This is a genomic window from Leptolyngbya sp. FACHB-321 (assembly GCF_014695975.1).
GTDB lineage: Bacteria > Cyanobacteriota > Cyanobacteriia > Leptolyngbyales > Leptolyngbyaceae > Stenomitos.
Map to the genome: position 1 here is coordinate 115343 of NZ_JACJPI010000073.1, position 57671 is coordinate 173013.

Annotated in this window: 51 protein-coding genes, 3 tRNA genes and 1 other RNA gene (2 of these 55 running past the window's edge); 30 read left to right on the forward strand and 25 right to left on the reverse strand. The window is 50.1% G+C overall.

The window, feature by feature from the left end; translation table 11 throughout:
• A protein-coding gene (locus tag H6F76_RS20595; RefSeq protein WP_199322260.1) for a non-ribosomal peptide synthetase crosses the window boundary here: on the forward strand, positions 1 to 120 show its 3' end. 4128 nt of this gene lie to the left of the window's left edge; 120 of the gene's 4248 nt are visible here — the last part of the coding sequence; the start codon falls outside the window, past its left edge; its stop codon occupies positions 118 to 120.
• 13 nt (positions 121 to 133) lie between these two features.
• Here H6F76_RS20595 and H6F76_RS20600 read toward each other — a convergent pair whose 3' ends face one another.
• Positions 134 to 1729, reverse strand: a complete 1596-nt coding sequence (locus tag H6F76_RS20600) for an Hsp70 family protein (protein ID WP_190511100.1) — start codon at positions 1727 to 1729, stop codon at positions 134 to 136.
• Positions 1730 to 2042: 313 nt separating this feature from the next.
• Between H6F76_RS20600 and H6F76_RS20605 the strand changes: the two genes are divergently transcribed.
• Positions 2043 to 3497, forward strand: a complete 1455-nt coding sequence (locus tag H6F76_RS20605) for a HEPN domain-containing protein (RefSeq protein ID WP_206754401.1) — start codon at positions 2043 to 2045, stop codon at positions 3495 to 3497.
• Between the two features lie 306 nt (positions 3498 to 3803).
• Here H6F76_RS20605 and H6F76_RS20610 read toward each other — a convergent pair whose 3' ends face one another.
• On the reverse strand, positions 3804 to 4520 hold the full coding sequence (locus tag H6F76_RS20610) for a Crp/Fnr family transcriptional regulator (protein WP_190511104.1): 717 nt from the start codon (positions 4518 to 4520) through the stop codon (positions 3804 to 3806).
• 306 nt (positions 4521 to 4826) lie between these two features.
• Between H6F76_RS20610 and H6F76_RS20615 the strand changes: the two genes are divergently transcribed.
• Positions 4827 to 4976, forward strand: coding sequence for a hypothetical protein (locus H6F76_RS20615; protein ID WP_190511106.1), 150 nt, complete (start codon positions 4827 to 4829; stop codon positions 4974 to 4976).
• A 178-nt stretch (positions 4977 to 5154) separates the two neighbouring features.
• A complete protein-coding gene (locus tag H6F76_RS20620; RefSeq protein ID WP_190511108.1) occupies positions 5155 to 6216 on the forward strand; it encodes a hypothetical protein in 1062 nt (353 codons plus the stop codon).
• 219 nt (positions 6217 to 6435) lie between these two features.
• Here the strand turns inward: H6F76_RS20620 and H6F76_RS20630 are convergent.
• Positions 6436 to 6507: transfer RNA gene (locus H6F76_RS20630), tRNA-Met, on the reverse strand.
• Between the two features lie 267 nt (positions 6508 to 6774).
• On the opposite strand from H6F76_RS20630, the gene H6F76_RS20635 reads away from it, so the two are divergent.
• On the forward strand, positions 6775 to 7290 hold the full coding sequence (locus tag H6F76_RS20635; protein WP_190511109.1) for a DUF4330 domain-containing protein: 516 nt from the start codon (positions 6775 to 6777) through the stop codon (positions 7288 to 7290).
• 34 nt (positions 7291 to 7324) lie between these two features.
• On the opposite strand, the gene H6F76_RS20640 is transcribed toward H6F76_RS20635, so the two are convergent.
• Both H6F76_RS20640 and H6F76_RS20645 read right to left on the reverse strand, forming a co-directional pair.
• A complete protein-coding gene (locus tag H6F76_RS20640; protein WP_190511111.1) occupies positions 7325 to 8221 on the reverse strand; it encodes an alpha/beta hydrolase in 897 nt (298 codons plus the stop codon).
• 125 nt (positions 8222 to 8346) lie between these two features.
• Positions 8347 to 9663, reverse strand: a complete 1317-nt coding sequence (locus H6F76_RS20645) for an amino acid permease (protein WP_190447742.1) — start codon at positions 9661 to 9663, stop codon at positions 8347 to 8349.
• Between the two features lie 393 nt (positions 9664 to 10056).
• Between H6F76_RS20645 and H6F76_RS20650 the strand changes: the two genes are divergently transcribed.
• On the forward strand, positions 10057 to 10887 hold the full coding sequence (locus H6F76_RS20650) for a dienelactone hydrolase family protein (RefSeq protein WP_190511113.1): 831 nt from the start codon (positions 10057 to 10059) through the stop codon (positions 10885 to 10887).
• A 33-nt stretch (positions 10888 to 10920) separates the two neighbouring features.
• On the opposite strand, the gene H6F76_RS20655 is transcribed toward H6F76_RS20650, so the two are convergent.
• On the reverse strand, positions 10921 to 12258 hold the full coding sequence (locus H6F76_RS20655) for a glycoside hydrolase family 10 protein (protein WP_190511116.1): 1338 nt from the start codon (positions 12256 to 12258) through the stop codon (positions 10921 to 10923).
• 192 nt (positions 12259 to 12450) lie between these two features.
• Here H6F76_RS20655 and H6F76_RS20660 point away from each other — a divergent pair, with 192 nt between their 5' ends.
• Positions 12451 to 12918, forward strand: coding sequence for a tellurite resistance TerB family protein (locus H6F76_RS20660; RefSeq protein WP_190447737.1), 468 nt, complete (start codon positions 12451 to 12453; stop codon positions 12916 to 12918).
• Positions 12919 to 13190: 272 nt separating this feature from the next.
• Here H6F76_RS20660 and H6F76_RS20665 read toward each other — a convergent pair.
• A tRNA-Phe gene (locus H6F76_RS20665) sits at positions 13191 to 13263 on the reverse strand.
• Positions 13264 to 13511: 248 nt separating this feature from the next.
• Here H6F76_RS20665 and H6F76_RS20670 point away from each other — a divergent pair.
• The 4 genes from H6F76_RS20670 to H6F76_RS20685 all read left to right on the forward strand — a co-directional run bounded on the left by H6F76_RS20670 (position 13512) and on the right by H6F76_RS20685 (position 16328).
• Complete coding sequence (locus H6F76_RS20670) at positions 13512 to 14279, forward strand: DUF1350 family protein (protein WP_190511117.1); 768 nt, start codon at positions 13512 to 13514, stop codon at positions 14277 to 14279.
• A 364-nt stretch (positions 14280 to 14643) separates the two neighbouring features.
• On the forward strand, positions 14644 to 14991 hold the full coding sequence (locus H6F76_RS20675; RefSeq protein WP_190511119.1) for a resolvase: 348 nt from the start codon (positions 14644 to 14646) through the stop codon (positions 14989 to 14991).
• Positions 14992 to 15214: 223 nt separating this feature from the next.
• Positions 15215 to 15397, forward strand: a complete 183-nt coding sequence (locus tag H6F76_RS20680) for a hypothetical protein (protein ID WP_190447732.1) — start codon at positions 15215 to 15217, stop codon at positions 15395 to 15397.
• A 283-nt stretch (positions 15398 to 15680) separates the two neighbouring features.
• Complete coding sequence (locus H6F76_RS20685; protein WP_190511121.1) at positions 15681 to 16328, forward strand: DUF3318 domain-containing protein; 648 nt, start codon at positions 15681 to 15683, stop codon at positions 16326 to 16328.
• 391 nt (positions 16329 to 16719) lie between these two features.
• On the opposite strand, the gene guaA is transcribed toward H6F76_RS20685, so the two are convergent.
• The 3 genes from guaA to H6F76_RS20700 form a co-directional block, all read right to left on the reverse strand.
• Positions 16720 to 18333 carry a glutamine-hydrolyzing GMP synthase gene (guaA, locus tag H6F76_RS20690; RefSeq protein ID WP_190511123.1) on the reverse strand — a complete coding sequence of 538 codons (1614 nt, stop codon included), beginning with the start codon at positions 18331 to 18333 and terminating at the stop codon, positions 16720 to 16722.
• A gap of 139 nt (positions 18334 to 18472) precedes the next feature.
• Positions 18473 to 19591 (reverse strand): cobalt-precorrin-5B (C(1))-methyltransferase CbiD, encoded by a 1119-nt coding sequence (gene cbiD, locus H6F76_RS20695; protein ID WP_190511125.1) that lies wholly within the window; start codon positions 19589 to 19591, stop codon positions 18473 to 18475.
• Positions 19592 to 19706: 115 nt separating this feature from the next.
• On the reverse strand, positions 19707 to 20306 hold the full coding sequence (locus tag H6F76_RS20700) for a superoxide dismutase (RefSeq protein WP_190447723.1): 600 nt from the start codon (positions 20304 to 20306) through the stop codon (positions 19707 to 19709).
• 472 nt (positions 20307 to 20778) lie between these two features.
• Between H6F76_RS20700 and H6F76_RS20705 the strand changes: the two genes are divergently transcribed.
• The 4 genes from H6F76_RS20705 (at position 20779) to ilvB (ending at position 27152) form a co-directional block, all read left to right on the forward strand.
• Positions 20779 to 22071, forward strand: coding sequence for a pitrilysin family protein (locus H6F76_RS20705; protein WP_190511239.1), 1293 nt, complete (start codon positions 20779 to 20781; stop codon positions 22069 to 22071).
• Between the two features lie 221 nt (positions 22072 to 22292).
• Positions 22293 to 23630, forward strand: a complete 1338-nt coding sequence (locus H6F76_RS20710; RefSeq protein WP_190511127.1) for an insulinase family protein — start codon at positions 22293 to 22295, stop codon at positions 23628 to 23630.
• 401 nt (positions 23631 to 24031) lie between these two features.
• On the forward strand, positions 24032 to 25126 hold the full coding sequence (locus H6F76_RS20715) for a tetratricopeptide repeat protein (RefSeq protein ID WP_190511129.1): 1095 nt from the start codon (positions 24032 to 24034) through the stop codon (positions 25124 to 25126).
• A 187-nt stretch (positions 25127 to 25313) separates the two neighbouring features.
• Positions 25314 to 27152 carry a biosynthetic-type acetolactate synthase large subunit gene (ilvB, locus tag H6F76_RS20720; RefSeq protein ID WP_190511131.1) on the forward strand — a complete coding sequence of 613 codons (1839 nt, stop codon included), beginning with the start codon at positions 25314 to 25316 and terminating at the stop codon, positions 27150 to 27152.
• Positions 27153 to 27237: 85 nt separating this feature from the next.
• On the opposite strand, the gene H6F76_RS20725 is transcribed toward ilvB, so the two are convergent.
• The 4 genes from H6F76_RS20725 to H6F76_RS20740 all read right to left on the reverse strand — a co-directional run bounded on the left by H6F76_RS20725 (position 27238) and on the right by H6F76_RS20740 (position 30118).
• Entirely contained in the window at positions 27238 to 28125 is an 888-nt protein-coding gene (locus tag H6F76_RS20725; protein ID WP_190447713.1) for a hypothetical protein, read from the reverse strand.
• 54 nt (positions 28126 to 28179) lie between these two features.
• Positions 28180 to 28707, reverse strand: a complete 528-nt coding sequence (locus H6F76_RS20730) for a hypothetical protein (protein ID WP_190511133.1) — start codon at positions 28705 to 28707, stop codon at positions 28180 to 28182.
• Positions 28708 to 28973: 266 nt separating this feature from the next.
• The gene (locus tag H6F76_RS20735) at positions 28974 to 29834 is read right to left on the reverse strand and encodes a carbonic anhydrase (RefSeq protein WP_190447709.1); all 861 of its coding nucleotides are present in this window, start codon (positions 29832 to 29834) and stop codon (positions 28974 to 28976) included.
• A 62-nt stretch (positions 29835 to 29896) separates the two neighbouring features.
• Positions 29897 to 30118 (reverse strand): hypothetical protein, encoded by a 222-nt coding sequence (locus H6F76_RS20740; protein ID WP_190511135.1) that lies wholly within the window; start codon positions 30116 to 30118, stop codon positions 29897 to 29899.
• Between the two features lie 7 nt (positions 30119 to 30125).
• On the opposite strand from H6F76_RS20740, the gene H6F76_RS20745 reads away from it, so the two are divergent.
• Both H6F76_RS20745 and H6F76_RS20750 read left to right on the forward strand, forming a co-directional pair.
• Positions 30126 to 30656 carry a peptidoglycan-binding protein gene (locus H6F76_RS20745; RefSeq protein ID WP_347276084.1) on the forward strand — a complete coding sequence of 177 codons (531 nt, stop codon included), beginning with the start codon at positions 30126 to 30128 and terminating at the stop codon, positions 30654 to 30656.
• 57 nt (positions 30657 to 30713) lie between these two features.
• Positions 30714 to 31520: a transglutaminase family protein gene (locus tag H6F76_RS20750; RefSeq protein ID WP_190511137.1), complete on the forward strand. Its 807-nt coding sequence runs from the start codon at positions 30714 to 30716 to the stop codon at positions 31518 to 31520.
• Positions 31521 to 31678: 158 nt separating this feature from the next.
• On the opposite strand, the gene msrA is transcribed toward H6F76_RS20750, so the two are convergent.
• From msrA to H6F76_RS20770, 4 genes are all read right to left on the reverse strand, one after another.
• Complete coding sequence (gene msrA / locus H6F76_RS20755; protein WP_190511139.1) at positions 31679 to 32335, reverse strand: peptide-methionine (S)-S-oxide reductase MsrA; 657 nt, start codon at positions 32333 to 32335, stop codon at positions 31679 to 31681.
• A gap of 135 nt (positions 32336 to 32470) precedes the next feature.
• The gene (gene glsA, locus H6F76_RS20760; RefSeq protein WP_190511141.1) at positions 32471 to 33397 is read right to left on the reverse strand and encodes a glutaminase A; all 927 of its coding nucleotides are present in this window, start codon (positions 33395 to 33397) and stop codon (positions 32471 to 32473) included.
• A gap of 187 nt (positions 33398 to 33584) precedes the next feature.
• Positions 33585 to 33971 carry an oxalurate catabolism protein HpxZ gene (gene hpxZ, locus H6F76_RS20765; RefSeq protein ID WP_190511143.1) on the reverse strand — a complete coding sequence of 129 codons (387 nt, stop codon included), beginning with the start codon at positions 33969 to 33971 and terminating at the stop codon, positions 33585 to 33587.
• A gap of 119 nt (positions 33972 to 34090) precedes the next feature.
• Positions 34091 to 34981 carry an alpha/beta hydrolase gene (locus H6F76_RS20770; RefSeq protein ID WP_190511243.1) on the reverse strand — a complete coding sequence of 297 codons (891 nt, stop codon included), beginning with the start codon at positions 34979 to 34981 and terminating at the stop codon, positions 34091 to 34093.
• Between the two features lie 117 nt (positions 34982 to 35098).
• On the opposite strand from H6F76_RS20770, the gene H6F76_RS20775 reads away from it, so the two are divergent.
• The 3 genes from H6F76_RS20775 (at position 35099) to H6F76_RS20785 (ending at position 38272) form a co-directional block, all read left to right on the forward strand.
• Complete coding sequence (locus tag H6F76_RS20775; protein WP_190447694.1) at positions 35099 to 35383, forward strand: DUF427 domain-containing protein; 285 nt, start codon at positions 35099 to 35101, stop codon at positions 35381 to 35383.
• 233 nt (positions 35384 to 35616) lie between these two features.
• On the forward strand, positions 35617 to 37218 hold the full coding sequence (locus tag H6F76_RS20780) for an FkbM family methyltransferase (protein ID WP_190511145.1): 1602 nt from the start codon (positions 35617 to 35619) through the stop codon (positions 37216 to 37218).
• Between the two features lie 37 nt (positions 37219 to 37255).
• The gene (locus H6F76_RS20785; protein ID WP_190511147.1) at positions 37256 to 38272 is read left to right on the forward strand and encodes an FkbM family methyltransferase; all 1017 of its coding nucleotides are present in this window, start codon (positions 37256 to 37258) and stop codon (positions 38270 to 38272) included.
• Between the two features lie 82 nt (positions 38273 to 38354).
• Here the strand turns inward: H6F76_RS20785 and H6F76_RS20790 are convergent, their stop codons facing one another.
• The 3 genes from H6F76_RS20790 to H6F76_RS20800 form a co-directional block, all read right to left on the reverse strand.
• The gene (locus H6F76_RS20790) at positions 38355 to 40592 is read right to left on the reverse strand and encodes an O-linked N-acetylglucosamine transferase, SPINDLY family protein (RefSeq protein WP_190511150.1); all 2238 of its coding nucleotides are present in this window, start codon (positions 40590 to 40592) and stop codon (positions 38355 to 38357) included.
• A 341-nt stretch (positions 40593 to 40933) separates the two neighbouring features.
• Positions 40934 to 41494 (reverse strand): type IV pilin-like G/H family protein, encoded by a 561-nt coding sequence (locus H6F76_RS20795; RefSeq protein ID WP_190511152.1) that lies wholly within the window; start codon positions 41492 to 41494, stop codon positions 40934 to 40936.
• Between the two features lie 132 nt (positions 41495 to 41626).
• Positions 41627 to 42949: a methyltransferase domain-containing protein gene (locus tag H6F76_RS20800; RefSeq protein ID WP_190511153.1), complete on the reverse strand. Its 1323-nt coding sequence runs from the start codon at positions 42947 to 42949 to the stop codon at positions 41627 to 41629.
• Between the two features lie 620 nt (positions 42950 to 43569).
• Between H6F76_RS20800 and H6F76_RS20805 the strand changes: the two genes are divergently transcribed.
• From H6F76_RS20805 to H6F76_RS20815, 3 genes are all read left to right on the forward strand, one after another.
• On the forward strand, positions 43570 to 45012 hold the full coding sequence (locus tag H6F76_RS20805; RefSeq protein WP_199322262.1) for a HAMP domain-containing sensor histidine kinase: 1443 nt from the start codon (positions 43570 to 43572) through the stop codon (positions 45010 to 45012).
• 143 nt (positions 45013 to 45155) lie between these two features.
• Positions 45156 to 46499 carry an efflux RND transporter periplasmic adaptor subunit gene (locus H6F76_RS20810; RefSeq protein WP_190511157.1) on the forward strand — a complete coding sequence of 448 codons (1344 nt, stop codon included), beginning with the start codon at positions 45156 to 45158 and terminating at the stop codon, positions 46497 to 46499.
• Between the two features lie 11 nt (positions 46500 to 46510).
• A complete protein-coding gene (locus H6F76_RS20815) occupies positions 46511 to 49705 on the forward strand; it encodes an efflux RND transporter permease subunit (protein ID WP_190511159.1) in 3195 nt (1064 codons plus the stop codon).
• Positions 49706 to 49833: 128 nt separating this feature from the next.
• Here H6F76_RS20815 and H6F76_RS20820 read toward each other — a convergent pair whose 3' ends face one another.
• From H6F76_RS20820 to H6F76_RS20830, 3 genes are read right to left on the reverse strand one after another with little or no spacing between them, the layout of a single operon-like run.
• Entirely contained in the window at positions 49834 to 50409 is a 576-nt protein-coding gene (locus tag H6F76_RS20820; protein ID WP_190511161.1) for a cupredoxin domain-containing protein, read from the reverse strand.
• 34 nt (positions 50410 to 50443) lie between these two features.
• On the reverse strand, positions 50444 to 52765 hold the full coding sequence (locus H6F76_RS20825; protein ID WP_190511163.1) for a heavy metal translocating P-type ATPase: 2322 nt from the start codon (positions 52763 to 52765) through the stop codon (positions 50444 to 50446).
• A 15-nt stretch (positions 52766 to 52780) separates the two neighbouring features.
• Positions 52781 to 52975, reverse strand: coding sequence for a heavy-metal-associated domain-containing protein (locus H6F76_RS20830; protein WP_190447676.1), 195 nt, complete (start codon positions 52973 to 52975; stop codon positions 52781 to 52783).
• Positions 52976 to 53424: 449 nt separating this feature from the next.
• On the opposite strand from H6F76_RS20830, the gene H6F76_RS20835 reads away from it, so the two are divergent.
• The 4 genes from H6F76_RS20835 (at position 53425) to H6F76_RS20850 (ending at position 55015) form a co-directional block, all read left to right on the forward strand.
• Complete coding sequence (locus H6F76_RS20835; protein ID WP_190447675.1) at positions 53425 to 53649, forward strand: hypothetical protein; 225 nt, start codon at positions 53425 to 53427, stop codon at positions 53647 to 53649.
• 146 nt (positions 53650 to 53795) lie between these two features.
• Positions 53796 to 53892: signal recognition particle sRNA small type (gene ffs / locus H6F76_RS20840), an RNA gene on the forward strand.
• 182 nt (positions 53893 to 54074) lie between these two features.
• Entirely contained in the window at positions 54075 to 54446 is a 372-nt protein-coding gene (locus H6F76_RS20845) for a hypothetical protein (RefSeq protein WP_190447939.1), read from the forward strand.
• Positions 54447 to 54598: 152 nt separating this feature from the next.
• Positions 54599 to 55015 carry a hypothetical protein gene (locus H6F76_RS20850; RefSeq protein ID WP_190447673.1) on the forward strand — a complete coding sequence of 139 codons (417 nt, stop codon included), beginning with the start codon at positions 54599 to 54601 and terminating at the stop codon, positions 55013 to 55015.
• Positions 55016 to 55041: 26 nt separating this feature from the next.
• Here the strand turns inward: H6F76_RS20850 and thiD are convergent, their stop codons facing one another.
• Positions 55042 to 55890 (reverse strand): bifunctional hydroxymethylpyrimidine kinase/phosphomethylpyrimidine kinase, encoded by an 849-nt coding sequence (gene thiD / locus H6F76_RS20855; protein ID WP_190511166.1) that lies wholly within the window; start codon positions 55888 to 55890, stop codon positions 55042 to 55044.
• Positions 55891 to 56004: 114 nt separating this feature from the next.
• Here thiD and H6F76_RS20860 point away from each other — a divergent pair, with 114 nt between their 5' ends.
• The 3 genes from H6F76_RS20860 to ppk2 all read left to right on the forward strand — a co-directional run.
• Positions 56005 to 56784, forward strand: coding sequence for an MBL fold metallo-hydrolase (locus H6F76_RS20860; RefSeq protein WP_190511168.1), 780 nt, complete (start codon positions 56005 to 56007; stop codon positions 56782 to 56784).
• A 100-nt stretch (positions 56785 to 56884) separates the two neighbouring features.
• A tRNA-Lys gene (locus H6F76_RS20865) sits at positions 56885 to 56956 on the forward strand.
• 655 nt (positions 56957 to 57611) lie between these two features.
• Positions 57612 to 57671: the 5' portion of a polyphosphate kinase 2 gene (gene ppk2 / locus H6F76_RS20870; RefSeq protein ID WP_190511170.1), read on the forward strand. 927 nt of this gene lie beyond the right edge of the window; 60 of the gene's 987 nt are visible here — the first part of the coding sequence; its start codon is at positions 57612 to 57614; its stop codon lies beyond the right edge, outside the window.

The window sequence follows — 57671 nt, forward strand, 5'->3', positions numbered from 1 at the left end:
GTGCATCATATCCCTGGCGATCATCTAGGGATGCTGAAGGAACCCTATGTGCAAAAGCTGGGTAACGCTTTGCGAGGCTGTCTTACTGAAGCAACCGCCCCTTCTAACAGCAAACATTAAGGGCTGCTGGCGATCAACTCAATTGGACAACGGGTTGATCGTCAATCAGCGTTTGCAATGCTAGGAGGTCTTCTACCGTAATGCGGAGAAAGCGCTGCTCATCAACGCGAAACAGCACCTTGACTCGATCGCTCCCTGGATGTCCCGGTGGCTCCAGTTTGGCAATCTTGCGGGCACCGTCACGATCGTTGAGCGGCTGTACCTGATGGCTGCTGCCAAGGTGCCGAGTTACCAGACGATCGCCATCAAAGTAAACTTCTGTTTGATTGGCTTCTACACCCAGTTCGCCAATGACCAGCTCGATGCTCGGTTGATTATCCAAAGAGGCACCCAGCCGCAACTCCACTGGATCGCTCATGGGATAGGCTTGCCCCGCTTTAATCAGTGGATGCCAGTTGTGGCAGTTTTGGCGACGATCCCAATAGCGAATGCCGTAGCCGTGATAGAGAAAGTCTTTGAGTTCAATGCCCTGGCTTAGTTGCAGCGCCCCATGCGCGATCGCCTCAAAGGGTTTTTCGCAGCGCACCTTACTAGCTTCAAAATGGTGCTGCACCCAGCTCTGCACCGCTGGTATCTGAGCCGTGCCACCCACTAGCAACACGGCATCAATATCAGTTGTTTCTAAGCCCTGCCGTCGCGCTTGCTGCAACACTTGCAACAGGCAATCATCCAGACGCTCAAAAAACTGGTGCTGTTTCAGGATGTCTTCAAATTGCGTACGACTTAGTTGCAGTTCGTAGCTCTCAAAGGTTTCATCGTCAAAGTACACTTCTTGCGCCTGGGTTTGCAGCGAAAGCTGAATTTTGAGCCGTTCTGCCAATCGTGTGGTCAGTGGCGTTATCGCTAATCCTTGCGCCTCAGCAAAATAATCTACTAACCAGTTATCGATGTCCGATCCGCCCAGATTTTGTCCTGCCTTCGCTAATACTCTGGCTGTCTTGGGTGTTTGCCCTGACTGTTCCGCAAACGACTTTTGCCCCCATTTAAGGATAAAGCCGAGCGGTTTTGGCTGTGCCTGAGCACGATCGAGCCGTACCAATGAGAGATCCAGCGTGCCACCCCCAAAGTCGATGACTAGCAGCGTTTCTTGGTCGGCTAACCCATAACCCAGTGCTGCAGCCGTTGGCTCATCCAGCATGCGCACCTGTTCTACTTGTAGCGACTCGCACACGTGCCCTAGCCAGAGACGATATGCCTCAAAGCTATCTACCGGCACGGTAAAGACGATCGACTGTCCCGCTTCCGGTTCAATGGTCTTAAGCTGCTGTACAAGCTGAGTGAGAAACCATTGCCCTACTTGCTCAAACCGAACGGTACAGCCGTCTAGCTCAGGCAAAAAGCCCTGCACACTGGAACCAATGCCGCGCTTGAAGTTACGAAAGAAACGCGGGTCTGTAGATAAATCAAGGGCACGATCGCGCACGGTTTGACCAACCACTACTGTGCCCTGACGCGCCTCTTGCACGTAAAGCAAACTGGGAATGAGCGGTGGGTTCTGACCAGAGCGATCGCTGATGCCTGGTAAAGAGAGTGTTTCTGGTTGCTGCGTTGCACGATTCCACCGGGCAATAACGGTGTTGCTAGTCCCAAAGTCAATTGCGATTCCCATGCCGTCTCAAATCACCTTGCATACGTGGCTCTTTTAAGACAATAAATGATATGCAAGCATTACCCTCACTCTTAGGGCATTCTAATCGCGCTGCTTTAACTTGTCTTTTCTGAAAGCATGGCTCAGGCGGGGCTTGAACCTGCGACCTTGGGCTTATGAGTGCGGCAATAAAAGCACTGAAAGCCTTAGTAGAAGGACCTTTCGGGCTTTAGCATATTAACGCTAGAGCTTGTGACCTGACCACCAAACTACTTTACCAAGAAACTACCAATGATAGAACAGTAGAGTAGTTAAAAATAATTTGAAAGCAGATATGAAAGGCTTTGAGCATGTTGGACAATGGTGGCTTCCAGAATTCCCAAATAGAAAAGTATCAGGCACTCTAAAGTTTGAACCAGCCACAGGAGGAAAGCTAGAGCTAATCGGCTCTTTAACTGACGAAAGTCAAAGTGATCAACCATCATTTCCGCCAATCATATTAGGTGAGTGCTTAGCAGGAAAAATCACTTTACTAAACAACAGCTTTAGTGAATCAAAATTAACTCTTGAGGAAATTGGCCTAACAATTTACCATACAAGGCTTATCTGTGATGGCATACATCTTCAAAGCGAGAGCGACTTAAAGTTCTTAAGTATTTCAGTCCATTACTCATACCTTAACCAATGGTTAGGAGTAAGGGGTTTTAATATTGATAGATCTTCTATTAGGTATGAGCAAGATGTTACAGTTACTCAAATACACGTTAACGAAAATATCAAGCTTTCTCTTGATATTAGAACGCGCAAAAAAGAAGAATGGATGGAAAATGTTCAATTGTCTCAATTATCCTATATAACAATTATTTTTTCTGAATTGCATTTATTAGAAGAGGCTGAAAAAGTTCTACGCCATCTAAGAAATTTTCTAAGCTTTGCAGTCATGTGCCCTGTGTATCCACTTGACGTGACTGGAGTAATGCTAGGGGAATACTTTGATTCCATGGATGGAACTTATAAAAAAGGCTATATTCCTGTTAAAATCTTTCGTTCGCTCTCAAATGCTTCAGGAAAATATTCAGGATTCATTCCAAGGAGCGCAGGTGGATTCTATTCTAATATTCTATTTGCCTACCCAGGAAACCCCGAAAAGTTTGAGATTTTAATTAAAAACTGGTTTGAAAAATCAGACTGGCTAGAAATTGTATGCGAACTATACTTTTATACTTTTTATGAGAAGCTTTATCCTCAAAATGAATTTTTGATTTTAACTCAAGCATTAGAGGTTTTTCATCGCAAGAATCCTAAGTTTAAGCAGTATGAGAGCTCGGAAGAAGCTCATAAAGAAAAAATTTCTCGCATCTTAAAAGTTGTCCCAGCAAAAGATCTCGATTGGCTAGAACGTAGACTTGAGCACAGCAACGAAAAACGATTAAGGAAAAGATTGCAAGATATTTTAGCCTCTTTGCGAAGCGTTATTAAGCAACTCTCATCAAGTAGGAGGGGCTTTTCTCTTATTTCAAGCGCAAAAAGTCAAAGCAGTCTGAGTCAGCAAATTGCTTTTAATAGGAATTGCTTAACTCACTATGATGAAAGCTGCAAAGAGAAAGCCGCAGACAATCGGCAGCTTTATTACATGGTAGAGAAGCTAAAAATTATTATTTGTTTGTCTTTGATGAAGGAACTGGGCTTTGAAGAAGAAGAAATTACAGTATTGCTGTCTGAGAGCAATATTGGTCTTTTAATGGACTCGGCTTTGACTGAATCTTACGACCTTAAGTTTTTTGACTGAACCTCCTAATCTGGAGATTAGGAAGTAGGCTCTCCAACTGCTAGGCGAAGACCTAATTACTTCGCTGGACACAATTTGGACTAAATCACCGTTGAGTTATATTTTGAAATCCCGATTCTCTCGTTCCTGCTAGCTCCTATGCGTAGGCTAGGATGCCGATTCTTTCGTTGGTTAGTTGCCTTCAGCAACTCACCAGACGTTTTCAGGGTGTTTCAGCAACTAACCTTGATAACAGCAGCACTGTTTTCGCCATTGCGTCAGCGCTCACCACCTCCGTGGCGGCACTACCAAGCACTGACAGCGCCATCAGCTCCCACTCACTACGGCTGCAAAAGCACCATGAACGACCCCATAACACTCACAGACAAAGTCTTCTAAGCCCGTCCGATCCACTAGCGTCATGCATCCACGCTGGTAACGCACCCAACCCGCTTGACTGAGGACACCTGCTGCCACGGTCACACCGGCACGACGCACCCCCAGCATTTTACTGATGCTCGCATGCGTCATGGGGAACGTGTCTGCTCCCAAACTATCACTGACTAGCAAGAGCCAACGTGCCAGACGCTCTTCGGTTGTATGAAAGCGGTTGCACGCGCCGCCTTGTGCCGCTTGCGTCAGCATGGCTTGCATATAGCGGAGCAGCAAGCTGTGCAGGAATTCCAGACGCTTGAACTCGGTCAGCAGTTTCTCCGCAGGCAGTCGCCACGCTTTGCCTGTGACCTGCACCACCGCCTGCTGGCTGTGACTTATACCACTAAGCACCACTGGCAACCCAGCCATACCTTCTTGCCCCACCAAGCCCACTTCCATCGTGGCACCATCCTTCAGTGAAGACACCAAGGAAATGAGCGCTTGCTCCGGAAAGTAAACATAGTCGATCGGGCAACCCATCTCGTAGATGGGTTGCCCGATCGACAACGTGACCTGTTCTAAAGCGGGTTGTAAGCGCTGATAGACGTCGGCTGGCAAGGCTGCGAGCAGATGATTGCTTGATCGGGGAGTGGTTTGAGGTGCTGACATCTGATGTCTTGGGGTGTGTCAAGTTGAGCAAACGCAGCCGACGACGCCCCGGGGAGAGTGCTAACGCTCGACCTCAGTCTCCAAAGGTGGGTTTCTCACTCAGTAGCGGTCTGCACTGACTAACCACCGGCATTAACAGGCAGTGTTAAGTACCACTAATAGCCTTTCCCGCTGTCACTGTCAGTACGGCGCTGGACAAAGGGTCCGGCAACGCTTTAAGCCTGTTGTGCCCTCTGTTTGCCTCTCTGCCTCATGACGCAACCCACCACACATAGGGCAAACTAGAGGGATCTTCGAGGATTCTCTATGACTGCTTTAAATCTTACGGCAATTCCCAATGGTATCGGCTCAGTAGAAGAATTAGCAACTTGGTGCGGCATGGTGCTGAGGGAGACTGCCCCAACGCAGGCGATATCGGAGGCTGTGAATGTAGTCAACTTCCAATCCGACTTGTAGGAGGCGGTTAATCCAGACGGGAAGCCGATTATCGTGCTTAGGTTTGTGTTTGAGCAGTTGCCACCTTCAAGCGTGACGGGTAAGCCCTGGAACGCTACAGTTCCCATTCTTCGCAGCGCTGAGAGCCCAAGCTATTACCTGTCGAACTGAAGCCCCGTAACACTTTTGAGGATTGATTATGGTCTTTGCTGGTGAGGGCTTACGTGCGCCATCGTTGCCGCCTAGAGTCAACAACAGTCCGCCGCCGGTAACGAGTCGTGCTGTTGCCGGTGCGTTACTCAGTGCTGCTGCTGGAGTTGCAGGGACGGTTGGGCTACCGTCTGCTCCGCTCAATGCGCCATATGCAGGAGCGCCACCGCCGATTACTCGTGATGCGCCAACTCCTTCATCTAGCGCGGTTAATCCTCTACTGAGTGGGGCAACCGGCGGTCGTGCGCCTGGCTTGGGTGGATCGATGCCAGGGGTAAGATCGCCTGCTGCTGCAATGCCCCGAAGCTTGCCAGCGATGCCGTCATCAGTTGCGACACGCGGTCCTAGATTAGCTGGTATGGGTCCAGCCCTGGCGGATGCAGGATTAAGGCGATTAGGGGAAGAATTGCAAGGCACATCGGGAAGCCCCTTCTATGGGTCACCAGAGCAGCAGTTGAAGAACGATCGCTTCGCTGAAGCGCAGAGACAAAGTAACGATTACCTCAGGGAGTCTGCCAAGCAGGCTGCGCGAAATTTTGGAGACTTTCTCAAGAATCCTCTAGGTAATAGGGGGAGAGAATCCAGTAACAGGAAAGGGGATACATCCCAGACCCCTATTAAAAAGGGTAATGGTAGTGCTCCATCTGGCAGCCAGGTAGGGAAGATGTACCGTGTAGACGGCACTGTGAGCAATGGGATAAGCGGTTCTAACCCTTTTAGCTACACACTACCAGGTTCAATCGGACCGATTGTCACCAGTAAATACAGCGTTAACGGTTTTGAGTATTTAGATGCCCTTTTTTCTTCAGGAGTCGGTGTGCAGTCACTGCTAAGTGGTGGTGACAGCAAGGGCGGTGCAAGTGCTGCAATTACTGGCATTATGCCCATAGACGGCATCCCCGACCCTGCAATGCCCGCAGATCCTGATTCTTTCAGGGGCGGGGACGGGCTGGCACTGGTCGATCGTCACCAGGTCAGAGAGTTCTTGCCCATCAAAAACACGCGCCCACACCTTTATCACCTTGACTCTAGAGGCTGGAATGGACCCTAAAGACGTGGCTTATCTGGTAGGCAATTCGGCAGAGGTCATCTACAAACACTATGCTGCCGTCAAGCGCAATCTAGTTGTGCCTGATTTTTAAGTTCTCACAAATAGAAAAGGCTCCAGGAAGGCATTACAAGCCTAGACCTTGGGGCTACCCCCATTTTTTGAGGGAAACAGCAAACTCCAGAATCGATCGTCATTTTGGAGGTGTCTTTTCTGAAAGCATGGCTCAGGCGGGGTTTGAACCTGCGACCTTGGGCTTATGAGTCCCCTGCTCTACCACTGAGCTACTGAGCCGTAACAAATAACTTGATTAATTTAGCATAAGACAACAAGCGATCGCTATAGCCCGATGCTCACTCTTAACTTCTTTTCTCTCAGTTTTTCGCTGTTGCCTGTCAATTCAGAGAGAATGTGTTTGTCAGTGGTGCAGTCATGATAGTCTTGCACAGAATCGCTTGACTGTTATGGGTTAAACGCATAATCTCCTGCAAAACGGGGAAGATGCTTCAAGTAAACCCGATCGCAAATGGTCGTGGCATTAGATCATCGAGGCAATATTTCATGGCTATTGTAGATTCTAAAGGTCGCTTATTTGGCAAGGTCAGCCTTTTAGATATTGGTGCAGCGCTGCTAGTGCTGCTGGTGATTGTTGGTGTGCTGTTACCCAGTTTCACAGGTGCTCAACTTAGCTCCAACCTCAAACCAGTTGAGGTGGATGTCATTGTTAGAAGTGTTGGCTCCAAAGACCCTAAAACCTTGCTCAAAGAAGGGGACAAAACAAATCTGATTATTCGGAATCAGCCCTTTGGTGCAGTCACCCTTAAAGCAGTGAGAGAATTGCCTCGGAATATAGCAGTGCCTCAGCCCGATGGCTCTACTAAAGCGCTGCCAGATCCCCGACCCGAAGCGGGTCTGACAAAAGATTTTTTGGTAACGGTTGCGGGCGATGCAAATATGACTGACAACGGACCGTTGTTAGGTAATAGCAAGATCAAAGCTGGCACTAAAATTGAGCTTGAAGGCTTTACCTATGACTTTGCAGACCTGTATGTCATTGATGTGCGGGTTGGCGCTTAGTCGCTTTTAGGAGCTAGCTTTTAGAAGACTGGCTCTACTTCAGCAAAGCGAGAAATCTGCGGATAAGGGCGATCGATACTGCTGGTAGCTCCAATTGTGGTGTCAGCCCTACGTCCTCAATCACTTGCAGCCCGCGAATTGCTTGTGGGTTCAGTGCTGCCAACCGCTGACCAATTTCAGGGCCCGTAAACTGCGATCGCCGACCCCAGATCATTGCAGTTGGCACAGTCAACTGAGCAATATAAAGCGAAAGGTCAAAGGATAAATCGCCTCGCACAAATGCCAGTGCAGCATATTCAGCATTGGGCTGTTGGGCAGACTCCAAGTATGCCTCGACAATTTCGGGAAAAATGCGATCGGGTTGGGCAAACTGCCGCTGTTCGAGGAAGTTGCGGATACCCCAACTTACGGCAATGCCAGTGCTGTACAGTAAGCGATCAAGCACGGGCGTGCTGACCAGTTGAGCAAAAAATGTGCGCGTATAATCTTGACCAAAATCAGACAGACCCGCAGGCGTAGTCAAAATCAGCGATTGAAACAAGTCTGGACGGAGGATCGCTGCCCGAATGACGATCGCCGCCGTCAGCGATGATGCCACAACGGGCACGGACCCCTCACACGTTTGCTCTAGAAACTCAATAATTGTCGTGATGTAGTCATCTACCTGATAGTTCCGTTCTGGATGATCCGATCGCCCCCAGCCAATCAAGTCGGGTGCCAGAATGCGATAGTCCGACGCGAAAGCAGGATAGACCTTCGACCATTCGTAAGCGGAAGAACCACCGCCAAACCCGTGGAGAAACACAAGCGTTGGTTTACTTTGGCGATCGCCATCCCCGCTTGACCAGAGGGATGCGTCAGCGGTGTCATAAACCATCGTGCCAAGCGTGGTGACGATGGAACGTTGACAAAACCCAGGTGGGAGAAACATGGTAAACCTTACGGAGGGATAAGGAGATGGGGATCGATTACCGCTCTTGATACCTCTATTTCAGCACGGGTGGCGATCGCTGCACTCTACTTACAGGTTCATTCTGGCAGGTAATAGCCCAACCTCTAGGTAGCGCTCCGTTTCATAAACGCATTTCGCACAAAGACAAGAATAAAACCTACACCAGCCAAGGCTGTTGCCAAAATGTGGCTTTCCCTAGACGCGAAGGCAATGAGGACAAGGTTAGAAAGAAGAGCGAGAACTGGAATAATGGCAGGGACTTGAAACCCGTCTGCATTACCTTCTCGACGTTTAATGATCAGCAGTGACAAGTTAACTAAACAGAACATAGTGAGAATGAGGGTTGCGGTTGTGCCTGCCAAAAATTGCAGCGGCACTGACAATGCCAGAAAGATTGCGATCGGCAAAATCACGACGATCGTTCGGTAAGGCGTGGCGCGGATTGCGTGCAGTTTACTCAACCAGGCAGGCAGCAACCCATCACGCGACATACCAAAGAGCAACCGTGACGCTGTAATAAAATTCAGCAATGCCGTATTTAGCACCGCAAACAGCGCGATGAACGTAAAGATGACACCTGGAAAATTTGGCTGTGCCCGTAGCACCACATCCAGCAATGGCGCACCAGAAGCAGACAGTGCTGCAGGATCTAAGACTTGAGCCGCCAGCCAGGAAACCAGAACATAAATGACTCCAGCGATACCCAGTGATAACAGAACGGCTCTTGGGACATTGCGCTCAGGGTTTTTCACCTCTTCCGCTACATTCACAATGTCCTCAAAGCCAATGAAGGCGTAGAAGGCAAGCGCAGCGCCTTGAAAGATGGCAATCCAGCCGATGTCTCCACTGGTTGCAGTTGCAGTCGCAGCAGCATTACCAGCACTACCACCCCCGCTCAGAAAGAGGACTGAAACTAAGATAACGATGAGTAGCCCCGAAACCTCAAGCGTTGTACAAAAAATGTTAAGGCTGGACGATTCCTGCATCCCCCGAAAATTGATAAACGCAAGACCGCTAAAGAGCGCCAGGATAACTAACCATTCTGGAAAAATGGGAGCAAACTTGAACAAATAACCTGCGAACGCTTTCGAGATAACTGCCATCGAAACAACACAGGTGCAAAACATGAGCCAACCGACAATGACAGAGAGCCATTCGGTACGAAACGCCCGCTGCACAAAGATCGCCACGCCGCCGCTAAATGGCAAACGACTACCGAGTTCGGCATAACTCAACGCTGTCAGCGCTGCGACTGACATCGCCACTAAAAACGAAGCCCAAACAAGTGCCCCAGAAAGCCCAGCGATTTTGCCTACAACGGCATAAATGCCAGCACCTAAAATATCGCCAACGCCATAAATAACTAGCGTGGGTAAGCTAAACACCCGTTTTAATGAATCTGCCGCTTCGATCTTTTCCATACTTTTCTGTTTAGTGGGTTAATCCAATATCTTGTCTAGTCAACGAAGGTCTTGAAGAAACGAAGGCTTTCTGAAAGTCGATCGCGGTTGACGGGCAGAGAGAAACGCCAGTTTATTAGTTAGGGAGTTTGAGGGCTGTAGTGTTTGATGCTAGGGCAACACTGGTTACGATCACCCACACCCTTCTATTCCTATGACTGATTTCAACAGCATGGAGAATGTCTGCGATCGCGTCAAGCTTCTGCAATTATCCTGCTCCAGAGCGTTGCAGAACGTTACGATTGCATCCAATTGAGCGCGACAACGCCAGTAATTATTGCGTTTTAGAAACAATTTTCTGCACAGCTTAAGATCAAGGCTGGTCTTTCAACGTCAATCATCAACGCTAATAACATGCCAGAATTTACACGTCGCCAGTTTATGGCTACGGCTGCTTTTGCCAGCGGCTTTGCACTTGCAGTACAGCCGATCGCAGCAAGCGTCATCACAACTAATGCTGAGGGAATCGTTGCTGGTGCAGTTAAGATCCCTGTCAGCGATGGCGCGATGCCTGCCTACAGAGCTATGCCAGCGAAGGGCACAAATTTCCCGATCGTGCTGGTCATTCACGAGATTTTTGGCGTACACGCGCATATTGAGGATGTCTGCCGTCGCTTTGCCAAGTTAGGCTACGTGGCGATCGCGCCCCAGCTCTTTACGCGGCAGGGCGATGTGCTGAAGCTAAGCAGCGTTGACGAAATTCGCCCCATTGTTGCCAAAGTACCGGATGCTCAGGTGATGTCTGACCTCGACGCAACCGCAGCTTGGGCAGCGAAAGCCTCTAAGGGGAACGCAGCAAAGCTAGCCATAACAGGCTTCTGCTGGGGTGGTCGCATTGTCTGGCTGTATGCGACTCGCACTCCCACGATCAAAGCAGGTGTAGCATGGTACGGACGGCTTGTAGGTGAGCCAAATCCACTCATGCCAACGCATCCAGTTGATGTTGCCTGTGCGCTGAAAGTGCCTGTGTTGGGGCTTTACGGTGGCAAAGATACAGGCATTCCGCTCACTACCGTGGAGCAAATGCGCGATCGCCTTAAGTCCAGCAGCAGTAAGTCTGAAATCATCGTTTACCCCGAAGCCCCGCACGCCTTCTTTGCCGACTACCGCCCCTCATACCGCGAAGCGGATGCAAAGGACGGTTGGAAGCGGCTCCAAGCATGGTTTAAGCAGAATAGTGTCTAGCCTAAGCAGAATAGTGTCTAGCCTTAAAACGGTTTAACGGGGTGGCACCCAACCTTTCATCACGTCTGGTCGAGGGACTGGCGGCGAAAAGAGCGATCGTAAGACGGCTTTGCGATCGTTCGCTGGCTCTGTCACTAGCTGCCACAGTGTTTCATAGAAGAAAAACGAGACCCCTGCAAAACCCTGCTGCCGTACGATCTGAATTTGGTCGCGTACCTGCTGCATGGGTATAGGACGCTTTCTCAACCCAGTCAGAATACCAACCCCAGTTGGGATATGCCGCCGAGCCGCCTGCATCTCAGGGGTTTGCAGTTGTGCTGTAAAGGCTTGCGGACTGCTGGTATAAACCTGGAGCACAAGTTCTTCAATCAGCCCTTGCTGCTCCCAGGCTTTCCAGTCCTGCAAAGAATTATTGTAGGCAAACTCGTAATTATTGGGCGACAACGCAAAAATAACATTCTTCTTACGCGCTTTGACCGCACGGAAAAGCTGTGTCGTAAAGCTGGTGAGCTTATTTGCCCGCCACCGCACCCAAGCAGGGTCACGGGGGTTGGTAGGCGGTGCTTTACCCTGTTCACGCTTGTAAAGCTGCGCAGTATAGTCATCGTAGCCAAACTGGTAAGGCAGCCCAAAATGGTCATCAAACTGAATGCCGTCAATATCGTACTTATTGACAAGTTCCAGAACGAGAGACTGCATGAACTGCTGCACTTCAGGTTTGAACGGGTTAAGCCAGACACGCGGATAAATGCCTTCTTGCCAGACACGTGTGCCGTCTTGCTGCTGAGTCAGCCAATCAGGATGCCGTATTGCCAAAGCAGAATCTTCGGGTGCCATGAAGCCAAACTCAAACCAGGGCAGCACTGCCATACCGCGCTGGTGTGCCTGCTGCACCAGTTCTGCCAGTGAATCACGTCCCTCGAGCCCGATCGGTCGTGGGTCAACAGCAGCACCGCTCGCTTGCTTTGCCACTGCACTGGGATAGGTTGTGTAGCCCCAGTTCCAAGCGACGGGATAGAGCGTGTTGAAATGCAGTTGCGCCAGTTGCTGCACAGCATCTTTAAGCACAGACCCGTTAAACAGCACGGCGCTGTCAACATTGGTGATCCACACACCGCGAATCTCGCTACGAGGCGCGATCGATGCTTGGGAAACTCTTGGTGCAGCCGTTTGGGCTGCAAGCGGCATTGCGGCTAGCAGTAGCACGCATCCTGTCAGCAGCAGCACGAGCACGTTAGCCCGCCTTGGCACAGATTGTCGGACAACGCGTAGCCATCGATCGCACTGCTGCACTAGCGGCACATTCACCACAAGACGGCATAAACTCAACCATTTAACCCAAATGCCCCTACCAAAAACTACATGATTCATCGCGCAAAGCATGGTTACGTGTGCAATTTAGCTGACGCCAGGGAAAGCTAAAAGTAGCCTGATTTGATTGACCAAACCCAGCCGAGTCATGTTAATCGTTTGCAACGCTCCATGTCACCCATATTTAAAGGCAACTGGTAGCGGTTATTGCTTGATCCACTTAAACACTTACTGAAAAAATTAGGAGAACCGATGCCCAAACGTAAATTGCCCCGTGGTGGTAGCACTCAGGTAGCTGTAAGTCCTGATCTGGCGATCGCAGCGATCGGACTTTTTTCAACCTTTGCCGATGGCGAAGCTTCTGATGATGCAGAAACTTACGCGCTTGGGGAAATGCTCTCCAGCATTGATCTGTATGAAGATTACGCTGAGGAAGACTTTGAAGCGCTAGGAGCAGAGATTGCTGAACTAATCAGCAGCGAAGGGATTGAGGCTGTCGTTAGTCAGGCGCTCGCTACTGCTAGAGAAGAAGGACTTGAAGAAGCCGCTTTCATTGTTGCCCTCGTCATTATTGCTTCAGATGGCGAAGTGCCAGAAGAAGAGCAAGAATACATTGATAATCTGAGTGCAGCACTGGGTCTTTCACCAGAACGCTCCAACGAGATTATTGACGAACTCTTTGCTGAAGAAGAAGAGGAAGAGGAGGAAGAGGAAGAGTAACTCGAAGCAGTCCTAACCTCACAACAAAAGCTCCTTGCAACGGTATGTCATTGCAGGGAGTTTTTGCATTTTCACCGATAGAGGCGAATACTTGATGCTCTCAACTTGGGAGGAACCAGGTCTAGAGCAAATGTTGTTTAACCCTGTTATGCAGTAATTGATTAAGCACCCTCAAGACGAATGAGGGGCATCATACTATGCATACTATGCATCACTTTAGTTGAAAGCCACGGAGCTTCTTGAATCAAAGCTTTTGACTTGTTTTACTTAAATGCCAGGACGGGGACTTGAACCCCGGACACGAGGATTTTCAGTCCTCTGCTCTACCAACTGAGCTATCCCGGCGCGTCTTTAGCGCTTACCCAACTTACCAAACCTGTGTCACTAAATGCAAGCAAATTAAGGAAACAGGGATAATCGTGCCAAAAGATGGCGTTACATCACAGTAGAGCTTGTGTATGAGCTTGGTCGATCGCTAGATAGACCATTGACGCAGCCACGCTATGACATCAGGTACATCACAGGAAAGAAGGGTTGTACGGCAGAATAGAAATAATGCAGTACCCCACTGCTAATTGTTTATTTTCTTACGCATGGACTGGCAGGACATTTCTGGTAACTGGGTTTTGGTGCCGCCGCGCCCTACTGCAATCGTGCATTTTCTTGGCGGTGCGTTTGTGGCAGCGGCCCCTCATGTAACCTATCGCCGATTGTTAGAGCGTCTGGCAGTGCAAGGCTATGTCATTGTCGCTACGCCCTTCGTAAATACGTTTGACCATACGACGATCGCGCGGACTGTGCTGCAAGATTTCGATCGTGCCCTGGAGATTTTGCATACCAAGATGCTTAGCAAGCGCTATTTGCCGATTTATGGGATCGGGCACAGCATGGGTTGCAAGCTACACCTGCTCATTGGTAGTCTCTTTTCAGTAGAGCGATCAGGCAATATTCTGATTGCCTTCAATAACTTTTCGGCTCGTAATGCAGTGCCTCTGGTCGAGCAATTTTCGCCCGTTTTTGCAGTCGAGTTCACACCATCCCCCCTAGAGACCAATCAGCTTATTGCCAAGAGCTATCAGATCCGTCGGAATTTGCTGGTGAAGTTTACCAATGACACGATCGATCAAACCACTGTGTTAACAGACGTGTTGCAAAATCGGTTTCCAGGTATGGTTGTTGCTCAGACCTTACCCGGCAACCACTTAACACCACTGGGTCCCGATGTAAACTGGCAAGCGGGCACTGTTTTTACGCCGTTTGATGCGATCGGGCAGTGGGTACGTCAAGAAGTCTACCGAGAACTCCATCAGTTAGAGCGTACAGTTTTGCGCTGGTTAGACCCACTGGCATCCCTTAGCTAACGCGATCGTATCGGTCTTACCTAAACCTCCAGACAATGACTTTTCAAGAAGTGAAGTTGCGTCATGAATTTGGCTTGCCTCAGTAGCTCAATAAGTGATTGATGATGGAATTGCTCAAGCCTCTGCTGCAACTGGGAATGCTTTTTGTACTGATTTCCCTGATGTGTTTAGCGCTAATCGCGCTATTGCCAGCTAACCCTTTATGCGGCCTCGTCTTTTTTGTAGTCAGCATACTGGCTATTCTCTTGACCGTTGATGCTCTCTAGCATTGAGGCATTGCCGGTTTACCGCCATAACCTCTAAGGGTGCTTAAATCTCATGGTAGGATTCATTGAGTCTTAAGGTTAAAACGTCGGTAATGCTCATGGATACTGAAGCAAGCACTGAGTGGAATGGGCTGATGGACATTGAAGCGGTGCAAAAAACGCTGAACCGTTCTAGAGCTTCGATTTACCGCTATGCAAACACAGATCCAACCATCTTAAACTCACCCTACGATCCCACGCGGCTAAATCCAGAACTACGTTTGCACAAGGATGATGTCCTGCTCTTTCACCCCAATGAGGTTGCACGTTTCGCGAAAGATGTGCTCAAGATTAAAAACGTTACAATCGAAGTCCTTGAAGCAGCACCTACACCTACGCAGGAGCTCTTGCAAGCGATCCTGGCAGAGTTGCAAAGTATTCATCAGCTATTGAAGGAGCGATCGTAGACAACAAACCTAGAAAGTACAGCGTGCAGGCGGATTTGAGTTGCAGCCTGCTTTCTACGTTTTCTGAGACTGATGTTTTCTGAAATTTACGTTGAGTTTGTTTACTGGAAACTACAGCCTGGGGCAAACTCGTTAGAATTACTTATATAGAGGAGATTTTCTCTATACAGGCATTAAATACAGTCATGCCTTTTCAAATTCCCATTGGTGCATAGCTATTTTTATGGAATCAGGTAGTCAGCCTGCCAGTACGACCGAGCGATCGACCCACCGCTTTGCAGAGCTTGTAGGGGTGGTCATCGCTCTTTTAACGCTTACAGTACCTTTAGCAGTCATTGCTCATTATTCAGGCGGGGCACAGTTCTCCCAGCCCGTTAGCGGTGTTCTATCCCGACCGAATCGTTAGCTTTAAGAGGTTCTGCTGACAGGAGAGTGGTTAATAAAGGTAGATAGTGCTGCTATCAACTTCGGCATAGCTGCAAGGGGGTAAAATGCTAAAAGCGTCAGCCCATTACTGCCTTAGTGGCTTCGCGAGTGTCACGTCAAAAGGGCTATAAGCAATTTTGTGGCGATCGTACTTGCATGAAGGCAGCACAATCCTAGAGAATGAACAGAACGGCAAAGGCTTCCTAGGATCGCTATGATTTAAAGGAGGCACTTTTGAAATTCGAGATTTTTCAAGCGGAACCATGACATCATACGCAACCACCTCTGCTAAGGCTGAAATGAGTGAACTGCGGCGGTTAAGAACCTTACTGCCGCCAGAGCTTCAGAGTTGGGTTTCGGTTGAAGCGACAACAGCCGTTAACCCACCGCTGCTCACTTGTGAAGAAATTGGCAAGGATGAGGTCGAAATTCAAATCGACATGGTGAAGTGGGAGCAGTTAGCCACGGATCAGCGTAATCTGCTGTTCTGGCACGAGGTGGCACGCATCCAAAACGATACGATCCCCAAGGATGGTTGGGAGATGGCAGCACTGGCGATCGGTTTGGGTGGCGCAGTGGGTGAACTGTGGGTACAAGATGGGCTGCTCCTGCTCTTAGCCCTTGGTCTCTGCGGTGTTTCAGGCTGGAGGCTGTGGCAAAAAAACAACACTGAGAAGACGCTGAAAGAAGTGCTGGAGGCAGACGAAAAGGCGATCGCGCTAGCAACTCGCTTTGGTTATACATTACCCAATGCGTACAAAAGTCTTGGTAGCGCCTTGAAAGTGCTGATTGAACAATCGCCCAAAAAACGGCTGCGATCAAGATATGAAGCTCGGTTAGATGCGTTGAAGAAAAGCGCTGCTAAAGCTAAAGCCAAAATGAAAGCACCGGAAAACGAAGCAGCCTATTAAATGCTGTTCCATTTAGCGATCCCTGGTAGCCTCAAAGGGTCAAGACAAACAATTTTAGATTTAGCTAACATCAGGTTTTGACTGAAAATGAGTCAAAAATTAGAGGCTGTTCCTTAATTGGTGCACGCTCAATTCACAACCGTACGATTCCTGAAAACATAGAGTTTTCCACAGGAAGGCCTGCTTTGGCATAGGTTTTCCACAGACTTGCACGGGTTTTCCACAGATCACTTCCGCTACAGAGTGTCTGAAGCTAGCCTAATAAGTAGCTAGATAATGGAACAAAGGTGTGCTTAACGGAGCAAGGGGCTTCAGCGTGAGCGCTTAATGGAACGATGAAACCCCTTGCTTAGAGACCACTCTTCTTTGCAGAATATGGAGGGCTACGTAGCTATTCCCACTCAATTGTGCCAGGCGGTTTGGAGGTGATATCATAAACCACGCGATTAACGCCCCTTACTTCATTCACAATTCGGTTGGAGATCGTCTCCAGAAGATCATACGAAACGCGCGACCAATCCGCCGTCATACCATCTTCGCTAGAAACAAACCGTAGCACAATCGGGTAAGCATAGGTACGTTGGTCGCCCATGACACCAACACTACGGATTGGCAAAAGCACCGCAAATGCCTGCCACAATTCGTTATACAGCCCTGCTCGATTAATCTCTTGCCGCACAATCAAATCAGCATCGCGCAAAATATCCAGACGGTCTTCAGTGACCTCTCCCAAGATCCGAATCGCTAAACCAGGACCGGGAAACGGCTGTCGCAGCACAATTTCTTCCGGTAAACCGATCGACCGACCCACTTTACGGACTTCATCCTTAAACAGTTTGCGAAGCGGCTCAATCAGTTTGAACTGCAAATCTTTAGGCAAACCGCCAACGTTATGGTGACTTTTAATTTTGACTGCCACTCGCTCACCTGTCTGGGGATCAACGTTCGTGTCAGCCGATTCAATCACATCTGGATAGAGAGTGCCTTGAGCCAAGTAGTCGAACGGTCCCAGTCGCCGCGATTCTTCCTCAAAGACGCGAATAAATTCATGTCCAATACGCTTGCGTTTGACTTCGGGATCGGTAACACCTTGAATCTGAGCGAGAAAGCGTTCACGAGCGTTAACATACGCGACTGGAATGTGGAACTGTTCCCGGAATAGTTTGACCAAGCGCTCTGGCTCTAGCTTTCGCATGAAGCCCTGGTCAATGAACATACAGGTTAGCTGTTCGCCGATCGCTCGATACAGTAAAAACGCTAGCGTTGATGAATCGACACCGCCAGAAAGGGCTAGTAGAACCCGTTTGTCGCCGACTCTGGCGCGAATTTCACGAATGGCTTCTTCAACAAAGGCATCAGTTGTCCAGGTTGGTTCGCATTGGCAAATATGGTAAACAAAGTTGCGAATCAGCGCTAGTCCGCCAATGGAATGCACGACCTCTGGATGAAACTGCACTCCATAAAGCTTGCGATCATGATGAGCGACCGCAGCGCAGGCAGTGTTTGCCGTATGCGCTAACAACTCAAACCCCTCTGGAAGTTGTGTCACTGAGTCACCATGACTCATCCACATCGTTGTGCCATCTTCAACATTGGTCAGCAGATCGGTGGGATCATCGATCATTAGGGACGCTTTACCGTATTCTGCAAGCTCCGATCGCTCTACCCCGCCACCAAGCTGCTGCACCATCAGCTGCATTCCGTAGCACACACCCAGAACTGGTACGCCCAATGCCCAAATCTCTGGGTCACAGTGAGGGGCAGCGCTGTCATACACCGAACTAGGACCACCCGACAAAATGATCCCCTTCGGGTTAAGTTGTCGCAATTGTGCCGCTGTTGTCCGGTAAGAGAGCACCTCGGAGTAGACCTGAGTCTCCCGAATCCGACGGGCAATTAATTCAGAGTACTGCGAGCCAAAATCTAAAATGACAATGAGTTGGCGGTTGAGCCGATTTTGCTCAATTGGCTCGACCTGAAGCTGTTGTTCTGTCTGTAGAGTCACCGAGGTATCCTAAATTTTGCTACAAGAGTGGATAGATGCGTAGCGGTATTGACGCCAGCAGTGAGTTTCAAACAGTAGGGGGGCAAACAGCAGATTACGAAAGATCAGTAAAGCTGCGTACTGTAGTTGGATATTATATCTAGCCTAGCAAAACTTGCTCAAGTAGGATGTTTCCTCTCTGGCTCTTGGTTATAATCTGCCGACTTCGATCAAACAGAATGGTGCCCACGCTGACCACTTGCTCACTATGCGTCTGAATATACGCTTGTGAGCGATCGTCAATGGTTTGAGCGATCGATTCATATACCTGCTCCACCCAGGTTTTTCCTTCTGTCGCATCAAGCTGCTGCAAATACTGTAAACCAGCTTCAGCCGTAGCGCAGCTAAAAAGCATTTGCAGATGCTGGGTTGGTAGTCCAGCGATCGCGCACTGAGCCGTTAAAATTTCTAGCCGAGCGTCTGCCACATGATGATGGGTGTGAAAGATGCCGCCTGCCAACTTTAAGAGCTTGCCATGGTACCCGAATAAGAGCACAGACTGCACACCTTGCAACCCGGCTTCTACCAGCAACGGACCGAGCCAGTTTGCTGTTTTTACCAAACGTGACGGCTCGACCCCTAATTGCCGTACTAGATCTAACCCATTCTCGCCAACACAAAACACTAAACAGTCAAACCATGCAGCCTTTTGCCGCAGATCTTTACGGAACGCCTCAAGCTGCCCTGGCGCGCTAAGGGGTTGCGAAATGCCTGTTGTGCCCAGCAGAGACAGCCCTTCCACCACCCCAAACGCTTCATTGGAGGTACGTTTGGCAAGGGCACGTCCCTCTGGCAAAATTAACGTTACTTGAATCTTCTCACCTGCCTCTAGCCAGCAGTTGAGGTTCTCAAGCAGGAGTCGTTTGGCATAGGCATAAAGCGCTAATTGTCCGTCTGCTTGCCGTCCTAGTCCTTCACCACCCTGTAGTACGATCGCCTCTGCCTGATTTGTATTACCCCATTCGACTAATGCCCAGAGTGGTGTGTGGCGAGTCAAATCGAGATTGTCGCCAGGGTCGCTACGGGTTATTGCCAGAGCCGCACCGGGTTTTAGCCCTGCTACTTGCTCAATGTCAATCTCTACTGTTTCGGCTGGCTCAAGCAAGTCTATGCTGACTGAAACGATCGACTGTGGCTGCCGTAACCAGCGGAGAGCGGCGATCGCAGCAGCGCAGGCAAAGACAGGCAAGGTATAGCCAGCGCGAGGGGGGGATGACATGAGGCAGAGTGAAAGAGAACAACAGGTGGAGTAACACGACGATCGCCAATAAAAAAGCCACGCAAATCACGTGGCTGGCTTCGATACTTAACAAAGTAATTGAGCTAGCTCAGAGTTAAGCAGCCAAATTTTTAGCAGCAAAATCCCAGTTAACCAAATTCTCAAGATAGTTTTTGATAAAGGCAGGACGAGCATTTCTAAAGTCGATGTAATAGGCGTGTTCCCATACATCAAGTGTCAGAAGGGCTTTCTGTCCGTGCGCCAGTGGGTTCTCAGCATTAGGAGTTTTAGTGACTTTCAAGGTGCCGCCATCATCAACTAACCATGCCCAACCGCTACCAAATTGAGTTGTCGCAGCAGTTGTAAACTCTTCTTTGAACTTATCAAAGCTACCAAACGCACTGTCAATTTTCGCTGCAAGTTCGCCAGTGGGAGCACCGCCACCAGAGGGCGAAAGGCTATCCCAAAAGAAGGTATGATTCCAGACTTGAGCGGCATTGTTGAAGATACCAGCCTTTGAGGAATCTTTAAACGAGGCTGTAATCACTTCTTCGAGTGTTTTGTCAGCCAATTCGGTGTCTGCAACCAATTTATTCAGGTTATCGACATATGCCTTGTGATGCTTGCCGTAATGGTACTCAAAGGTTTCGGCTTTCATACCATGTGGCTCTAGGGCGTTAAAGTCGTAAGGAAGGGGGGACTGTTCAAATGCCATTGTGTTCTTCTCTCTATCTAAATCTGTGTTGAAGATCGAATCTACGTTGAAGTTTAAGGCAACTCACAAGCTCTCGTACTTGCGGTTTTTGTCTGCGGTTGCTTACTTTATCGATCGTTTGTCCGATCGTACAGTCTCTACCAACTGCAAAAGTGTGAGGGACGCGTAGAAACAGAACTTAACACCTGAATTCTACCGTAGAATTACACACTCAATGAGGCTTTAGTGCTCCCTCAGAGGACAGAGATTACGTATCTGAGCGTAGCTAGAGCCAAAGAATGTCAGGAAAAGATAACTTTTAGAATGTTGTAAAAGCAATGTCATGAACTGATGACCCTGACTACTAAGGCTTACAGCCGATGACAGCTCGCAGAGCAAAATTAAGGCATGGTTATGGCACGACAAGGTTCTCTATAATTTTGGTAAAGGCAGAGACATTATGTCCTGAACTGAACTATTGAGCTTACTTGATTTGCCTCCGGTTCTCAGTCAATCCTTTTTCCCAGCGAATGTAGTGACGCTGGATAACGGATTAACTATTATTCACCAGCACACACCTGCCACGCCTGTAACTGCTGTTGATGTCTGGGTGAAAGCAGGCACGCTCGCCGAACCTGATGAATGGTCTGGTATGGCGCATTTTCTAGAACACATGATCTTTAAAGGGACAGATCAGTTGCCACCCGGTGCGTTTGATCTGGCGATCGAGCGGCGTGGTGGTGTCACCAATGCAGCAACAAGCTACGACTACGCCCACTACTTCATTACTACAGCCGCTCAGCATTTAGCAGAAACGTTGCCATATCTGGCAGATTTGCTTTTACACGCAGCGATTCCAGACAGCGAGTTTGGGCGAGAGCGTCAGGTGGTGTTAGAAGAAATTCATCAGGCGCAGGATGATCCTGACTGGCTCACGTTTCAGTCACTCAACGAAATGGTGTATCAACGTCATCCGTATGGGCGCTCGATCTTAGGTACGGCAGAAACGTTGCTGGCACGATCGCCTGCCGAAATGCGTCAGTTTCATGCTCACCACTATCAGCCTGAAAAAATGACGGTCGTGGTTGTAGGCGATATTGCTCAAGATCGAGCGATCGATCTGGTAAGCGAAACCTTTCAATCCTTTCCGGTTCCAACGACGTGTCCTCTCTCTATACCGGAAGCCGAACCACCGATTACTACCATTCGCCGTCAGGAACTTTACCTGCCGCGCCTAGAACAAGCACGACTGCTAATGGCGTGGATTGGACCCGGCGTAGATTGCCAGTCACAAGATTTGGATGAGCAATTGCAAGCAGCATTCGGGCTAGACATCCTTTCGGTGCTGTTAGCCGAAGGACGCACATCCCGTCTGGTGCGAGAACTGCGCGAAGAGCGGCATCTTGTGCAGGCGATCGGCAGTAGTTTTTCCCTTCAGCGCGAGTCGGGGCTATTTACCATCAGTGCATGGCTAGAGCCAGAAAATTTAGAGCGGGTAGAGGCAATCATCTGCGATCGTGTCTCGCAGTTATCTGCTACACCAATCTCCGAAGCCGAACTTTCTCGCTGCAAACGCCTGCTCTGTAACGATTACGCCTTCTCTACTGAAACACCCTGCCAGCTTGCTGGGTTATACGGGTACTACAGCATCCTTGCTAACCCTCAAATGGCTACTAGCTACCCACAGCGCCTCCAGGCAATTCAGGCAACCGATCTTCAGCGCCTCGCCAATCGCTACCTTTCGCCCTACCATTATGCGGCGACAGTGGGCAAACCATTGTTGTAACTGTGTGGAGCTATCAGCGGTCAGCTTAACTGGTGTCTATCTATCGCAATGCTTGATTGAGTGTGTACAACCTGAGCGAAAAGCCTTTAGCCCTTGCCGTTGGAGCAGTAATGTCAGTTGAGAATCACTACATCCATGACCACTGTTAGTTTCTAGAAATTAGCTGATGGCTGACCGCTAACCGCTTTCCATTGTTCGCTCTTCGCAAAAAGGATGGTTTCGTGAATCTAGGTATTAAGCAGTCTCCTCAAACGCGCACAGTGCTCAAAAACGGCATCGTTGTTTTGGTGTGGGAGAATCCTGCCGCAGACATCGTAGCGGCTCGCATCTTTGTCCGAGCGGGTAGCCAGTGGGAATCGTCAAAGGACGCAGGTTTGTCGCATCTAGTCGCTGCTGTATTAACGAAAGGTACTGAGCAGCGATCGTCCCTGGAAATTGCTGAACAGGTTGAGTCTGTCGGGGCAAGTCTTAGTGCTGATGCGGCTACTGATTACTTTTTGTTGAGTCTCAAGACTGTCTCTTCAGATTTTGCTGCCATTTTGGCACTGGCAGGCGAACTGTTGCGATCGCCCACGTTTCCACAGTCAGAGATCGACCTGGAGCGCCGACTGACGCTTCAGGCAATTCGCTCTCAACAAGAACAACCCTTCTCGATCGCCTTCGACCAACTGCGACAGTTGATGTATGGCGATCACCCCTACGCGCTTTCGGGTTTGGGTACAGAAACTAGCGTGTCGCAGCTTGAACGTGCCGATCTTCAGCGCTATCACCAGACACACTTTCGCCCCGACAACATCGTTATTAGCCTCTCAGGTCGGCTTCAGCCCGATGCCGCGATCGCTCTGGTTGAACAAGTGTTTGGCGATTGGCAAGTTCCCTCCACGCCCTTACCCGTTCTTCATCTGCCCGCCATCACCTCTACGCCAGCAAGAGCAGCGATTGCTCAAGAAACCCAACAGTCGATCGTGATGCTGGGCTATCTCGCACCCGCTGTTGTCCTTGATCATGCTGATGTACTGCGGCAGAGTAACGGAACGTCCGGTAAGCCTAGCCCTCACCCTTCCCCCCCTACTATTCAGGACTATGCCGCACTCAAACTACTCAACAGCTACCTCGGCAACGGGCTTTCTAGTCGCCTCTTTGTCGAGTTGCGCGAAAAGCGTGGTCTAGCCTACGAAGTGTCTGCTTTCTATCCCACTCGCCTGCATCCCGCGCAGTTTGTCGTTTATATGGGCACCGCTCCTGAAAACACCGCGATCGCCCTTGATGGGTTAAAAGCAGAAGTCGATCGTCTGCGAACCCACCCCTTCGATCCAGAAACGTTGCAAGCCGCTAAAGATAAAATTCTGGGGCAACATGCACTTGGCAAGCAGACCAACGCTCAGATTGCTCAGACCTTTGGCTGGTACGAAACAGTCGGCTTGGGCATCGGCTTTGATACACAGTTTCAAGCACAAGTAGCAGCTGTTACAGTTGAAGCAACTCAGCATGTGGCAGAACAATATCTTGTGGAGCCGTACCTTTCCTTAGTTGGTCCTGCTGCTGCTGTAAAGGCATAACTGCTGAAGCAGTGGCTGGTCAAGAAATATGTTGCACTCCGTGATTCTACGGAGGATTCACATAAAACCCTCAAGAAGGTTAGAACAACTACTGAATACGGCAAGGTGCCAAAGCAGTAGGCTGTATTGCAGAGGGTGTGTTCTCAGCAGCTACCAGGGTGCGTTCCGGTCAAGCAAGTGTAGACAGTCTTCGCGTCTTAAACTGATTGACTAAACTTGTGAGGCTTGGACTTGTGACGCTTGCCTTATATAAGGGATCTACCACCGTTTGAACCACTACTTAAACCATTACACGGGCTGACAGTTGCTTAACATTGAGCGTCTGAACAGTGTGTTTGAGCACTTCATCCACTGTTAATAGCCCGAACACTCCCCGGCTATACCACCCAAGCAACGACATTATGAACAGCGACCTTGCAGCGAGAGACCAAACGCCTGCATCTTCCCGCGAGACAGTGTTTCCCTCTGAGCCTGAGCTTCTAGCTGCGAAAGCCATCGGCTCCTTTAGTGACTCTAACGAAACGCTGGTAGCCGATGCAGCACAGGCAATGGCAGAGCGCTTTCTACATCAAGGCTGTGAATACTATCAGACAGGGCAATTTGAAGCAGCGCTAAAAGCATTTCAGGAAGCCTTTTTGCTGTACCGCGATCGCCAGGACGAACATGGGCAGGAGAAAGCGTTAAGCAGTTTAGGCTTAACCCACTATAGCTTGAGAGACTATGCTAGAGCAGTCAAATACTCTAAGCAAAGTTTAGAAGTGGCTCAAAAGCTGGACGATCGTCATAGCCTGGTCAAAATCTTTGGCAATCTGGGCAATGCGTATCGTCACCTCAAAGAGCAAGCAAAGGCTATTGAATGCCAGCAGCAAAGCCTAACGCTCGCGCAGGAACTTGGCGATCGACGTGGTGAGATGGCGGCACTTAATAACCTGGGCTTGGCGTATAAAGCGTTAGGTGACCACCCGATCGCCATTGGCTACGAAGAACAAAGCCTGGAGATTGCCCGTGAGCTGCGGGATGACCAGATTGAGGAGCAAATTCTCAAGAACTTGGGCAATGCCTGTTACGCGCTGGGCAACTACACCAAAGCGGTTGATTATTACGAGCAACGACTCGTCTTGGCACGAGAACTCAGCGATCGCCGTACAGAAGGACAAGTGCTACGAAATTTGGGCAATGCTTGCTACGCGTTAGGCGACTACGATCGTGCGATTGAATACAGCAAGCAATGGTTAAGCGTCTCTAGAGAAACACAAGATCGTCGCGGCGAAGAGCAAGCGCTGGGCAGCGTGGGCGTTGGCTATGATGCCTTAGGTAACTATGCCCGAGCGATCGACTACTACGAGCAACGACTCGCGATCGCTCAACGAATGAAAGACCACCGCATTGCCGAACAGGTCTTAGGTAGCCTCCGTGTTGCCTACTATGCCCTCGGTGATTATGCCAAAGCTGTCAACTGCACTAAACAGCGCGAGACACTTATAGGAACTAGCTGAGCAATGTCAGGAGATGATGACGCTAAGCGACCAGTAAACCTCCTTAACCACTAGTTAGAATCGGCATTGCAAGGATTAGCGGTTGTCGATTAAACCCCTCGACAGGGATCGGAATCCGCACTAGACTTAAGTTCTAACGTTTAATGCATCGTTCGATACAAATTCATCTAAGGGTTGGTGGTTCCTAGTGCAACTGCAACAACGTGTGGCTGTAAAGCGGGTGACTGGCGCGTTCGCATTGATTGACAGTTTAAAGCGCCACGGTGTCAAGCATATCTTTGGCTATCCTGGTGGCGCGATTCTGCCAATTTATGACGAGGTTTATCGGGCACAGGCAGAAGGTGGTTTTCAGCACATTCTGGTGCGGCACGAGCAGGGTGCTGCCCATGCTGCCGATGGCTACGCCCGCGCGACTGGTGAAGTCGGCGTTTGCTTTGCCACCTCTGGACCTGGCGCTACAAACCTGGTAACGGGGATCGCAACGGCTCATATGGATTCCATTCCGCTGGTCGTCATTACTGGGCAGGTTCCCAGCTATGCGATTGGTAGCGATGCCTTTCAGGAAACAGATATCTTTGGCATTACGCTGCCGATCGTCAAGCATTCCTATGTTGTGCGCGATCCGAAAGATATGGCACGCATTGTGGCTGAGGCATTTTACATTGCGACTACGGGTCGTCCGGGTCCAGTGCTCGTTGATGTACCCAAAGATGTCGCGCAGCAGCAGTTTGACTATGTACCGATGGCGTTGGATGAGGTCAGGTTGGCAGGATATCGCCCCACTGTTAAGGGCAACCCCCGTCAAATTGCCCATGCGCTCAGACTAATCCGGCAGGCAAAACAACCGTTGCTCTATGTGGGTGGTGGCGCGATCGCCTCCAACGCTCATGCCGAAATTAAAGAGCTAGCCGAGCGCTTTAGCCTACCTGTTACGACCACGCTGATGGGCATTGGTGCCTTTGATGAGCATCATTCACTCTCAGTTGGGATGTTGGGGATGCATGGTACTGCCTATGCAAACTTTGCTGTAACAGAGTGCGATTTATTGATTGCCGTTGGTGCCCGTTTCGACGATCGCGTCACGGGTAAACTGGACGAATTTGCCGCTCGCGCCAAAGTGATTCATATCGATATTGACCCTGCTGAAGTGGGTAAAAATCGCGCCCCAGAAGTGCCGATCGTTGGGGATGTGCGCCAGGTCTTGATTGAGCTATTGCGCCGGAGCCAAGAGGATGGCGATGTGCGTGAGCCGCAGCGTAACCGAGCATGGCTGAACTGTATTGCTCGCTGGCAGGAAGATTATCCTCTGGAAGTGCCTCATTATGCCGATAGTCTTTCTCCTCAAGAAGTGATTGTCGAACTCAGCATTCAAGCGCCCAACGCTTACTACACAACTGATGTTGGGCAGCATCAGATGTGGTCAGCACAGTTCCTCAAAAACGGTCCGCGTCGCTGGATTTCTAGTGCAGGGCTGGGCACAATGGGCTTTGGGCTGCCTGCGGCAATGGGCGCCAAAATTGCTGTACCAGATGAGGATGTTATCTGTATCAGCGGCGATGCCAGCATTCAGATGAATATTCAAGAACTGGGCACTCTGGCGCAATACGGCATCAACGTGAAAACGGTGATTATCAACAATGGCTGGCAGGGTATGGTACGCCAATGGCAGCAAGCTTTTTATGACGAACGCTATTCTTGCTCCAGTATGGAAGTAGGAATGCCAGATTTCGTTAAACTAGCTGAGGCTTATGGCATTAAAGGCATGATGATCAGCACGCGGGACGAGCTCAAGAGCGCGATCGCCCAAATGTTGACTCACGATGGTCCCGTTTTGCTGGATGCCCGTGTTCGCAAAGATGAGAACTGCTATCCAATGATTCCGCCGGGTAAGAGTAATGCTCAGATGGTGGGCTTGCCAGAGCGCAAAACGTTGGAGAAAGCCGCCGAACTGATTTATTGTGGCAGTTGTGGCGCAAAAAACGTGACGAACAATAACTTCTGCCCAGAGTGCGGCACGAAATTATAGAGACGATCAGCGGTTCTTACCTCACTTTAAAGTGGGGCTGTAGGGACGTTCTATGGAACGTCCCTATTTAAGGGGTGAATCGCGCTTAGATTTCTGCTACAGCACGTTCAATTAAACGACGGGCAAGTGTCTGTGTACCTGTGTGAGTGTAGTAATTCACTGAAATATCTAGAAACGCGCCGACATAATCTAGCTTGTCTTTAGAGACTTCAACAAACTTGGTCAAGTTGTCAAGCACATTGTCCTGAGTCAAGTTGCGCGATGTGACAAAATCGCTCATCCAGCCTTTGACCGAATCAAAACTTTGGTTGATGAAGCCGAGTTTGCCAGCAGAGTCGCCACCGGGAATCAGTTCGTTTACGCCCTTAAAGGTCTGATTACTTTCTAGCTCTTTGGGCGACATATTCTGAATGGTCGACAGCCCTTTCAGAATAAAATCAGGACCCAGCGGAATCAGCCCGTCAAAACAAACGAGTGCTGCCATCCGCATCAATGATTCGCCGCCGTAGTCGCCCAATGCTGCCAAAAAGTCACCAATGCTGTCACCAGGAATGCCGTTAATTTGGCAAAAAGCAACCAGTTCAACGACGAGCTTAACGGTCAGGTCAATGCTCTGTGCTTTTTCTGGTTTGGGCGTAAGGTTGCCCAAGAAGCCCAGGAAAGAAATGTCTTGCCCAACTTTATTTGCCATAGCAGCCGCGCCCAGCGCTCCAGAAGCGCTGTCTACGGTTTGGTAAAGCCAAAGTGCACGCTGATAGCCCTGAGACTTGTCATTAAATAAATAGACTGCCCGTTCGCCGATTTGCTGAATCAGCGCCTCGTCAGTTTCGCCAGTGACATCGCGGATTGTGTTGGTGAAGCCAGTCAGGTTCTGCCATTGACCAGGAACCGCGAAATCAAGCGCTCGTAATGCCTTGACTGTAATGCCACCGGTTGGCAGTTCATCAACCAACTCAAAAATGGATTTGCTCATAAGTTAAAAGTAGTTTGTCTACAAAACAGTGATCTGCTAAAAGTTGGCTATCGCTTATTTCTTCAGTTTTGCTAACCCAGCTAAGTCAAACCGCTGAATCCAAGCCTGACGATCGACTTTGGTAAACAATGGGTTACGCGACAAGACCTTCACCTGGTAGCGATCGGAAACCAGCACGGCTGTTTGTGTTGTGCCGACATCTACGGCTGGATAACCCGCAATCTTGGTCACGCTTTTTTCAAATTTCTTTGTCGCGCTAATGCCACCTGTAGAGTCACTAGCAGCATCTGAAATTGCCAGCACTGCCAAATCTTTGCCATCTTTCTTCAGCTTTGCTTCGGCAAAGCCTTTTTTCTCTTGCGTAAAGACGCGCTCATAACCATTACCTGGCTTAGGGAAGAACTTATTAAAGCTGCTACCCTGGGTTGCATTTTTAGCAACTGCGGGTTGTGCGCCTTTTCGAGTGCTCTCTTGTTGTGCTTGATCAAATTGTGACGGCTCGTTTGCAGTACAGCCTGTCACCAGAAGCAGTAAAGACAACATGAGCGGCGCGATCGCTCTGCGCCAGTTTAAAACAGTCATGCTACTCTCCTTGATTGTGTGATGCGTAGTTGTGCGATGAATGAAGCTCGATGGCTGAAGCGTAGTGCTCATCATCTAAAGCTAGCTTGCCTTTTTATTAGACATGAGTTTGATTAGACATTAGATAGTAGTGCACCGATCTGGTCATACCTAGAAGTATCGTCTTCCTTCTAGCTGCCCCCAAGCACAGTTTTTCTTCAAGTTTGCTGAAAAAGCTTGATCGTAGCCTGCCTGCTTTACCAACAGAGGCGTTAGGGCGATCGTCCCTAACGTCTAGCGGAACCCCGGTAGATCCGTTCTGCTTGTTCTGGGGGTAGCCCAAACTCATCCACAAGCTCTTGAGTGGCAGACAGTTGACTGTTCTGAGTTATAGGACTCTTATTGCCATTAGAAGAGGTTGATTTAGAGGTAGATTGCAATTGCTCAAAGCGCTGGGGCAGTTCACATGCGACTGGCGATGGGAAGTTACCTGTTGATTGCCCTGATGGGTCTTGCTCGTCCCCAAAAAATTGCGGTAGAGGTACATAGGTGTGGTCGGCAGCGTCATAGGCAAACACTTCCCCTGATTCAATGTGGTAGATCCAGCCGTAGATTTTGAGGCGTCCCTGATACAGCCGTGAGTGGATGACGGGGTAAGTTCTAAGGTTATCAATTTGCGTCAGCACGTTTTCGGCGATCGCAACCTCCAGCAGTTCCTCGCCTTCATATTCACCGTAGTTTTCCATCACTAGTCGGCGTGTTGCTTCAGCATGTCTTAACCAGTCATAAACCAGCGGCATTTCCTCTTCGAGCGTGCCCAATTGCAGCATCCCCTTCATGGCACCACAGTGAGAATGTCCGCAGACGACAATTTGCTCAATCCCCAGTGCATGAATGGCATACTCAACCGTTGCACCTTCTCCACCATTCGTCGCGCCAAAGGGTGGAATGATGTTGCCAGCGTTGCGAATGACAAACAGTTCTCCCGGCGCTGCCTGTGTGATTAAGGTTGGGTCAATCCGAGAATCGGAGCAGGTAATGAACAGCACCCTTGGCTTTTGTTTGTGTGAAAGCTGTTCAAACAACTCTCGATGCGTTGAGAAGTAGTTTGCTCGAAACTCTCGTAGCCCTCTCACTAATTTCTTCATGGCACTAAATCCCTGCTCCCTTGAAGTACCTGGCTGTTGTCGTGCCGATGATCGCTTTTCTATCAAAACATACTTCCTTGAGCGCAACGGTGATCAATCTTGAAGATTCCTTCCACCATCGCCAGAGCTAGCGTGTGTGAATGACGTAACTGCGACATCGCCGCACTCAGTTTAGCGTTTGTCGCCGACATTGCCACTTGCATGGAGCGATCCTGATAGGGTAGGAAGAAAGAGACGCCTTTAACGCCGTGCGTGTCAGTGCGTCTAGCATGACGAAGGAGCATTCAACCAGTGGAACCCCATGCATGGACAGCACACATAATCGCTAATGCTGTAACGGTTGGTTCAACGGTGCATCCCTGGGATATGGGAGCCAATGTTGCTGAACTACAGGAACTACTTGTTGCTCACGGGTTCTCAAAGGTGCGGGTAGACGGTAACTTTGGCTATGTAACAGAGGCGGCAGTCAAAGCCTTTCAGCGACAGCACGGGTTGAGGATTGACGGCTGTGTGGGACCAAAAACATGGATCGCCTTGAAAACAACTGTCCAACCAGGCAGTCGCTTGCTCCGACCAGGGCACACGGGCGTGGATGTGGCAGAATTACAGGGCTTACTGCATATTAATGGCTACGCGATCGAGCGCACCGGCATTTTTTGCCCTGGAACGCAGCGGTGTATCACCGCTTTTCAACAGCAGCACAAGCTAAGAAATGATGGTGTAGTGGATGCTGTCACCTGGACAATTTTACGCGGACAACCACTAACAGAGCCTCGCCGCCAACAGCGACGTTGGTTTTGGGATAATCGCCAATGGTGGTAAGTCGCTGGATCGCTTCGTAGAAATAGTTAGTGCTACCGATTGAATAGAGAGGTGCAGATGCGATTGAATGCTGGTTGTGAACTATCCTTTGAGGCAAGCGCCCCCACCCCTCTGATTCTAATGCTGCGACCGCGTAGTGGTTTGGGTCAGTGGGTGGTGCGCGAAGAATATACGCTAGAACCAAGTACGCCGATCGTTGAATATACAGACAGCTACGGCAATCTGTGTCAGCGGTTGATGACTCCTGAGGGTGTCTTTCGCGTTTACACCACTGCCTGTGTTGAAACTGCCGATGCAATTGATGTTGAACCGGATGCACCCTATCTTCCCGTGCAGAATCTACCCGATACCGTGCTGCAATTTTTGTTGCCTAGCCGCTACTGTGAAGCCGATCGTCTGGGTGACTTAGCAAGTGAGATTGTCGGCGACAGTCCACCGGGCTATGGGCAAGTAGAAGCCATTCGCCATTGGATTCACACGAATGTAACCTACGAATACGGCACTAGCGATGCGTCTACGTCAGCGGTCGACATTGCTAAAAACCACGTCGGCGTTTGCCGAGATTCTGCTCATTTAGGGATCGCCCTTTGTCGGAGCCTCAGCATTCCAACGCGGATGGTGGTCGGCTATCTTTACCAGCTTGACCCGATGGATCTGCACGCCTGGTTTGAAGTCTATCTAGGCGATCGCGGCTCTTCTACAGAGGGTCGCTGGTTTACCTTTGATGCCACCCAGCCAAAGCCACGGGGTAATCGGATTGCGATCGCCTATGGGCGCGATGCTGCTGATGTTGCCCTGGCAACCCAATTTGGACCACTCACGCTCAACGAAATGAAAGTTTGGGTGGATGCCGACGAAACGTAAGCCGGCACGCTTCAAAATCCAAAGGTCACTCGGTCAGAGGGGAAAGAAGAAAGTCCCTTTAAATTGAGAATCGACTGCACTCGCTCTACAACAAACGGTTGAGTGCAGTCAAAACCTAGTTGATGAGTTCTACCTAGCTTGCAGATCTACGACAGTTGCTATGCAGTGACAACACCGATCGGGCAAGTCACATTTGTTCCACCCAGACCGCAGTAGCCACCTGGATTTTTGGCGAGGTATTGTTGATGGTACCCTTCTGCGTAGTAAAACTCAGGCGCATCAATAATTTCAGTAGTGATTTCCCCATAGCCGGAAGCATTGAGCGCTTTCTGATAGGTAACACGGGATGCCTCCGCTAGTTGGCGCTGTTCGTCAGAATAGGTGTAAATGCCAGAGCGATACTGTGTACCTGCATCGTTCCCCTGTCTCATGCCCTGGGTCGGGTTATGGCTTTCCCAAAAGACTTTAAGCAGCGCCTCGTAGCTAATTACAGAAGGGTCAAAGACAACCTGAACAACCTCGTTATGCCCTGTCCGACCCGAACAAACTTCCTGATAGGTTGGATTGGGCGTAATGCCAGCAGCGTAACCAGCAGCAGTCGAAAAAACGCCGTTTTGCTGCCAAAATTTGCGCTCTGCACCCCAAAAACAACCCAAGCCAAACACTGCGACCTCAAAACCTTCTGGATAAGGAGGTTTGAGCGGATTACCATTAACGAAGTGTTTAGCGGGTACAGGAATGGGTTCTGTACGCCCTGGCAAGGCTTCTTCAGGAGTCGGAAGGCTGAGCTTTTTGCCAAGTCCAAAAATTGCCATAAGTTTTGACTCCGATTTCTAATCACTTCACCTTTCTTTATAGTAGCTTGTCGCCCAGAGGTCTGCGATCGCCATTGCTCCTCAAGCAGACCAGGCAATGATAAACGGTTGCAGGTACATTGCATTCGTGCTGTTTTAGCCAAAAACACTCAAGTTTAAGGTTTGAGTAAGCTGTTCCAGGAGAAAAAGTCCGGCGACCGAGTTGCCTGTATCATCCAGCGTGGGGCTGTAACAGGCGATCGCCCCTTGCCCTGGCACAATAGACAGCAAGGCACCGCTGACTCCCGATTTGGTGGGTAGTCCGATGCGTACGGCAAAGCGACCCGACGCTTCATACAAGCCACAGGTCAGCATCAGGGCATTAGTCGCACGCTGGTGGATTGGCTGGACTTGAACATTTGGTTGAGCGAGTAATAGTCCTACTTGCGCTAGATCCGTGACGGTGCCAGCGAGACAGCAAAGATGATTGTAGGTATCAAGGGCAGATTCAACATGATTAATGTAGCCTGCTCGCAGAAGGACATCTGCGATCGCCCGATTGACCTCGTTTCGCAACGATCGTACCGATGCCAGCATGGCAGTGTCCAGCACAAAACGGCTCCCAGCAGCCTGGTTAAGCCACAGCCGCAGCGTTTCGCACCGCTCAGCACCCTTTTCTCCTGGCAGCATAGCAGCAAGCGCGATCGCGCCACTGTTGAGCATCGGGTTACGTGGAAAGCCACGATCAGCATTTAATTGTGCCAGTGAATGAAAGGGCTGTTCTGACGGATCGATGCCCACTCGCGCAAAGACTGCGTCCCAACCCAATGTTTCTAGCAAGAACAGCAGCAACAACGGCTTGACCACACTCATTAACGCAAATGGTTGGTCGATCGCGCCTGCAACGTATCCCTGTCCTTCTGTTGTTCGTATGCCTACAGCAATTAGTTCAGCGTCTGCCTGTGCCAGTAAAGGAATATAGTCCGGCAACCGCCCAGCGTGAGCATAGACCTTCGCTTGCGCCACCCAGCTTTCTAGCTGAGGTTGAGTCAACGCGGCAAAAGGTGTGAAGGAGAGGACCACGGGAGAAAAGGGGGAGGGGTAAAAGTTTTAAGTTTTGGGTTAATTCAGCCTTTAGCTTATTTTGAACGTGAGGAACTCAGCAAACTACTTCTAGCAAACTACTTCCTCTTCATCCTTTACTCCATCACGCTTTCACTCCTTCATCCCCTACTCCATCACGCTTTCACTTCTTCATCCCCACTTTCTCCTACCCCGGCAGCAGTGAAACATGAGCTGAAACAATCTTCCATCCTTGCGGCAACTTGCGCCAGACTTGGCTTTGTCTGCCTGCACGGAGCACGTTATCAGTAAGGCGCTGAAACTCTAGTGTGACGATCGCAGTATCAGCATCAAAGGTGACCACTTTGAGGTTAGAAATATCTCGCTCCAAGTTTTTGGTCGAGCGACCTTGCCGAAAGGCTTTAATTGCCTCCATGCCATAAAGATTTTCGGTGACGCCAAACCGCAGAACATCAGGAGAATTCCAAAACAAGTTGTCTAGGGTAGCAAGATCATTCTCAACCAATGCCTTTTCGTAGGTGAGATACAGTGCTGTGAGTTCAGTGACGATCGCGGGATCGTTAATTTGGGGCATGGGGGAAGGAGTGGGAGAGTGAAGGGATGGAAAGGGGGAAGAATGAAGGGGTGGAAAGGGGGAAGAATGAAGGGGTAGGAATAGGTTTAATTTAGCCTTCTGCCTTCTGCCTTTAGCCTTCAGCCCTGCCTTTCGATGCTAAAGTCCAGAATCGCTGCTGCTGTCACTTGAGGCTGTTCCAAATGAGGCACATGACCACAGTTTTTCACCCAAACGAGTTTGCTGTGGGCAATCGCCTGCTGGAATTTAGTGGCATCTTGCGTGCCCAAAATCTTGTCGGAGTCGCCCCACACAAGGAGGGTTGGCTGCTCGATCGCTGCAATTTTGTCTGCTAAAAAGTTGTAGCCACCGCTTTTGGTAAACGAAATAATCGCTTGCTGCCAGTTGGCACACGTTAGATGCAGGGCACCACACACAAGTGCATCAGGTGAGACAAAGCTAGAGTCGTAGTATGCCTGAAAGCTCACCCTGCGTCGCACACTGGGGCTACGAAGAAAGTTAGCTGCGAGTTCGCCCAACGGTGGAAAGAGAAATCGTGCCATTGCTGGACCGCGTGCAAAACCAGCGCTGTCGATAAGTACCAGTTTCTGTACAGCATCGGGATAGGTCAACGCAAAATCGATCGCGGCGGCTCCACCCATCGACGCACCCACCAAAATCATGGGTCGAGCAATGAGCGTTTTCCAAAAGTGATAAAGATGAGTTTTAATTGCGGCTGGGCTGAAGAGACTACCAACAGGGCGATCGGTGAAACCAAAACCAAGCAAATCGACGCTCCAGGTTTCTTGCGTTTCTGCCAATAGCGGCAGCAGACGACGAAACTCAAACACAGAGCTATCAAAACCGTGTAGCAGCACGATCGGTATGCCTCCGGAGCCTTTGCGGATGTAGGCAGTTGCGATCGGTGAAACACAGAGCGACGTTGAAATGTCTGTGCGCTCAATGCTTTGGGCTAGAGCGATCGACGTGGCTTCGGTTAATTGGGCACTTTCGGGCGGTAGCATCGTCATCATAAAGCTCAGTTTATCTCGTTCCAAGCATCAAACAGAGCTGACTACCAGCCACCTTCCCTTGCAGCAACGATCAGAGTTCGCTAGGCTTTGGTTGTTGTTATTAGATGACAAACGATGCCGAAAGCAATTTGGAATGGTGCTGTGCTAGCCGAGAGCGATCGGTGCGAAGTGGTAGAAGGCAATCAATACTTTCCACCTGATGCAATCCATCGCGAATATTTCAAAGAGAGCAACACCCACACGGGCTGTCCGTGGAAGGGCACTGCCAGCTACTACACGATCGAAGTAGATGGCAAAACCAACCCGGATGCTGCCTGGTACTACCCCACGCCCAAAGATGCTGCCAAAAATATCACTGGCTACATTGCCTTTTGGAAAGGCGTGAAAGTGGAAGCCTAAAAGGCCCCAGCGGTATGACAGCACAAAGTTTGCTGTTATGCCGCTGTAACGAATGCAAGGTGCAACGTTCCTGAAACGTCCATGAAACGTCTATGAAGACGGACAAGTATTCGTAGCTGCAATGGGATGCCTTGCCTCACTGGCAATGAGAGGGCTAACGATAACGCATTTGCAAGTGTGTCATTGGGCGCGATCGCAGGGCAGACTAACAGGGTGAAACCGTTCTTACCCCCATGAACACCTCCCCCCATGCCAGCCTTTATTGGCAACACCTCCAGCAGGTATGTCCATCGATTAACCCTGCCACTTTGTCCTACATCCACACGGCGTTAGAAGCAACCAATTGGGACGAGCCACAGTCGCCACTCGATTGGAACAACTACGGAGTCATCGCCCTAGTTGAGGCAGAACAAAGCACAGATCCTGATCTCCGTGGTCTCTATATGGAAACCGCGATCGCAGCCTTTGAAAATGGAGCCGATGCCCACCCGCTCTGTGCGGCTCATCTTGCCCTTGCCCATACTCTGATTGGAGAGACAGAAAAAGCCGTTCAGATTGCCTTCCCCGCATTAATCAACGTTCTGCAACCTGCTTTTGCCAGCCAAGCTGCTGCACCCGGTTTAATCTACGTCCCGGTTCTATGGCAGGAGCCGCGATCACATTATTTTGAAGGCTCAAGTAGACTTTGGACAGACACGAATGCGTTTCAGCAGAGTGTGTTGTTGCTTGGGGAAATTGTCTGGCGATCGCAAGCGATCTTCTACAATGCAACCGGACGCCGTATGCTTCAGGTTGCTGCCCAAGTCTTACCAGACTCTGCCGCTGTCCACTTACGGCTGGGGCTTGCCAATCTCATCAGTGATCAGTGGGAAGGGCTGATTCATTTACAGCGTGCCAATCAGCTTGTACCCAATTGTTCACCGATTCTGCAAGCCCTCTACCTTGCCTATCAAACGTTGCAGCAAACGGCAGCAGCAACAACCTGGTTAGAGACGGCTCACGCTTTACATACGCAACACCCCAACGCGCTCGAGTGGCAGTGGGCGAAACTTGCACTAGACAGTTCGACGACTTGTGTTCCGTTTGAAGGTAACCTGCTGCTGGTAGTCGAGCCTAGCTTTCACAGCATTGTGACAAGTGTATTGCTAGGTGCTGGCGATTGGTTTGAACGCGAAATGGAGTTCTGGCGCAGTGCCATTCAACCCGGCATGACCGTGATTGATGTCGGAGCAAATGTGGGTGTCTACACCTTTAGCGCGGCTTCTCAAGTCGGCGCCAGTGGACGGGTGCTGGCGATCGAACCTTTTTCTGGCTGTGTGCAGTGTTTACAGGAAACGTGCCGCCTCAATCAGTTTGATTGGGTGACAGTCTGTCAGGGCGCAGCGAGTGATTATGACGGTACAGCACGGCTATCACTACAGACAGCTAGTGAAATGAATCAGATTGTCACTGCTGGAACAGAGAGCGCTACACAAACTGGACCGTTTGAAGACGTTGCTTGCTTTTCGTTAGACAGCTTGATTAAGCAAGAAAAACTAACTCAGGTCGATTTTTTGAAGATTGATGCCGAAGGTCACGAGTTACAAGTGTTGCTGGGTAGTGATCGACTACTAACCGAGTTCGCACCCGTCATCATGTATGAAAACATCAGTGGCAATCAAGGTAGCAACTCACCAGTCGCTAATTTCTTGAACGCTAATGGTTATCAACTCTTCCGCTATCAACCCTACTTACAGACATTAGTTGCAATTGAATCTGTAGAGGATTTACAGGGAAACCTCAACATCATCGCAGTACCGCTGGCGAAGGTGGCAACCTTTGGTCTGCGAAAGTAAAAAACGCTGTTCAATCTATCCTTTGAGAGCCTTACCTATGGCACTTTTTCTTCCAAGTCTTAAGAAAAACGGTTGTTTAGATCCAGTTCATATCACCCTGTGCAATGTTGGTTCTCGCAAAACGGGCACCAAAGATGACTATGGAACGCAAGCATGGGGTATGTTTGCGCCTAATCTGACGATTTATGGGTTTGATGCTGATGCTGCCGCTTGCGAAGCCGCGAATGCTGATGTTGAAAGGCGTGAGATTAATTGGCTCGAACAACACTTTCCCTTAGCGCTCGCTAAAGAAGTGGGTACATCAACGCTTTACATCACGAACAACCCGCAGTGTAGCTCGTTGTATCCACCTAATGCTCCTTACTTAAAACGTTTTTTGCGCTTGCAAGAGATGGTGGCTTTAGAGTCTACTACTGACATTGAAACCACTAATCTGGATACAGTCTTTCAAACTGAAGGCATTGATGAAATTGATTTTTTGCAAATTGACGTTCAGGGTGCAAGTTTGCAGGTTTTAGAAGGTGCATCCTGGCTTTTAGAGCGCAGTGTTTTGGCGATTCAAGTCGAGGTTGAATTTTCTCACCTATATGCCAACGAGCCATTATTTGCCGATGTTGATACGTACCTGAGGCAGCTAGGCTTTACGCTCTTTGACTTAGCGCCGATTTCACGGGGATATCGATCGCTACTTCATTCCACAGAACGTCCTGGTCAGGTGCTTTGGGCAGATGCTATCTACTTTCGAGATCTCCTTCAAGAGAATGTAAACGCTCAATTCAAAAGCCCTGATCAGCTTTTTAAGCTTGCTTGCGTTGCAGACGCCTTAGAGTTTACTGACTATGCGTTGGAACTGCTGGAGCACCTGACACTACACTACGGTAACGACCCAATTTATAACGTTGCAAACCACATTGTTGAAAGTCTGACTCAAATCCCTGAACTGGTTCAAACTGGGCTAAGTACGTTTCCAGCCGTTGCCAATTTACAGGATTACATTACAGGTGCTGCTGCCGATTTTTTAGCAGCAAACCCACCTGCACCATCGATCGGTTAGTTTGATCCTCTCTTGTCAAAGGAAAGCTAGGGAGGATCGCTCGACCGATGTATACGGTAGCCTAGTACAATTTCTAGAACCATTACTGCGTGTGAATTTTCCACATTTGCTCGTAAGCGTTTTCCATTTCGCGGGTAAATTGTTTAGCATTCCAAAGGGGTGAGGTATGTCTAGACTGGCGCAGCTTCCAGACAGCTTGCTGTCGCAGTTGAGTATCACTACCTAACCGAACGCCCCACTCTACATACTCCTCGTCCGTCCAAGCAATGCCTTCGGTAATACCTGCATTTACCATCATGGTGTAGCTGTTACGAGCAGCAAATTGCTCACCAACGCGAGTGACAAGCGGAATTCCCATCCAAAGCGTTTCTAGAGTGGTTGTCGCACCGTTATAGGGAAATGTGTCTAGTACAACATCAGCAATAGTTAAATTGGCTCGATGAATCGCTTCTGATTCAACCCCTCCTAAGAAGCGTAAGCGATCGCTGCTAATCCCTTCTGCTTCAGCAATCTCAGTAAAAAAGCGTTTAATTGAATCTCCGTCTGCTAAACCTTTAATAAGAAAATAGCTATTTGGTACTTGTGCAAGGATTCTCATTTGCAGCCGCGCTGTCTCGGCATGGCGTTTGTAGCCCTTCTGAGCGCTCAGATATACAACTGCATCTTCAGGGATGTTGAGATCGTCGCGACGAAGCGTCGGTACGGCAACTTCAAACCCATCCACCGCAATGTAGGTTTGAGGTAAGCGCCAAATTTTTTCGGGGTAATAGTCCTGTGCCCAATCCGGCAACACGTAAGGATCAGCAATACAGTAGTCAACTGATGGCAAACCAGAGGCATCCCAACCTAACCAGGTAACTTGAATAGGCGCAGGCTTGAGCGCCAGCAAATCACTGTTCAAATCTAGAGTCAGGCTGTCTAGATCAACCAAAATATCAATTTGGTCCTCATAAATCTGGTCAGCCAAACCAGAAATACTATTAGAGCAATCAACGCCTAACTTACAAGCCTTCTCAACCTGATTAACGTACCAGTCATGCAGTGGGTCGTTCTGTCGATTGTTAATGAAGTAACCATGCATCTGAAAGCGATCGCGATCGTGGTACCGCAGCAGCCACCGGGCTAACCAGCCCACAGAATGCGTTCCCATGCAGTGAGAGAGATAGCCTATTTTCAGGCGATCAGTAGAGCGACTGCCGTGATGGAGTTTTTGGGGTTGCCGATACCGCTCTACTCGATCTGGGTGTTGATTTCGGATGTAGTCATGACATAATGCCGAAGCACGATTTTGAATGGAGCGGGTTTCTCTTAAGTCGTCTTTAAAGTACGGCAGGAAGTAAGTCGAAGTAAATAAACGGCTGACATGGGCAGGTTTGGCATCTTTCAGTGTCTCAGCACTTAGTGAGGTGAGCAATTGTTTGTGCCGCTCAAGCGTTTCCAATGATTCTTGCCAATAGCCTCCTGCTGTCATCAACCCCCGTAGCACAAGAAAGTTAGAGAAAATTTTCTCAACCAAACTATCTGTCAAGCCATACAGTCGTTTCGCTACTTCAATGCCTTTGTCGTAGTAACCCGCATTCTGATAAAACGGTGCCAAATGACCTAGCACTTCTACATTGTCAGACTCCAGACGTAGATACTGTTCTAGTAGATGTGCTGCAAGTAGGGGAAAACCTTCTGAAAAGCCAATTTTAAGTGCAGCAGGCAACAGAACCACTAGGAGTGGTTGATACTGCTCAACCGCTTCAATGTTCGGTAGGCAGGCTTCTGTAAAATCAAGAATAATCGGGTCTGGTGCAAGCGCTTCCAAAACATTTTTCAACGACTGCAACAACAAATCAAAGTCAACGCTGATGTGTTGCTCTTGAAGTTGCTGCATTATATCTAAATCACGCAAGTCGTCGCTATTGAAATTATCTAAAGCGATCGCGCCTTGAATAAGGTGCAGCAAATTAGCGATGTTATTCGGCTGAATTTCCCGAATGTACTGCCGGATTGTCCAGGCAACAGAGTATTCTTGACCTGCCTCGCGCCGCTCTGCCTCAGTTAGCAACACTTGAAGGAGTTCGGTAGTCCACTGCTCAATTTGCTCCGGTTCGCCATCTGACATACCAAACAGCCATGTGGTCTGTGCTTCGCCCTCCTGCCCCTGCAACAGCAACAGCAATCCTAAATGCCAGTAGTGTGCTTTGACCTCAGGTTCAGCCTCGATCGCCTGTTCATAGAACTGACTCGCCTGTCTGTAGTCGGCTTGCAGCAACCATTGATAAGCTTTGGGTTGCCATGTGACTGGGTTTGACAAATTAGAGGTAGCACTCATGGGCAGTTACAGTGGGGGTAGATAGGGGGAGCAGCCATTAAACGGTGACAAAGGGCTGTCAGGTCTAGCACAGACACGAGTAAAAGCAGGTAGGAGAGAAATTAGAAAAAAGCAGAGAAACCAGACTCAAAGTCAAGCCGATTCGCGTTCAAAATGCTTACATTAAAACAGTTAGTCTAGCGCTACAGTTTTGTAGTTAATTCAGTATCACCACTGAATCCCTAAAAAAAGAAACGGCAATAGGAACAAGCCCATTGCCGTTTAGCGAAACAAACATATAGAGGAACCAAAGCAGACTAAATGCCCCCTTCCGATCCCTCTACATGTTAGCCGCAAAGGGTTTAGTTAAGTGTAGTAAAGCTACCGCCGCAGGTAGGAGCCGCTGTCGAGGTGAACCCTAGACCAGCAGCGCTACCTTGAGCGCCACTGTTGACAGCCGCAGCATTCGCTTCGCACAAAGTAGCAAGCGTTGTAGCTTCGCTGGTCGCTGCTACGGTACCAACTGCTACGCCACCAGCATAGGTTTTAAGAGGCGCTTTTGGAAGTACAGTGTCAGCCCAGTTTGTCACCTGAGAACTGGTGCCGCCACCACCAGTGATGCCGTACTTGTAGTTCGTTGTTTGAGTGGCAACACCCAGACCCAAGTTGCCAAAGTCAGTCTGAGCAGCAAAGGCGTTCTTCTCCAGGTAGTAAGCTTGTTGCGCCCGGTTCATGGAACCAACGTAGGTCTTAGCTTCGGATTGCTTGGCTTTGTTTGCCTGGTTAAGGAAGGAAGGCAACGCGATAGCTGACAAAATACCGATGATGATGATAACAACCAACAGTTCAATCAAAGTGAAGCCTTGAGCTTCTTTCTTTTGAATCAAGTGGCTCAGGAACTTTGCTTTAAATTCGGACTTCATGAGAGGATCTCCTTAAAGATGCGGGGTTGGTGTTGGGGTTGGGGTTTCTAACTCCTGAATCTAACTTGCCCACATTAGTCAGCTTTCATATCACCCCAACGCAGAAAGTTTGGGCAATTATTTCAAAAGCTTTTATGCGGAGCACGCCAGCAGAATGTAGCCCAGGCTTTCGAGCGTTGTGAGGCGTTGCTGCACCCGTTCAAAACCGTTTTCAAGCGTGGTTGGTTCCAGCGTGACAGGATTGAAGGGGCAGAGAGTTTGCCACCGCTGCGCTAGAGCCGTCACGGGTTGCGGTTGCTCTAGCAGGGGCAGCAGGCAGCCTGCCATCAAGCTGTCAATGCTTACAGGCTCATCAACTATTTTGAGATGGCGGCTAATTTCAAAGGGATTTGACTGTGTAACGCAAGCAATGAGATCTTCTTTCAGCGCTGTCGTTTTTAGCTGCGGATGGAGATGTGCGTAGGCAGTCTGCCAGGAATCGGCTGTCCATTCTGCTACTGGTGTGTAAGGTATACCCTCATGCGGATGACCACACCAGAGATCTAGCAGGCGATCGACTGGATGCAGCAGTTCAAACAGGTGTAGCTGCTCCTCTGCCGATTTTTCGCCGATTTCCAACGTCACAGAAATGGGAAGTTCTTCAATATCGGTAAAGAGACTGAGCAGATCCCACTTTCGCCAGTTCACCATGCTAATGAATTCCAGATCAGCCGCACGCATTGCAGCAAAAAACTCTGGAATTGTCCAACCTTTGTCACCCTGAAGCAGATAGTTGGCGAGAACAATTTCGTCATCCGTTTCAAAATTTGGGTTCCAGACCATGGATTTAAGAAAAACGTGGTTCTTCAACGATCGCATGGTTTGCCGCACCAGTTCTATATCCTCGTCCTGAGTGGTGCCGCCCATCAGCCCCACTGACTTGAAGAAGGCTTGAGCGCGAAAGTAGATCATCCGCTGCAAGGCACTGTGAAAGTTAGTGCGGATAATGCCATTTGGCTTTAAGACTGACCGCATTGCCTGAAGCCCTGCAACTGGGTCAGGTAGCAAATACAGCACTTCATCCGCATTAATATAGTCAAATTGCAGATTCAAGCTGGGCAGATCTTCAATCGAGATGGCATGAAACTCAGCGTTATGAAAGTCGTAATGCTTCAGGCGTTGTTCTGCTAGCTTGACTGATTCTGAGGAGAGATCAACGCCAACGATCGTGGCTCCTGGGTTCGCCTCTGCCAACATCAAGGACTTATAGCCAGTGCCGCAACCTGCATCCAGAATGACGGCTCCTTGCGTGTTGACGATCTGCTGATTTCTGAGATAGAAGGCTGTGGCTAAGTTGTGCGTATAAAGATTAGTGGCATCATTTTTGGGAGATTGCTCTAGCGGCACTCTTGGGTATGGAGCTTGGTCAAACTGTTGACGAACTTTTTCTAGCGCATCGATCCCTGGCTGGCTCATGGTTCACTCATCCTAGTGGTAAAAGACCGTGGTTTCCTGGTTGGCTTTTGGTTTAAGTCAGCATACCCATTTTTTATAAAGGCGAGCCAGGCAGTCTACATCGACTGCTGTGCACCAAAAGGATGGTTGCAATGCGCCACTACCGTCTTGCACTGCACGATCGAAGTTCTGTCGCCAAAGTGGAAGCGAAAAAAGCAACGTCTGGGGTAAACAGCTAGATGTCATGGTGGAAAACTGTGCATCAATGCCTGAGAATGGCAAGGGATCAGACGCGAAATGGTCGATCGATCACTAACTTGAAAGCCAAAGCCTTGAAAGCCAAAGCCTAGTGAGCAGCTTAATGACTGTGCTGAAATTTCTCTAGAGTTGCGCGACTACAGGACATCTGAGCTAGATAGCTGCCTGAGCTAGAGGACAGCGCTTGATCCCTCTATTTTCAGAGTTCAGACGGGCACCTGGACTGGTGGTGCTGTTTAGTAAGCTTCTGTGTTGTTTTTCATAAAAGTTTTTTCATCAGCCTTTTAGTTGCCGTTTATCTCAATCTTGAATCATTGCTAGAGTAAAGCCGTTGAGGTGAAAGGCTTTATGCCCTTGCTTTCCAGCACTGATGGATGGAGCGAATGAAGAACCATTGGTATCGTGCCTTTTTCAGTGTTCGCACCCGGCTACTGGTTTGGTACTTTTTGCTAACAACGGGCACCGTCTTTATCTCGATTCAGACAACGTATAGCCTTTTCTGCGATCGCATCCGCATCCAGGCAGAAGACTCCGCGTTGCAGCAGGCGAACCAGTTTACGGTGTTAGTGCAAAAGCATCGTGAAAAAGGAAATTTAGGACCCAGTAATATCAGTGTGTTGTTCGATCGCTTGCTCTCTAGCTATGTGCCAACGCGGGGTGAATACATCATTACGCTGGTGGGCAATCGCGTTTATGACACCAAGCCAGCACTACCGTCGGGCTGGCTAACGCAGCACTCTAAACTGATACAAACCTGGACAACGGCGGCAGGAGAACGCCGTCAAGCTAAAGCTCAGGAGAAACAGCTTTACTACGTGGTAGAGCCTGTGACCTGGCAGGCGACCAATGAAACCGGCTTAATCGTAGTTCTGAATGACAGCACACTGGATTATCAGATTGCGCGGAGTGCGATCGGATTGGTAATGCAGGTAACGTTTGTGCTGCTGCTGATCTTCTTCTTGCTTGCCTGGTTTACGGCTGGACGGGTACTGTATCCGCTGCGGTTGCTTACAAAGACAGCACATTCCATTACCGAGTCCGATATGACTCAACGCCTTCCGGTGCAAGGTAGGGATGAAATTGCTGAGTTAGCGACCACTGTAAACGAAATGCTCGATCGCTTGCAAGCTGCCTTCGATAGCCAAAAAGAGTTTTTGAAGGATGCTAGCCATGAGCTGCGAACGCCGATCACGGTGATTCAGGGACATCTGGAAATGCTGCAATATCAGCCAGAGAAGGATGCGTCGATCGCCCTGGTGATGGATGAGCTAGAACGCATGAGCCGTCTGGTAAACGATTTGCTGTTGCTGGCAAAAGCGGAGCGATCGGACTTTCTGCGGCTTAAGCCAGAAGAGTTGGATTGGTTGACGGAGGAGGTTTACCTCAAGGCACGGGGGCTTGCCGATCGCGCTTGGCGCTTGGAGTCAAAAGGGTTAAGCCCGATTACAGTCGATCGTCAACGGCTGACGCAAGCCGTGATGAATCTGATTCAGAATGCCATCCGACACACGAAACCAGGCGATCCAATTACGCTTGGTTCCTCAGTGAAGGGAGACTGTGCCTACTTATGGGTTAGCGATACGGGCGAAGGCATTGCATCCGTTGATCAAACCCGCATTTTTGAACGCTTTGTACGGGCAACGGGCGATGCTCACAGTGAGGGCTACGGCTTGGGGTTGTCGATCGTTGCAGCAATCGCTCAGGCACATGGCGGTCGCGTGGAGCTTGCTAGCCAGGTTGGGCACGGCTCCACGTTTACGATCGCCATTCCGCTAGATGGCACGCTTACGAAACTTCCTGCGGAACGGTTAGAAATCAAAGGCTAACAGCAGATTAGCTGCTATCTTTTTGTAAAGTAAATATAAACTTTTTTTCACAAAGCTTTTACCGCTAATTTATCCGCCTGCTTGAAACTTCTGAATAACGATTGACGCAACGCTTTTGTTCTCTAGCCCTTTTATTGCGAACTATGAACAACGTTGACCCTCAAGTTCAGACTCCTGACCCATCTACTACTTCTGAGCCAACGAATCAGTCACCTAAGCCCAAACGCTGGGTGTGGGCAGTCGTGCTACTAATGCTAGCAACGGGTGGCATTGCGACCTGGCGATCGCTCACAGCAGGACAAACCTCAAAGCCTGCCGTTGCTCAACAAGCACCTCCACCCCGCGCCGTGGAAACGATCGCTCTCGCTGAGGGTAGTGCTGCTAGACCCGTGCAGCTATTGGGACAGGTAGAAGCAGCAGAGCGGGCAACCGTGCGCGCCCAAACCAGCGGTGTAATTCAGGAACTATTCGTGCAACCGGGTGATCGCGTTGCACCGGGCACCACGATCGCCGTGCTGGATGATGCCGACCAGCAGCTGGCGCTGGCACGAGCACAGGCACAGTTGGCACAACAGCGCAGCAACCTGGCACGTCTAACGGTGGGGACCCGTCCCGAAATCGTTGCTCAACGCAAAGCCGCACTCAGCGCTGCCACAGCCCGCGAGCGGGAAGCGATCGACAACCTCAGCCGCACCTCTGCGCTGGTCAAAGACGGGGCGCTGTCGCAACGGCTGCTGGTCGAGGCAAAAGCCAGCGTTGATACGGCGCGGAGCGAGCGACTCCAGGCCCAAGCACAACTGGCAGAAGCGCAGGCGGGTCCTATGCGTGAAGAAATTGAGGCGCAGCGAGCCAATGCAACGGCAGCCCAAGCAGAAGTCAATCAGGCACGGCTGACCCAACTGCGGACACAGGTAAAAGCAACGTCTGCTGGCGTGGTCGATCGACGGGTGGTCAGTCGGGGCGACTATGTAGAAAGCAACGGCGAAATTGTGTCGCTCATTGCGGGCGATCGTCTCGACATTTTCCTGGAATTACCCGAAGAGCTGACGGGCAGAGTCACGGCTGGAATGCCCATTCAGCTCACCTCACGGGCGCTGCCCCAGTGGAAACAGCGAACCACGATTACAGCCGTCGTCCCAGCAGCAGAAGCATCCTCTCGACGGCAGCGCGTGCGCGTGCGGCTAGAGAATGCAGGACAGCGCTTGCTGCCTGGTATGGCGATCGCTGGCACGTTAGAAATGCCCGCTGATCGCCGCAGCTTTGTGGTGTCGCGTGACGTGCTGACCCAGCGACAAAATCAGTGGTTTGTGTTTGCGATCGAGGCTGGCAAAGCCAAGCAGGTTCCGGTGGAACTGGTGACGGATATGGGCGAAAGGGTTGCTATTTACAGCAATGCTTTACGTACCGGGCAGGAAATTGTCTTACGCGGCAGCGATGGACTGCGGGACAGTGCACCTGTGAAAGTCGTTCAGAACAGCAACAGCTAGAGGATACTGCGATGAATCTCATTGAACTGGCTGTGCGATGGCGACACGGCACCTTCGTCTTGTTTTGCTTGCTGGCAATCTTTGGGGTGTTTGCCCTGTTAGGGCTGCCGCTGGAGCTACAGCCCGGTGGCGATCGTCCCGAAATTACCATCACGACCACCTATCCTGGAGCGGGACCCACTGAAGTAGAAGACTTGGTGACACGCCCGATCGAAGAACAGATGGAACAGGTGTTGGGCGTGCAAGAGATTAGCAGCAATTCTCGTGCTGGACGCAGCGCCATCACCCTGGAATTCACGCCCGGTGCGGATCTAGAAGGGCGATTGGTGGATGTGATCAATCGGCTCCAGCAAGCAGATAGTTTGCCTCCCGAAGCAGACGAGTCCAACGTGGAACTGGTGGGCGGCAGCAGTTCGCCGATGATGTGGATTCCGATGGTGCCCCAGGATAGCAAAGGCGACCCCAACCACTACCGCGATCTGGCAGAAGAGGTGATTGTACCGCGACTGCGACGGGTAGAAGGCACCGGGCAATTTTTGATTGTGGGTGGACAGCGGCGAGAAGTAGAAGTCAAAGTTGACCCGAAAGCGCTGTCGGACCGCAACCTGACGATCGGTGATGTGGTGCAAATGCTGCAAGCCAACAACCGTGATATTCGCGGCGGTCCGTTGATTCTGGGACGGCGCGAATACCGCGTCAGAACGCTGAGTCGATCGCAAGATTTGGCGCAAATCGAGGGTTTTGTGCTGCGGCGAGATGCCTCCGGGACGGTGTATCTGCGGGATGTAGCCAAGGCGCAAATGGGGCGCAAAGTGCAGGATAGCGCGCTGGTTTTTAACGGTACGCCAACGGTGGCGATCGGCGTGATTCGGCAAGTCGGTGCCAACGTGCCCGAGGTTGCCAAGGGGGTACGCGATACTATCACGCAGTTGGAAGGCGAGCTAAACCGTCAGGGAGAAGCCCTGCGCTTCGCCTACAACTACGACGAAAGCCAGTACATTCAGCAGTCGATCGACCTGCTGCAAGGAAACCTGATCAGCGGTGCCTTACTAGCCACACTCGTGCTGTTGCTGTTCTTGGGTTCGATGCGAACCGTTGCCGTGGTAGCCCTGACGATTCCCATTTGCTTGATTACTATTTTCATTGTGTTGCAACTGTTTGGTCGCACGCTGAATCTCATTAGTCTGGCTGGAGTCGCTTTTGCGGTGGGTATGGTGGTGGATTGCGCGATCGTTGTGATCGAAAACATTTTCACCCACATGCAGAAGGGCAAAAGCGCAATGCGGGCTGCGATCGAGGGCACGCAAGAAGTGTGGGCAGCGATGCTCGGCTCGACGCTGACTAATGTAATCGTCTTCCTGCCTCTGATTATGGTGACCGGGGAAGCGGGACAGTTGTTTGCCGATATGGCGATCGCCCTTTCGTGTTCTGCCATCTTTGCCCTGTTTTCGGCGGTTACCCTGGTACCTATGCTTTCTGGGCTATTTCTTGACCAGGCAGAGGCACAGCGAATGCTATCGACCACCACGTCATCCGCTGTACCGCTTCCACCGGGTCTGTTTGGCAAAGTGCAGCAGGCGGTTTACCGCACCTCCGATGTCTTCCGCTACTTTCAGGGCAAGCTAGAAAACTTTCTTGCCTCAACGGTGAGTTGGTCGATCGGTCGCCGACGCGTAGGGCGTAGACTGCTGCTATTGGGCATTCCGGTCGGGTTGCTCTTGCTGAGCATTCTCCTGTTGCCGCCTGCCGACTATTTGCCCGAAGGCAACCGTAACCTAGTAGTGCTGCGGGCTGAGCCGATGCCCGGAACCAGCATTCCCGAAGCCATTCGGCAGTCGCAACCTGTGCAAAATTTCCTACGATCGCAGCCGGAAGTCGAGCGCATCATGTACGTCGATCGCCCCGGTGCCTTGCGTGGCATTGCTACCATCCTCAAACCAGAATTTGCCACCACCGCAGGGTTAGCTGAGATGGTCAACCGCCTGAGGGCAAAGGCTAGCGATTTTGCGGGCTATCGCTTTGTCATTCCTACCCGCATCTCCATCTTCCGCGATCCCGGTAAGGAATTTGATGTGGATATTGTGGGAGCCGAGCTGGAGCAGTTGAGTGACCTGGAGCAAGAAATTACGGGTAAACTGCGTGCCTTGCCCGGAGTGCAAAGCGTGCGATCGAATTTTGTGATGGGCGCTGGCGAAATTCAAGTCATTCCCAACCGCGAGCGGCTAGCAGAAGTAGGGTTGTCTGAGACAGAAGTTGGTTCACTGGTGGAAGCAGCGCTGGGCGGACGGTTAGCATCGAATTTTATCGACGGCAAAGAGGAACTGGATGTCTCAGTGGAATTGAGCAGCGCAGCGGTGGAAACGCCAGAACAACTGCGCCAGTTGCCCCTATTTGCACGGCAGCGACAAATCCAACTGAGTGATGTTGCCGAGGTGCGAGAAACCACCGGACCCGATGTGATCAACCACGTTGATCTAGAACGGGCGGTTTCGCTAACCATTTCTCTTGCCCCCGATGCGCCACTTGGCTCTCTTGTCCAACGCACCGAGAATGAAATTTTGGCTCCTCTGCGATCGCAGCTCCCCGCAGGCTACCGTCTGGAGCTTGCAGGTTCAGCCGATCAATTAGCAAAAACAGTGTCTGAGTTGGCAAGTGCCTTCGCGTTTTCTGTCTTCATTACCTACCTGTTGCTGGTCGCGCTCTACCGCTCTTTTCTCTATCCACTGGTGATTATGGCAACGGTGCCGATGGGCATGAGCGGGGCGTTGTTGAGTCTGGTGCTGGTGAATCGGGTGCTGGGCTGGGTAGTGCCGCTGGATATGATCACGGCGCTGGGTTTTGTTATCCTGACGGGAGTCGTGGTGAACAATGCGATTCTGCTGGTTGATCGCGCCCTGCAACTCCAGCAGGAAGGCGACGACTACGATGCCTCGCTCTACAACGCTACCCGCGATCGTCTGCGGGCGATCTTCATGGCGGCTGGCACCAGTATTTTGGGAATGCTGCCGCTGGCGGTGGTTCCCGGTCAAGGCGCAGAGCTGTATCAGGGCTTGGGCATCGTTCTGACCGGCGGACTTGCCTTCTCTACCATCCTGACGCCCACGGTGGTTCCAGCTATTATGGGGCTGCTGCGTGATTTCTCCGATCGAACGTCCTCAAAGTCTCAACCTGCCACACCCAAAGTCAAAGTCCAAAACCCTACTTAGCTGATGATCGTAGGGTCATTACCAGGGGGAGCGATCGTTTTCCCCTATGGTAATTTTGTATGTTTGCACAAATGCGGTGATGATTTTGGTTTCTGCTATCGGGAAAGGCTGCCTTAATTCAGATCTCCTTACAGTGCAGTAAGCTGACGCATTGGCTTCGGTGCAGCCGCTTCAACTTCTACAACACCCTGAAACATATTCATGCCGCAGGTGAATGGATAGTGCCCCGGCTTATCGGGCGTAAACTCCACCGCTGTGACCTGATTCAAATTCAGCTTCCGTGCAATGTGGAAAGCGGGTACTAATACGGTTTCAAGGCAACTACTAGGATCTTTGCGAAAGAAATTGAGCCGGACGGGTTGCCCCACGCTTGCAACAATCCGGCTGGGTTCATAGCCACCATCAACGATAATGGTCAGCTCTTGCACGCCTTGCGTTGCTTCTGCCTTACGTGACTGCTTTTTGCTGAAGAGAAACCACCAAACTTCTAGCCCTATTAATGCAGCACCACCCACAACCACACCAATTTTTAGACCCAGAGGTTGCTCAAGGCGGTGAAACTGAGACGTTTGATGGTCAGGCATTGCCATTGCCATCTGAGCGTTAGCGTAGTCGCTCGAAGAAAGAAGTGCTCCGCTTGAAGCTAGACCCAGAAAGAGACCTAAACCTGCAAGCTTGGTAACTAGCGTTTTTCTGCTAACCATTGATTAAGCCTCCTGTCAGCTTGTGTTTGCCAGCTTATGTTGTCGCTTTGAGCTGAAAATTTCGTAACCGCAGGGCATTTGTGATGACTGAGACAGAGCTAAACGCCATGGCACCACCTGCAATCATGGGACTCAACAACCAGCCAACGAAGGGGAACAGAATGCCAGCGGCGATCGGAATGCCAGCAACGTTGTAGATAAAGGCAAAGAAGAGATTTTGGCGAATGTTTTGCATCGTGGCACGAGACAGTTGAATGGCGGTGACAATACTTTGCAGATCGCCCGAAATCAAGGTGATATCGCTCGCGGCGATCGCCACATCAGTGCCCGTTCCAATGGCGATCCCTACATCTGCTTGAGCTAGAGCCGGAGCATCATTAATACCATCACCTACCATTGCCACGATTTTGGCTTTAGTATGTTTGGCTTTAGCACCTGCCTTTAACGGCCTAGGGGCAGCGGCGGGTACGCCCATAGTGCCGCGTTGCAGTGACTCAATCACAGCGACCTTCTGGTCGGGACGCACCTCGGCAATGACGTTTGAGATACCCACTTCACGAGCGATCGTCTCAGCCGTAGGGCGATTGTCTCCTGTCAACATGACTACGTCTAACCCTAAGCGCTGCAAGGCTCGAATGGCTTGAGCCGACGAGGGTTTAATGGCATCGGCAATGCCCATAATTCCCTGCACCTCACCATCAATGGCAAGACAGATCACAGTTTTGCCGAGTGCTTCCAAGCGGTCTCGATCATGTTGCAGTGCTTGAGTGTCAATACCTAGCTCGTTAAACCAGCGTTGTGTACCAATCTGTACCAGCCGATCCGATACGTTGCCTTGCACACCACTACCCGGGACCGCTTCAAAAGCCTGCACGTTGGTTAAGTTCACCTGTTGCGCCTGAGCATAGTTAACGACTGCTTCCGCCAGGGGATGTTCTGAGTTGCGTTCAACCGACGCTATTAAGCGCAGCAGCTTTAACTCATTGCTATTCGCCGTGCCCTGCGTGGTGACAAAATCAGTCACCGTTGGCTTGCCCTGCGTGATGGTGCCTGTTTTATCCAGCACAATGATCTGGATTTGATGCGCTAGCTCTAAGCTCTCTGCGCCTTTGATCAAAATGCCGTTTTCTGCGCCCTTGCCCGTACCCACCATGACAGATGTGGGTGTTGCTAGACCCAGCGCACAGGGGCAGGCAATAATCAGCACGCCAACGGTGGCGATCAGCGCCAGGGTAAAATTGCCCATCGCTAAAAACCAGATGACAAAGGTAGCGATCGCAATGGCAATCACAACTGGCACAAACCAGCCTGTTACCTGATCGGCTAATCGCTGGATGGGCGCTTTCGAGCCTTGAGCCTCCTGCACCAGCCTGACAATCTGAGCCAACACCGTATCTTTGCCAACGCGGGTGGCACGAAATTTGAAGCTGCCTGTCTTATTAATTGTGGCTCCAATGACCTCATCGCCTGCTTGCTTCTTAGTGGGTACACTTTCGCCCGTAACCATCGACTCATCGATCGTCGAGGAGCCTTCGACAATTTCCCCATCGACAGGAATTTTTTCACCCGGACGGACTAGGACGACATCGCCAATTTGTACTGCCTGAATGGGTACTTCCATCTCTTGCCCAGCACGGATAATGCGGGCATCTCTAGCCTGTAGCCCAATCAGTTTGCGGATGGCATCTGAGGTTTGCCCTCTAGCGCGGTTTTCAAACAGCCGCCCGAGTAAAATCAAGGTGATGATGACGGCTGCGGCTTCGTAGTACACCTCGGGCATCAGTCCCTGAGCGGTAAAAAAGCCAGGGAAAACCGTGGCAAAGATGGAATAGCTGTAGGCAGCACCTGTACCGATCGCCACTAGCATATCCATTGTTGCGGTATGCCGCTTGACCGCTTTCCAGGCATTTTTAAAGAAATCAGCCCCACACCAAAACAGCACTGGCGTTGCAAGTACGAGTTGTATCCACGGACTGTCTAACGCTCGGATGCGAAACGGCAAGTTGAACATGGCAGACATGGCTCCGACCACAATCACAGTGCTAAGAATGCCGCCAACTAAAACTTTGCGTGTAAGCTGCTGCCGTTCTGCTACACGCGCCGTTTTTTCGGTATCGTCTTCACCAGCCAGCAGGCTTTGGTCTTGGAGCGAGAATGCTGCATAGCCTGCTTCACTCACCGCAGCTTGAATGTTTTCTAGATCGGTTTTTTGAGGGTCGTAGGTGACAGTGGCTTGCTCGGCACCAAAGTTTACAGTGCTTGCACTGACTCCTGGCACCGAACGAATCGCGCCCTCAATGCTGTTAGCACAGGACGCACAGCTCATGCCCCGCAGTTTGAGATTGACGGTTTCCATGCTTCTATGCCTCATTTAAGTGACAGAATAGCCAGCCGCCACGATCGCCGCTTTCACCGTTGCTTCAGGCGTTTGCGTTTCAATCACGACGAGTTTAGTTTTAGTATCGGCTTGCACTGTTGCACTAGGGTCGATCGCCTGCACAGCCTGGGTAATAGTATCGCTACATGCAGAACAAGCCATATTGGGTACAGTCAGTTCAATCGCCATACTTCAAGTTCTCCTAATAAGGAATTACGCTCATCTTAAAGTCTCCATCCGGCTGGACAGTCAAGTGGTAGTGATCAATCATTTACAGTTCTCTACGTCGTTATGTTTGCGCTCTTGATTGAGCAAGTAATAGTGAGACTGTTTCTTCTCCAAGGCGTTTTTTGCTTGGAGATCTCCTTATCGAAACAGGTAGTGTTTCTTCCCTACAGCAGCTTGCAATGCTTGCGGCTGCAACTGCCGTTGCAAAAATTAATACATCTTGTCAGGTTTGCACGGAGAGGGTATCCAACAGCCAGTCTTCCGTCAGTAAGCCATGGCAAAGTACGCCACGATCGCCCTTATCACTCACCGAGTTTCCATACGTAGCACGATCTCTATCTAAAGGTTACACCGCTTACGGAAGCGACTATTCATACTTGAGTTCGTGGTGGGTAAAAAGAAAGGTGCATATGAGTCCGATTAATCTGGTTGTACAAAAGGCAATTTGTCGCGGCTATCTCACGGCGGAAGCGGAGCAGACCTTGTGCGAATACTTTAATAGCAACTGCAATCTGCAAGATATTACGGCGCTGACAATGCTACAACGCACCTTGATATCGGGTCAGGTAAAGCGCTTGTCAAATGATGATCAGATAGCGTTGACCAATCGGCAGGCACTTCACCCCTACATTTAAGGGGTTTGTGTGCATTTAGGCATTGACCAGTGGTTGAAATGCACTTCCCGCAGCGATGCCGCAATTGATCGCTTCTTAAAACTAGAGGGATGAACAACGTTAGTTTAGGCTTCTGACTGTCACCAGATGATGCTATCCTAGTAAATGATCCGGACCCATGCGATCGCAACGCCTAAATCTTGTCAGGACCGGAAGGTAGCAGCAATACAGGATGCTTGTGATAGGCGTGGACTCCGGGTCGCTTTTTTTGAGCGATGATCCCTTCAGCCATTGCTCAGCTTCGTTTATTTCATCAGCGTTTTTGGTACGGTTTTCCACCTGAAAGACCGATGACACTCGTTCATCTTTGTCCCTATGCTAAAAACATTGCAGACGGCACTGTAGAGTCGTCGTTCGCAGAATTGAGATTTTCAGGAGCTTAAAGCATTATGGGTTTGGGAGATTTAGTCCAAAAAGCAGTGTATCTCGGTATTGGCGTTGCTTCCTATGCAGGCGAAAAGGCAAGCGCAAAGCTTGGAGAACTGCGATCGCAGTTTCAAATACTTGCTGACGAAATGGTAGAGCGAGGCGAAATGACGAGCGAAGAAGCCCGTCGTTTTGTTGATGAAATGGTAAACAAAGCACAGCAGCAAGCGGTTGAGGCTCCAGAGACCCCACGCCCAACGGAGCCACGTCGTATAGAGATCGTCACTGATGATGATGAACCTGCTAAAGCAGACCCATCCGATGTAGGGCAGATGCGGCAGCAAGTTATGGATTTGCAGGAAGAACTCAAACGACTGAGACGCGATCAGTGAGGTAAGCTTGACCTCAGTCAAGGTGAGCTATACTTGAAGGATCTCACAGATATGAAGGCGACTCAAGCGTCCTAGAGCAGACCCCTATGTGACCTTGCATCTGTGGCGTTAGAATGCTTACGTTTAGGTGCAGAGGCTTAACGGATAGGCGTATGAAAACTTGGTCGCAGGAATTTTCTGAAATGCTTGAAACAATGGTGAGTGAAGTAGAGCAGTTTTGTACTGAAGTTGTCACTGACTTTGGTGAAATGGTTGATTCCTTTCTTGAAGCATCAGAAGAAGTTGTAGAGCAGGTACAATCTGTTTTCGTTGTTGAGCTTGAGCAACGCCTTGGTGATCTCATTGATCCCATTTTGGAGGCGTATTTAGGCATTGAGCTTGCGGTGGAAGAGACAGCACAACCAATGATCCATACAGTCGAGCCGTTTTTGAACGATCGCCCGACCTGTGTAGGGTGCCGACATTATCATGGTCAAACCTACGGTGGCACAATGCTGGTTTGTGGGATGCATCCTTACGGCTGGGAAAGCGACAAGTGTCCCGATTGGCAATCAACCTGGCAGGAATAGCTGGACTGTTAGTGTTTAACAACGCTTTAACTGCTTGCTGACCACGAGTTATGGACTAATAAGGGAAAGAAGTGCCCAACGGGTCCTTGTCCCTTGCCGATCGCCAGTGCGTACTTTAAAGCAGTAGTGACATATTCTTTGGCGCGGCGGGTTGCTGTAAGCGGTTCGTAACCAAGCGCAAGATTTGCTGCGATTGCGGCTGACAAGGTGCAACCTGTGCCATGTGTATTCGTCGTTTCTACCGTCTCTGCCGTTAACGTTTCCAGCTGCTGACCATCAAACCAGACATCAACACTGCGAAGATCGCCCTGTAAGCCACCACCTTTAACCAAGACGGCTTTTGCGCCTAGTTGATAAATTCGTTGAGCGGCAGACTGCATATCTGCTAGGGTGTGAATTTCTAGATTGCCAAGCATTTGTGCTTCGTAGCGATTGGGCGTTAGTACCGTAGCGTGAGGAATAAGCGCCGTTCTAAGCGTGGCGATCGCGGCATCATCAATTAACTGTGCTCCCGTCCGTGACACCATTACTGGATCAACGACCAGATTAGTCAGGTTTAACGCCTCCACCTGAGCCGCAACTGCCGCAATGATAGTCTGATTCAGCAGCATTCCCGTTTTAGCTGCCTGCACCCCAATATCCGTCACGATCGCTTCCATCTGAGCCACCACGCTTTCTGGTGGCAAGGCATCCACACGCTCTACACCCAGCGTATTCTGCGCTGTAATACATGTAATCGCGCTGGTTCCATGTACTTTGTGAAAGGCAAACGTCCGCAGATCTGCCTGAATGCCTGCACCGCCGCCACTGTCAGATCCCGCGATCGTCATCGCTACGGAAATCTTCGGCGTACCAATGTCCTGCTGCTTTTCCATACGTTTTACCCTCAGCCTTCTACCTTCAGCCTTTAGCCTTCTCTCCCACCCTACACCCCCTACCCCACACTCTTGTAAGATGGAGGCTAGATTCTTTAAGAAAGATTGCGAACGATGAGACTCACACGGATTGACCTGAACAGTTGGCTCTTTCATCTTGCTGGGCGCACGATTCTCGTTGACCCCTGGCTGGTAGATCCATTGGTTTTTTATGGTCAACCCTGGCTGTTTACGGCTTCTCACAATACGCCTCTCGCTGTCACACCCGAAACCCTCCCCCCGATCGATCTGATTTTGATCTCTCAGGGCGTAGACGACCATTGCCACAAACCAACCTTAGAACGGATCGATCGCGCCATTCCTGTCGTTGCCTCGCCAACGGCAGCCAAAACAGTACGGCAACTTGGCTATCAACAAGTCACCACGATCGCCCATTGGGAAACCTTTACGCTAGATGACACGCTTAAAATTACCGCGATTCCGGGTGCAGAGCTTCAACCAGGACGGGTTGAGAATGGCTATCTGTTGAGCGACCGTACCACTGACGAAAACCTTTACTACGAACCGCATCTCTTTCCCCTTAAGACACCCATAGAGCGCCTTGGTCGAGTGGATGTAGTGATCGCACCGGTTGTCGGTCAAGTCTTTCCACTGTTGGGGCAGGTTATTATGGGTCCCTTAGAAGCCATGCATCTAGTCGAAACATTGAAGCCCCACTTCTTTGTACCAACGGCAATCGGCGACATTCGCGCTGATGGCATCCTTCCCAAGCTCATCCAAACCATTGGCAGCGTAGAAGAATTTCGCGATCGGTTACTTGCTTCCGGCTTACCGACCCAACTGCGCGTTCCTGCTGCTGGAGAGACCTTGGAGTTAACGGCGATCGTTCGCTAAAGCCTGCGGTCAGCGTTGGAACAAACTTTATTGAGAAGGGATTAGGGGCGATCGTGATGAGAGGGCGAAAGAATTTGTTATGATAAGCTTCCTGCCCCACGGGTGACTGGCGCAATGGCAGCGCATCGGACTCTTAATCCGCTGGTTCTGGGTTCGAATCCCAGGTCACCCATTGCTTGAGCACTGTTTGCTTTCCATTGATCATGTGACCTAACCTTACTAGCCTGTTCCTGCTTTCTCCACTTCCCCCTAGCATCGATTGAGCCAAATTTCTTTGGTTCCAGCAACTGGTTGAATGAAGCCAAAGCCTCGTTCGTCCTTCCATTTGATCAGTCGACTCGTATGCAAACTAGGTTTTATCAAGTTCGTCCTGCACTTCATCAGGTACAAATTTTTGGTTTAGGCAATGTTTAGTGGCTTTTGATACAAATATCTTATGTTTCTATTCCTACTATAGGGCGGGTGTAAAGACACTATCATGGCCGTGTAAAAGCTGAAATTTAGGAACTTACCGCCTCATTTATGACATCACGTAATGAGTGATTAGGCTCAAAGCTTTGATTGCAGGCAGGTTGACCAGGAGTAAGGAAAGAATTACAACAAAAGATTGGAAAGCTCGGCTTCTAAGTTCACCTCGTGTTACATCTGTCTAAAGAACTGTACAAAACGTTGTAGAGATAGAGGCGTTAGTCTGTAGTGCTTTACCTATCATTTAACGGTATTTGCCTTTCTAGATCTGATGTCGCTTAGAAGGTTGTGTTCTCTTAGAGCCTTACCTTTAAGCCTGTCTGTTAGCTGCTTCGCCCTCATGTCATGTAAAGGCAATCATGGAACCCGAAACTGTAAACGGCACCAACTCGCCCACTACAATGCCAGAGTCTTTAGCT

Bases quoted from the DNA above. Each gene is read 5' to 3' on its own strand.
- H6F76_RS20770 (WP_190511243.1), bottom strand. From the start codon at position 34,981: ATGACGATGCTACCGCCCGAAAGTGCCCAATTAACCGAAGCCACGTCG.
- H6F76_RS20805 (WP_199322262.1), top strand. From the start codon at position 43,570: ATGAAGAACCATTGGTATCGTGCCTTTTTCAGTGTTCGCACCCGGCTA.
- H6F76_RS20725 (WP_190447713.1), bottom strand. From the start codon at position 28,125: ATGAGCAAATCCATTTTTGAGTTGGTTGATGAACTGCCAACCGGTGGC.
- H6F76_RS20835 (WP_190447675.1), top strand. From the start codon at position 53,425: ATGAGTCCGATTAATCTGGTTGTACAAAAGGCAATTTGTCGCGGCTAT.
- H6F76_RS20715 (WP_190511129.1), top strand. From the start codon at position 24,032: ATGAACAGCGACCTTGCAGCGAGAGACCAAACGCCTGCATCTTCCCGC.
- H6F76_RS20830 (WP_190447676.1), bottom strand. From the start codon at position 52,975: ATGGCGATTGAACTGACTGTACCCAATATGGCTTGTTCTGCATGTAGC.
- H6F76_RS20860 (WP_190511168.1), top strand. From the start codon at position 56,005: ATGAGACTCACACGGATTGACCTGAACAGTTGGCTCTTTCATCTTGCT.
- H6F76_RS20730 (WP_190511133.1), bottom strand. From the start codon at position 28,707: ATGACTGTTTTAAACTGGCGCAGAGCGATCGCGCCGCTCATGTTGTCT.
- H6F76_RS20810 (WP_190511157.1), top strand. From the start codon at position 45,156: ATGAACAACGTTGACCCTCAAGTTCAGACTCCTGACCCATCTACTACT.
- H6F76_RS20600 (WP_190511100.1), bottom strand. From the start codon at position 1,729: ATGGGAATCGCAATTGACTTTGGGACTAGCAACACCGTTATTGCCCGG.
- H6F76_RS20660 (WP_190447737.1), top strand. From the start codon at position 12,451: ATGCCCAAACGTAAATTGCCCCGTGGTGGTAGCACTCAGGTAGCTGTA.
- H6F76_RS20825 (WP_190511163.1), bottom strand. From the start codon at position 52,765: ATGGAAACCGTCAATCTCAAACTGCGGGGCATGAGCTGTGCGTCCTGT.
- H6F76_RS20605 (WP_206754401.1), top strand. From the start codon at position 2,043: ATGAAAGGCTTTGAGCATGTTGGACAATGGTGGCTTCCAGAATTCCCA.
- H6F76_RS20790 (WP_190511150.1), bottom strand. From the start codon at position 40,592: ATGAGTGCTACCTCTAATTTGTCAAACCCAGTCACATGGCAACCCAAA.
- H6F76_RS20640 (WP_190511111.1), bottom strand. From the start codon at position 8,221: ATGTTTCTCCCACCTGGGTTTTGTCAACGTTCCATCGTCACCACGCTT.
- H6F76_RS20675 (WP_190511119.1), top strand. From the start codon at position 14,644: ATGGATACTGAAGCAAGCACTGAGTGGAATGGGCTGATGGACATTGAA.
- H6F76_RS20650 (WP_190511113.1), top strand. From the start codon at position 10,057: ATGCCAGAATTTACACGTCGCCAGTTTATGGCTACGGCTGCTTTTGCC.
- H6F76_RS20735 (WP_190447709.1), bottom strand. From the start codon at position 29,834: ATGAAGAAATTAGTGAGAGGGCTACGAGAGTTTCGAGCAAACTACTTC.
- msrA (WP_190511139.1), bottom strand. From the start codon at position 32,335: ATGGCAATTTTTGGACTTGGCAAAAAGCTCAGCCTTCCGACTCCTGAA.
- H6F76_RS20700 (WP_190447723.1), bottom strand. From the start codon at position 20,306: ATGGCATTTGAACAGTCCCCCCTTCCTTACGACTTTAACGCCCTAGAG.
- thiD (WP_190511166.1), bottom strand. From the start codon at position 55,890: ATGGAAAAGCAGCAGGACATTGGTACGCCGAAGATTTCCGTAGCGATG.
- H6F76_RS20775 (WP_190447694.1), top strand. From the start codon at position 35,099: ATGCCGAAAGCAATTTGGAATGGTGCTGTGCTAGCCGAGAGCGATCGG.
- H6F76_RS20670 (WP_190511117.1), top strand. From the start codon at position 13,512: ATGGACTGGCAGGACATTTCTGGTAACTGGGTTTTGGTGCCGCCGCGC.
- H6F76_RS20800 (WP_190511153.1), bottom strand. From the start codon at position 42,949: ATGAGCCAGCCAGGGATCGATGCGCTAGAAAAAGTTCGTCAACAGTTT.
- H6F76_RS20685 (WP_190511121.1), top strand. From the start codon at position 15,681: ATGACATCATACGCAACCACCTCTGCTAAGGCTGAAATGAGTGAACTG.
- H6F76_RS20680 (WP_190447732.1), top strand. From the start codon at position 15,215: ATGGAATCAGGTAGTCAGCCTGCCAGTACGACCGAGCGATCGACCCAC.
- H6F76_RS20655 (WP_190511116.1), bottom strand. From the start codon at position 12,258: ATGAATCATGTAGTTTTTGGTAGGGGCATTTGGGTTAAATGGTTGAGT.
- H6F76_RS20740 (WP_190511135.1), bottom strand. From the start codon at position 30,118: ATGCTCCTTCGTCATGCTAGACGCACTGACACGCACGGCGTTAAAGGC.
- H6F76_RS20815 (WP_190511159.1), top strand. From the start codon at position 46,511: ATGAATCTCATTGAACTGGCTGTGCGATGGCGACACGGCACCTTCGTC.
- H6F76_RS20820 (WP_190511161.1), bottom strand. From the start codon at position 50,409: ATGGTTAGCAGAAAAACGCTAGTTACCAAGCTTGCAGGTTTAGGTCTC.
- cbiD (WP_190511125.1), bottom strand. From the start codon at position 19,591: ATGTCATCCCCCCCTCGCGCTGGCTATACCTTGCCTGTCTTTGCCTGC.
- H6F76_RS20620 (WP_190511108.1), top strand. From the start codon at position 5,155: ATGGTCTTTGCTGGTGAGGGCTTACGTGCGCCATCGTTGCCGCCTAGA.
- H6F76_RS20635 (WP_190511109.1), top strand. From the start codon at position 6,775: ATGGCTATTGTAGATTCTAAAGGTCGCTTATTTGGCAAGGTCAGCCTT.
- H6F76_RS20850 (WP_190447673.1), top strand. From the start codon at position 54,599: ATGAAAACTTGGTCGCAGGAATTTTCTGAAATGCTTGAAACAATGGTG.
- H6F76_RS20645 (WP_190447742.1), bottom strand. From the start codon at position 9,663: ATGGAAAAGATCGAAGCGGCAGATTCATTAAAACGGGTGTTTAGCTTA.
- H6F76_RS20780 (WP_190511145.1), top strand. From the start codon at position 35,617: ATGAACACCTCCCCCCATGCCAGCCTTTATTGGCAACACCTCCAGCAG.
- H6F76_RS20785 (WP_190511147.1), top strand. From the start codon at position 37,256: ATGGCACTTTTTCTTCCAAGTCTTAAGAAAAACGGTTGTTTAGATCCA.
- H6F76_RS20610 (WP_190511104.1), bottom strand. From the start codon at position 4,520: ATGTCAGCACCTCAAACCACTCCCCGATCAAGCAATCATCTGCTCGCA.
- H6F76_RS20795 (WP_190511152.1), bottom strand. From the start codon at position 41,494: ATGAAGTCCGAATTTAAAGCAAAGTTCCTGAGCCACTTGATTCAAAAG.
- H6F76_RS20750 (WP_190511137.1), top strand. From the start codon at position 30,714: ATGCGATTGAATGCTGGTTGTGAACTATCCTTTGAGGCAAGCGCCCCC.
- H6F76_RS20615 (WP_190511106.1), top strand. From the start codon at position 4,827: ATGACTGCTTTAAATCTTACGGCAATTCCCAATGGTATCGGCTCAGTA.
- hpxZ (WP_190511143.1), bottom strand. From the start codon at position 33,971: ATGCCCCAAATTAACGATCCCGCGATCGTCACTGAACTCACAGCACTG.